Source organism: Rhizobium sp. SVR5-9E, from assembly GCF_056755095.1.
On sequence record NZ_JBNDHS010000002.1, the window covers coordinates 1 to 56,919 of the forward strand.

Genomic DNA, 56,919 nt, shown 5'->3' on the forward strand with positions numbered 1-56,919 from the left:
CCCCCCCCCCCCCCCCCCCCCCCCCCCCCCCCCCCTTTTCAAAGAAAAACCCCACACCCCAGATGCAGCGTAGTCTCGTGGGCTCGGAGATGTGTATAAGAGACATGGTTCGGGGCGAGGCGCCTCCGCCAGTTCCTTCACCTTTCCTTCTAGCTCCGACACCTTTCCTTTGAGCGAGTTCAGTTCAGCGCGCAGCGCCTGGATTTCCGCGTCCTGTTGAGCAAGCTGTTGATTTGCCCGATCGATCCTTCCTGCATTCGGATCAACCTCTGTGTTTCGAAGGAGGTCTCCAACCAACGCGAAAACGGCCGCCGCAAGAATGATGCTCATTCCGATGACGACAGCTGCAATCGGATTTAGTGGCCTCACGGCGCTGCAGCTCCGTCAATCCGAACCACCACCACCGAGACATTGTCCGGAGCGCCGTGATCGAGGGCGGCGGCTACCAGTCGCTGGCAGGCGGCGTCGGGGTTCGGCGCGTTCAAGTGAGCGACGATCTCTGCCTCGGCAACACAGTCGGTCAATCCGTCCGAGCAAAGGAGCAGGGAGTCCCCCGGCTCCAGCGCCACCTCGACGGAGTCCACATCCAGCCAATCGGCGGCGCCGATCGCCCGGGTAACAACATGCGCCTGCGGGTGCTGCCAGACAGCGGCGGGCGTCAGGCGCCCGTCATCGACAAGTTCCTGCACGACCGAGTGATCGCGCGTTAGTTGCAGCAGTTCTCCTCCACGCAAACGATAGGCCCGGCTATCTCCCACCCATGCGATCGTCGTTGCTCCACCGTCAATGAGTGCGGCCACCGCTGTCGCGCCCATCTGCGCGACATTGGCCGACGCTGCCCAACGGCGGATGGCGGAATTGGCCGACTGCAGCGCGGCGACGAGATGAGCGCCGGAAATGGGAGCGTGCGGAAGAAGGGCGAGCTGCTCGATCACCAGGTCTGCCGCGACATCGCCGTGGCCGTAGCCGCCCATCCCGTCAGCGACCGCCCAAAGTGCGCCTGAAGGATCGGTGAGAATTGCGTCTTCGTTGTTTGTTCGCACATGCCCGGTATGGCTTAGTCCCGCTCCTTGCGGCCTACCCGGCCCGTCAGGCACGCGCGTCGAAGGATTGTCCCGAGAGTCCGGGGTCATGATCAGACGAACCCCATTAAATCGATCCGCCGTGAGAGCCCCGCTACCGGATCGGTTGCACCCATAGTCATCCTATAGTATTTTTCATAGAAGGCGAAAACCTTTTTGCCAAAGGAGCCTAAGATGAAGCGCCCGCTGACTAGAAAGCTGACGGTGTTTCTCGCTCTATTCTTGGTGACACAAAGTGACTTGGGTGCACAGGAACTGAACGATTCCGCGCTTAAGGAACGCTTCCAGCGACAGATCGACTTGTTCAAGGCGGCACGGCTCGGAGCCACGCGCGGCCTGGTTCTGACCAACTCCAACGCCGCACCTAAGGCCGAGGCCGTCCCGGTGACGATTGCCACGCCCGAAAGCGGCGCAACCAAAACCGCTCCGGCTCCCCCTCCTCCTGCTGCCATTGCGTCCCAGGGGATCCAAGCTGCTCCAGCGACCACCCCAGCGGCTCCCAATGCAGCTCAGCCCTCAACTCCGGAACCGGCGGCGACATCGCCGGCAACGGCCGTATCCGCAGCAGCGGCGACGACCAATCCGCAAACATACTGGAAGCTACCGCCTGACGACCAGATCAACGTCCGGGTGAATTTTGCCTTCGATTCAGCGGCCATCGCGTCGGAACAAAAGCCGGCGTTGCGGCAGCTTTGCGACGTCGTAAAGGAAATGGACATCAAGCTTGTGCGTATCATCGGTCACACAGATTCTGTCGGCGGCGCAAGCTACAACCAGCACCTGTCGATTCTGCGTGCGAAGGAAGTTGCACGCTTCTTCACGGATGATTGCCACATCGCTCGTGAACGGCTCGAAGCGGTCGGCGTCGGCGAGCAGTTTCTTCTCAACCAGGAAAACCCCAAGGCCGACGAGAACAGGCGCGTGGAATTCCAGGCAGTGAGCTAACGGCACCCAGACGTCACCAACAAGTGACTCGCTGCTTATTCGAACGCGTAGGTGAAGCCTTCCGCCGAAGCCCCGACGGTCGCCTTGGTGAGGCGTTTGCCTTCAAGGGACCAGTTCAGAACGCCCTTGCTCAGCGTTGGCAGCAGCGTATTGGTCAGGATCGCGTCGATCATGCGACCACCCGATTCAACCTCGGTGCACCGAGCCTTGATCAATTCCAGAACCCCGTCCCCGATGACCAGCTCGGCGTCATGGCTGGCGCTCAGCCGGCGCGCGATCTTCGCGAAATGATGTTGTGTGATCGCCTCGATCATCGAATCCGAGAGCGGATAGTAGGGAACGACAATCACCCGTCCGAGGAAGGCTGGCGGGAACACCTTCAGCAATGGCGGCCGCAGCGCGCTTTCGAGTTCCTCAAGCGGCGGCCGCGTCCTGCCGCCGTCAGTCAGCTTCATGATGACATCCGAACCGACATTCGAGGTCAGCAGGATGAGGCTGTTCCTGAAGTCGATCCGCCGGCCCTCGCTGTCGTCCATCATTCCCTTGTCGAAGACCTGGAAGAAGATTTCGTGCACATCCGGATGCGCCTTCTCGACTTCATCGAGCAAGATGACGGAATAGGGCCGACGCCGCACCGCTTCGGTCAGTACCCCTCCCTTGCCGTAGCCGACATACCCGGGAGGCGCACCTTTGAGGGTCGACACCGTATGCGCTTCCTGGAATTCCGACATGTTGATGGAGATCAGGTTCTGCTCGCCGCCATAGAGGGTTTCGGCGAGAGCCAGCGCCGTTTCTGTCTTGCCGACGCCCGAAGGGCCGCACAGCAGGAAAACGCCCACCGGCTTTTCAGGAGAGGCAAGACCCGCACGGCTGGTTTGCACGCGCCGCGCAATGGATTCCATTGCAAGTTCCTGGCCGACGACACGCTCTCCCAGAACCTTGGCAAGTTGCAATGCCTTTTCGGTCTGGCTGGTCAGCATCCGGCCCACGGGAATGCCTGTCCAATCCTGTACGACAGACGCCACAGCATTCCTGTCGACGGAAAGCAGTATAAGCGGCGTCTCGCCCTGAAGCCCGGCAAGCTCCGCCGTCAGAGCCTTGAGCCGTTCAAGGTCGGCGCTTTGATCCGTTCCATCGCCGCCCTCCGGCTCGGGGCGGTCCACGTCGGCGGCCGCCGACAATTCCGCGCCTGCCCCCCCTTCGGCCAGCGCGGCATCAAGCGCAACTCCCCTTCCCCGCAGCCTCGCCCGCAGATCGAGGATTTCGGAGACCATGGACTGCTCCTTTTCCCAGCGAGCCTTTGCAGCGAGCAACGCGGACTCCGTCTCGGCGAGAGCGGCTTCGACCTTGGACTGGCGCTCCGCGACTTCGATGCCGATCGCAGCTTCGCGCCCGATGATGCCCTGCTCGATCTCAAGAGACTGCTTGCGCCGCAGAAGATCTTCGACCTCAGCCGGTGTCGCGTGCTGCGATACCGCCACGCGCGCGCAGGCCGTATCCAGCAGGCTGACGGCCTTGTCCGGCAGTTGCCGCGCGGGAATATAGCGATGGGACAGGCCGACGGCCGTCTCGATCGCTTCGTCCAGAATCTGCACCTGGTGGTGTTTCTCCAACACGCCTGCCACGCCACGCAGCATCAGGATGGCAGCTTCTTCATCAGGCTCTTCAATCTTGACGACCTGGAAACGGCGGGTCAGCGCCGGATCTTTCTCGATATGCTGCTTGTACTCCGCCCATGTCGTCGCAGCGATCGTGCGAAGCTCGCCACGCGCCAATGCCGGTTTAAGAAGGTTTGCAGCGTCTCCCGTTCCCGCTGCCCCGCCGGCCCCGATCAGAGTATGCGCTTCGTCGATGAAAAGGATGATCGGAGTTTCCGATGCCTGAACTTCGTCGATGACTGTCTTCAGCCGCTTCTCGAACTCGCCTTTGACGCTTGCCCCCGCCTGCATCAGGCCGATGTCAAGCAGGTGCAGCGCCACGCCTTTCAGCGGCGGCGGGACGTCTCCTTCTGCAAGGCGGAGTGCAAAACCCTCGACCACCGCGGTCTTGCCTACTCCGGCTTCGCCGGTCAGGATCGGGTTGTTCTGGCGCCGGCGCATGAGGATATCGACGATCTGCCGAATCTCGGGGTCCCGGCCGAGAACCGGGTCGATTTTGCCGTCGCGGGCACGCCGGGTAAGGTCAGTCGCGTATTTCGCCAATGCGGAGTCGCCCCCCCCCGGGCGTTTTTTCCGGGATGGTTCGGGGGCCTCGGCCTTACCGGCATTTTCAAGTGATCCTGCCAGCACGTCGTCCAGCCGGGGGATAACGGAATCCGCCTCGATCCGATCGAATTCGGCGCTGATCTTCAGCAGAAGACCGTCAAGTACCGCCACCTTTCTGCAGGCCAAGAGAACATAGGCTCCGCGAACCTCTTCGGATCCGAACTGGAGGCTTGCGAGGCTCCAGGCCTCCTGGATGGCATGAAAGATGTGATCGGAAAACTCCTCGATCGAAGTTGCGCCATAGGGCAGCTTGTCGATTGCCCTCGCCATATCGGCGGCAAGCCGGCCGAGATCCACGCCGGCATCGGCGAGGATAAGCTGAAAATCCGCGCGGTCGACGAGGGCGAGCTGTTCGATCCAGTGAACGAGTTCGACATAGGGGTTGCCGCGAAGCTTGGCCGCGTCCGCCGCCGCCTTGAAGGCACGCACGCAAACAGGATTGAGTTTGCCGATCAGTTCCTTGCGCTTGAAGCTCTGAGAAGACATGTTCTGCATGTCGATCGGGCTCCTGCCCATGTGATCTTGAATAGGACGTTGCTAGTCTTCGATCGCTAGTCACAGCGTGCCACATTAGAGTATTCTTGACAAATATTCGGGCCACGTGTTCTTGATGAATATTATGTCGCGTGGTTTCCACTGGGTGCGCTGGGAGGCTCCAGATGATCGATCCACTGCCTGGCGACATCTTCCGCAAGGGGCAGGTGCTTAACAACACCTACGAGATCGAGGGCGTCCTCGGCCGCGGTGGAACAGGTGAAGTCTATCGTGCAAGCAACCGCATTACCGGCCGGGTGGTGGCGCTCAAGGCGCTGAAGCGTGAGCTGTCGGCAAATGCCGGCTATCTGGAGCTCATGAAGCGCGAGGAGGAGATGCGCAACATCTCCCACGACGCGGTCGTGCGCTACACCGACTGCAGCCAGACCGGGGACGGCCACGTCTATCTGGTGATGGACTACGTCGCCGGCACGCCGCTCAGCGAATGGCTCGAGCAGGGCGGGGCTTCCCCGCGCGATCTGCTGGTGGTGGCGCACAGAGTGGCCGAAGGCCTTGTCGCCACACACGAGCGCAAGATCGTCCATCGCGACCTTTCCCCCGACAACATCATCCTGCGCGACGGCAGGCCGGAAGAAGCCGTCATCATCGATTTCGGCATCGCCAAGGACAGCAGCACAGGCGCGCGCACGATCGTCGGCAAGGAATTCGCGGGCAAGTACGAATATGCCGCGCCGGAGCAGCTGCACGGGCAGGCAGAGCCGCGCTCTGACCTTTATGCCCTGGGCGCCTCGCTGCTCGCGACCTTTCGAGGAAGGATTCCGGACGTCGGAACAAGTCCTGGCGAGGTTGTGCGCCACAAGGAGCGCCGGCTTGACACGTCGGGCGTTCCAGAGCCGCTGAAGACGCTGATCGACGACCTCACTCGGCCCGACCCTGCCCAACGCCCGCCGAGTGCCGCCGCCGTCGTCAAGGAAATCGGGCGATTGCTGCAGCCCGGTCTCGCCAAAGCGAGGCAGAATGGTCGCGACACGAAGCCCGGGTGGCGGCCATGGCTTGCAATCCTGCCCCTCGCGGTCCTGGCAGTGCTTGCCGGGCTTTGGTTTCTCGGGGCTTTTGAGGGCTTGTCTCCGGCAAGCCTGCCGATTGCTACGCCTTACAAACTCACTGCCGGCGTGGACGGGCAAGGCCGGCCGACACTTGCCGGTTTCGCTCCCGACGCCGACCAGCAGGAGACAATCCTGGCGAACTTCGCCCGGACCGTCGGGCTTGCCCCACCCAATGACGCCCTCACCCTCGCCGAGGGCGCTCCATCGGAAAAGTGGGCGCAGGACATCGATGCCTTCTTCGCGGCCGCCATCCCGCTCGACGAGTGGAAGCTTGAAGTCGCCGATCGAACGGTCCGCCTCACCGGTCTCGCGCCTGATACTGTAGGACGCGAAGCGGCCGTCACCCGATTTAATGCGGCGGCAAAGGCCGCCGGTTACCAGCCGATCATCCTTATCGCGGCGGGTCCGAGAGACCTGTCGCCGGACCAGCTGAAACCCCTTGTCATTCCGCTGCAGACCTGCGGTCCACTCCTCGTTCAACTTCCGGAAAGCGGCACCTTTCCTCTTGGATCGACGATTTCCGTCCGGGGAAACGTCGCCGCCAGCAGCGACATCGAAGCCCTCCAGCAGACGCTCGCGCCCCATGTCGGAGATCGCGAGCTGCGCTTCGATGCCACGGTGCTCAACAGCCAACTGTGCGTTGTTCAGGAGCTGCTGCCGGATGCGCCGCAAGGTCAGATGACGATCGTTCTCGGCTACGGCGACAGATCCGAACCGAATATGTCCGGCATCTATTCGGTCGGCGACAACCCGGTGATCGACGTGCTTGTGCCCGCAACGCTTGACAAAGGGTACTTGTGGGTGGCCATCGCCGACGTCACCGGCAATCTCTTCAATGTTCTTCCGAACATCAAGAGACCCGATCACGCACTGGCCCAGATCGGAACCGTGGCGAATGGCATGCGCACCATCCGGGTTGCCTATCCGACGGCAGAGGGCGCGGCGGACCCCGCAAAACTCTCCTTCGCGGTCGACGCCACCTTCGGTAGAAGTCTGATCATTGTCATGCAGACCGATCAGCCGCTTTTCCCACAGCTTCGACCGACAACCGAGTCCACCAAGTCTTTTGCGGAGGATTTACGTGCGGTCATAGCCGCGGGGCGTGTCTCGATCCTCTCGATAACCACCCGGCTGCTCGACACCCGCAATTAATTAGAAGCCGAAGATACGTGACATTAGTATAGAGCAAGAACTTGTGGTAAAAAGCAAAATGACAGGGGAATACTAGTCGGTTAACGGGGGGAACTGTTGTTCGACTCTGCTCTCTGGTTAAGCCCGCTGAACGGTGAGAACCCGTCAGGTGAAAGCTTGCGGAATGACGGACGATTCCACGAGCTGGAACGCCTCGTGCAACCGCAGGTCGAAATCAGCCGTGACGAGCGCAACAACCCCGTCTCACGGACCGAGGTCCCTGTCGATTGGTCAACCATCCTTCGAAAATCAGAAGAGTTGCGCCCGCACGGACGGGATCTGAGGCTCCTCGTGATCGTGACGCGCGCCCTTGCAAATGAACAGGGTTTTGCCGGCCTCGCCGAGGGGCTGAACCTGATCACCGGGACCTTCGACATGCATTGGGAAACGATGCATCCGGAACTTCGTGAGGGCTTGCCTCCCCGGGATGCCGCACTACGCCGGATCAACGCTCTCCTCCAGCTGCAAAACGACAAGGATGGGCTGCTCGGCGATCTTCGCAAGATGACTTTCTTTGCGCCGCGGGGTGTCGGTCCTGTCACAGGGCGCGATCTGGAGCGCGGGGCGATCGACACCCGAACCGTTCTCAACGAGGCTGCACCCGGACTGAGCGAGACTGAAAAGGCGTCGCTGGCAAGCGAGCACGAGCAGGTATTGACTCGCGTGGGGATCGGCTGCGCGGCATTTGCGGAACAAAGCTCGGACGAGGCGGCCGCGCTTATCGAGAGCGCAAACGCCGCGGCCACTGCGATGGCGGCGCTCGAGACATCACTCAATCGGCAAATCGGCGGGGATTTGCGAGTCACGCTGCCGGATTTGAGCCGGTTCCTGCAGCGAGCGATCTCTACGCTCGAGCGCGCGAAGCCCAGCCCCGGGCAGGAGGCTGCAAGCGAGGAAGCCCTCGATCACGAGAGCACGCCTGCAAAAGCGACCTCCGACGCAGCTCCGGCTTACATCGGCACACCGGCAGTCTTTCCGTCGCGGCTCACCTCACGCGAAGACGTCACAAAGTGCATCGACCTCATCATCGCCTTCTATGACCGCACGGAACCGTCGAGCCCCATCCCCCATCTGGCGCGCAGGATCAAACGCATGGTGCCGATGGATTTTCTGGAACTCATGGAGGACCTGGCGCCCTCCGGTTTGAAGGAATTCCGGCTTCTGGCCGGCGTGCCGGAAAGCAAGAAACCTGTCCCTGGGACGAAAGGTGACCACCAATGAGCGAAACTAAGGCCAAGGTAATTGAACGAAACCGGGCGCCTCGCGTCCAGATCGCTTACGAAGTCGAAACTTACGGCAGCCCGACCACCATCGAATTGCCGTTCGTGATGGGCGTGATGGCCGATCTCGCCGGCGCCTCCCAGACACCAGAGGCCAGCAAGTCCGTCCGGGACCGTGCTTTTGTCGAAACCGACGCAAACAGGTTCGGCCGTTTCATGGAAGCGCTCAGCCCCCGTGTCAAAGCTCGCGTGAAGAACACCCTCCCGCAACCTGAGGGTGAAGAACGCGACGAAGAGCTTGCAATAGACCTGACCTTTACCAGCATGGCTGATTTCGCGCCGGATCGTGTGGCCGAACAAGTCCCGCAGCTTGCAGAACTCTTGAGAATGCGCCGCCAGCTCGAAGAATTGCTCGGCTTCATGGATGGCCGCGTCGACGCCGAAAAACGCATCGCGCAACTTTTGAACAATGAGCCCCTGTTAGGAAAGATCGCCGACCAGGCGCTCGAAGATAGCAGCAAGTCGGAGGTCTGAGTCATGGCCGAACAGGAAAAAGCCGCTGCGGTTGGTGTCGCGGAAGCCGAGGGAGTCGACCTTCAGGAATTCAGCGACCTTCTGGAGAAGGACTTCAAGGTCAAGAAAGATGACAGCGACAAGCTTCAAACCTTGGTCAGGAATCTGGCGCTGGCCGCGCGCGGCCGCTCAGAATCGACCGTCATCTCTTCGAACGCGATCAAATCAATCAAGTCCTTGATTGGCGGCCTCGACAAGCTGCTGACCGAGCAGACCAACGAAATTCTCCATGCCCCTGAAGTGCTTCAGATGGAAGGCACATGGCGCGGACTGTGGTACCTCATCAACAATACCGAGACGGATCAAAAGCTGAAGATCCGCGTCATGAACATCTCGAAGGAACAGCTGGCTGACACCCTTGAGGATTACGAGGGCCAGATGTGGGATCAAAGTCCCATATTCAAGAAAGTCTACACCGACGAATACTCGATGCTCGGCGGTAACCCCTTCGGTTGCCTGGTCGGCGCCTACGAATTCTCAAATCACCCGAAGGATGTCGGTCTGCTCCGCAACATGTCCGGCATCTGCGCCTCGGCGCACACGCCGTTCATAGCAGCCGCGGCCCCTCGCCTGTTCCGCATGGAAAGCTGGCAGGAGCTGCCGAACCCGCAAGATCTGCAACAGATCGTGTCATCGCCAGCCTATGCCTCATGGCAGTCGCTGCGCGAGAGCGAGGACGCCCGGTACATAGGGCTGACGATGCCGCGCGTGCTGGCGAGGCTGCCTTATGGAGCAGAAACCGTCCCCGTGAAGGGCTTCTCCTTCGAGGAAGAGGTCCAGGGCGATCATCACAAGTATGTCTGGATGAACGCAGCCTTCCCGATGGGGGTCAACATCAACCGCAGCCACAAGCTGTTCGGCTGGGGCACGCAGATCCGGGGTGTCGAGAACGGCGGGGCAGTGATCAATCTCCCGGTCCACAACTTCCCGACGGATGACGGCACGGTGGCGATGAAATGCCCGACCGAGGTCGCCATTGACGACCGGCGCGAGGCCGAACTCGCCAAGCTCGGGCTGATGCCGATCCTCCACCGCAAGAACACCGATATCGCCGCCTTCATCGGCGCCCATTCGCTGCAGGACGACGAGGCGCGCGCCGGCCGTCTGGTCGACCCGGATGCTCAGGCGAACGAGAGATTGAGCGCAAACCTGCCCTATCTTTTCCCGGTTTCCCGTTTCGCCCATTACCTCAAGGCAATCGCCCGGGATAAGATCGGCTCATTCAAGGAACGTGCCGACATGCAAATCTGGCTGACGGAGTGGATCAACCGCTACGTTCTCGCCAACCCTGCCTTTGCCGACGACAAAGCCCGCGCAAAACGTCCCCTTGCGGCTGCCGAGGTCCAGGTCGACAGCGTGGAGGGCCGTCCCGGCTGGTATAATGCCCGGTTCTACCTGCGGCCCCACTACCAGCTGGAAGGCATCAATGCTTCGCTCCGGCTGGTTTCGGAGCTGCCGTCCATGAAGCAGTGAGCAACAGATACTTGATGGGAGGTTAGTCATGAAAATCGACGGTTTTCTCAAAGTACCTGACATCCCGGGGCCGAGCGTTCGCGATGGCCACGAAGAAGAAATCGAGGTGTACGGAGTGGAGTTTGACATGGTGGCTCCCTTCGACCCCAATTCATTATCGCGGAGAGGTCGCGTCAGTTTGGGCATGGTCAATTTCATCAAGCACTACGACATGTCCTCGCCCTATCTGAAAAAAGCTCTCTTCGACAACACGCCTCTGGACGAGGTCGTGTTCTCGGCGCGCAGAACCATCGAAGGCGAAACGAGCGACTACCTGGTCATCACGCTGAAGGAAGCTTCGGTGACCAACTACACCATGAAGCCAAGCGAGGAAGAGCCAGACGTGCTCGAAGAGCGTATCGGCTTCGCTTACAAGAACATCAATTTCAAGTACGACGACAAGCACGAGGCCGAAATGGATGTCTATGTCGGCAAGTGACAGCTGGCAGAAAGGGTTTGGAAGGGAGGCGAGACCGCCCGGAGGGCACCTGCGGGCGACTCGCGAAGCTATCCAGCCGTCCTTGTGGGATCGCCTCGTGAACGACTTGCCGGGGCTCAGTTCCGAAATCAGTCAACTTCGGCAGGCGATCCAGAACGATATAGACGTCGAACGTCTGAACGGGCTGGTGGCCGGCGGCCTTCGCCAGATAGAAGCCGCTACGGACATCAGCACCGAGCAGAAGAAGAACATTCACCGTCTGCTCTCTCTGGAGCGACGTCAGGCAGAACTCGAAAGCCGCGGCGTCGTCGTCTCGACCGATGTGCTGCGCGAGGCGGTGCGGCGCGACATCGAAGCGCTCTTTAACGCACAGCGCTTCGAATCCACGCCACTCTTGACGGATTTCGAGGCAGATCAGGCCGGAGACGATCCTCCATCGCTTGAGGATTTCCCAGAGGTTCGCCGCAGCGTGATCAATTACGGGGTGCCCCCCTTCTCCGGCCGTTCCTCCCGTGACTTCGACCGCGATGAACTGGCGAAGGAAATCCGAAGCGTGCTCGCCGCGTTCGAACCCCGGCTGAAGGAAAGCGCGACGAAAGTGACTGTCAGCCTCGGCGACAGGGCGACTGGTCTCAGGATCGACATCGACGCACTGCTGCTGACCTCGCCGGCACCGGAGCGGCTGCTCCTGCGCACGATACTCAACCTCGACAACGGTTCGGCGCGGACTGAGCTGAAGGAAACCTGACCATGGACCGGGTCTTCCTGGAGTACTACGAGGAGGAACTCACCCACATCCGCGCGCTCGCCGCCGAGTTTGCGGATATGCATCCCTCGATCGCGCGCAACCTCTCCCTGGATACGGTCCCGTGTCCCGACCCGTTTGTCGAGCGCCTGCTCGACGGTGTGGCGTATCTCGCCGCGCGCACCCGCCAGAAGGTGGATGCAGAGAGCTCGCGTTTCGCACGAAGCGTGCTTGAGAATTTCTACCCGGATCTCGTTTCGCCGGCGCCCGCGACCGCCATGGCTCTGCTGAAGCCGGGCCAGCAGGTTCAGACGATGCTTGCAGGGCACCTTGTGAAGCGCGGGACCCGGCTTGTTTCGAGCGTCCGACCTGGAATATCCACTCGCTGCATCTATACGACGGCACAGGACGTGATGCTCTGGCCGCTCGCGATCACCTCGGTCGCGTACATTCAGGATCGAAGCGCGCTTGCAGCAGCGGGAATAACTCCGGTTGAAGGGCTAAGCGGTTCCGCGGCATTGAGCATCACCTTCAATCGAACTGGCAAAGGCAAGCTCGGCGACTTGTCGCTCGACCACCTGGATCTGCATTTTGGTGACAAGAGCAAGGCGCCGCTGCTCTTCGATACGCTCTTTGGCGGTTGTGCCGCTGTCGGCGCCCGCCCGGAAGGGCGCGATAATTTCCTGAGCGTACTTCCGGAGCCGGAAATGGTCGGGATCTCCGACGACGAAGCGCTTATGCCGCGTACGCGCGAAACCTTCGAAGGCTACAGGCTGTTACGCGAATACTTCATCGCGCCGGAGAGATTTCACTATGTGCGCGTGAGGAGCCTGCAGCCGGTGGTTCGGCGCTGTGGAGCTGGGCTGGAACTTGTCTTTCTGTTGCGACGCCCCGTCCCCGAGCTTTCGAATATCGCAGTGAAAGATTTCCAACTTTTCGCAACGCCAATCATCAACCTGTTCGAGCGCGGCTGCAACGTCATCGAACTCGATGCCCGGCGGACCCGCCAGGTGCTCCACGCCGATCGCACACGTCCCCGGGATTTCGAGATCTATCGCCCAATCCGCGTCGAAGATGCCGATGCCGAGCGCCCGGACGCCGAGATACCGACGCTCTTCAGCTTGGGCCAGAACCGTGGAAACGGCTGGGCCTATTTCGCCGAACGCCGCCCACGGCGGCCGAGCGAGGACGAACTTCGTCAGGGACAAACTCGCACGTCCTATGCCGGTGACGATGTCTTCATCACGCTTTCTCGCCCCGTCCAGTCGAAAGCGGCCCGGCCACTAAAGCGGATTGAGGTGACGGCGCTCTGCACCAATCGCGACCTGCCGATATTGGACGACACGCCATCCCTCACGCTCGAAAGTGGCGATCCGGTCGAGGCCGTCCAACTCCTCGGGGCCGTGCGGCCACCGTGGCCCTCTATACCAGCGACGCTTCCGGCTGGAGCCGTGGAAGGCTCGAGAGCCGATGAACTTGCCTGGCGGCTCGTCGCTCAACTCTCGCTGAATTTCCTCAGCCTGGCAGAGGAAGGCCGCGGGGTGGATCCACTTCACGCCCTGCTCGAGCTTTACGCGCAGCGGGGAGATCCAAGCCTGAGCCGGCATGTGCGCTCGATCGCCCGCGTCGAGGCTCGACCTCTGATCGAGCGCCTGGCGATCGCCGGACCAATGTGCTTCGCGCGTGGCACCGAGGTTACGCTTCATATCGACCAAACTGTGCTTGCCGGGCACAGCACGCTGTTGCCGTCAGCGCTGCTGGCAAGGCTTTTTGCCCGCTATGCCGCTATCAACGCATTCGTGCGCACCCGCGCGCGGATCATACAAAAGCAGGAGGATGTGCTATGGCCGATAACGCCGGGCAATCGCTTCCTGATCTGAAGAAGGAGACCTCTCCGTCCCTTGAGGAGTTCGACTTCTTCGAGCTCCTGCGGCGCCTCGAAGACGACGGAAAACTGTTCGGGCAAGCGGGCCGCCCGGACCGGGAGCCCGCCCGGCTCGGACAGCATGTGCGACTGGGTTTTGCCGTGCAGGATGTCGCGAAGATCGAGCCGGCCACCGAAACGACGCCAATCCGCGTCACGGTGGCAAATATCGGATTGCTCGGGCCAGAAGGTCCAATGCCCCTCTATCTGACGCGCTGGGTGCTGGATCGCCTGTCGCAGCGCTGGTTCGCCAGGGCGGACATGCGGGAGGTCAGCGACACGACCTTCGTCGATTTCGTCAATATTCTTCAGCATCGCATGATCGCGCTCTTTTACCGGGCATGGGCCGACGCTCACCCGGCGGTGCAGGTCAGGCGCCACGACGGCGGCCGTATTCGCGCGATGTCGGCGGCCCTGGCTGGCCTCGGCTTGTGTGGAAGAGGGCATGGTGAGCGCGGAGCGATCGATACCACGAAACTCTCTCACGCGCCGGCGCTCGCCCATCAGGTAGACGGGCCTGAGAGGCTCACACTGTTTCTTGCAGACCTCCTGAAGGTCCCGGTTCGGCTTCGCGAATTTGTCGGCACCTGGATGCCGATCCCGAAAACGCTCCAGTCCCGGCTTGGCGGCGCGCATGTGCAACTCGGACGAAGCGCCACGATCGGTCCGAGGACGTTCCAGCGACAGCAAAGGATAGAGCTCTCCATCGGACCTTTAACGCTTGCCGACTACATGACTTTCCTGCCCGGCAGCGAACGGCGCGAAACCTTGCAAACCGCGATCCGCGATCTGGTGGGAGACGGGCTCGACGTGGACGTTAGGCTCGTACTCAAGCGGGACGAAGTTCCTGCGGCCAAAATGGGAGCAGCGCGGATCGGGCACATCGCATGGCTCGCTCGACCGAAAGATCGCGATGACGCAGATGATTTCTGCATGCGCACCGTCATTGGCTGGCGCCCCGAAATGCCGGAGGCTGCGGCATGAGCCTGATCCTTACCCTCGAGCAGTCGCCCCGACCGCAAGCCGTTCGCCAGATGCGGCTCGTCGAGGGAGAGCTCGTCATCGGTCGCAGCGCCGACGCCGACTGGCGGATCGACGATCCCGACATGTACATCTCACGCGCTCATTGCACGATCGGCTGCGTTCGCGGCCAGTATGTGGTGACCGACACCTCCAGCGGCGGGCTCTTCATCGACGGGTCGCGCACGCCGCTCGGGCTCGGGAATTCCTCCCCGCTGCATGACGGAGCGCGACTGCAGCTTGGCAATTATGTCGTCCGCGTCGACTTCCAGGCCACACCGACGGAGCGGGTGTCTGAACAGCCGGCTCCGCCGCCGGCTAGCCTCGAGCAGGACAATTTCTTCTTCGAACGCAGGGAGCCGACGGCGCCCACCCCGCGGCCGGCCGGATTGCCCGACCCTTTCGAACAACCAGCTGCAGGGGCATTCGCCGCAGCAGACAGGAGCGAGACAGCAAAAGGGACGCCGATGTTCGATGATCCCTTCAGCCTTGATCCTCTGCCAGCATCGGGCGGCCAGGACAAAGGAGCCTGGGATTTTTCTCTACCCAGCACGCCGCCCGAGCAACCCATTCCAGAACCTCAACCCGTTCCAGAACCCCCGGCTGCACCGCGTCCTGCACCGACACCACAGGCGAGACCGACGCAGGAACACACGGCACAAACTGAAGCCTCCCTGCACGAAGCCTTCCTCCGCGGACTGGGGCTCAGCGCCGGCGAGATTACGACATCCGATCCGGTGGCGCAGATGGAGAGTTTCGGCCGGGAATACCGCATGATGCTGGAAGGGCTGATGCACCTCCTGCGCAAACGCGCCGAAGAAAAGGGTGAAGCGAGGATCGCCCAAACCGTGATTGGAGCATCCGAGGTCAACCCTCTCAAATTCCTGCCCACGGTGGACGATGTGATCGCGACCTTCCTGGCTCAGCGCCACGCCGGTTTTCTTCCCCCGCAGGCCGCCATCGGCAATTCCATCCGCGATCTCGCACACCACCATGTGAGAACCTGGCGCGGCGTCCAGGCGGCGCTTGCGAGGATGATTGACCGCTTCGACCCCGCGACGCTGGAAAGCGAACTGAAGTCGCACTCGGCGTTGGATGCCCTGCTCGCCGGTGGGCGGCGGGCGAAACTCTGGGAACTCTATGAGAACCGCTATCGCGAAATCGCCAAGAGTGCGTCGACGCGCTTCCTCGGCGAGATCGGGAGCGACTTTCGGGATGGCTATGAAGAGAGGGAGAACAACTGATGCTTCACCGACGCGGCTTTCTCATGGTGATCGGCGCGACAGGCATGCTTTCCGCCTGCATGGGCGGCCCACCGAAATCTTCGACCGTGACGGTCACGGCAACGGGGCAAGCGGGGATGAATGCTGCCGCAGGCGGAGGGGAGCGTCCGGTGACCCTCCTTATTCTCCGGCTGAAGGATGCCGGAAAATTCAACTCTGCTGATATCTTCGCCCTTCAGTCCAATCCGGCCGGTGCGCTTGGAGCGGACCTCGTCGGCTCTGACCAACTGACGGTCGCTCCCGGCGCCAGCGCCTCAAAGACGCTGGCGTTCCCGCCGGAAGCCACTTTCCTAGGCGTTGTCGCGCTGTTCCGTGAACCTGGCAGCCGCACCTGGCGAAGGAGCGTTCCGATCAGGCCGGAATCGACGGTGACAGCGAATGTCGTACTCAGCCGCGGCGGTATGACGCTCGCGCTCGCCTGAATGGAGGGCGTTCAGCATGACGGATACCAACAAGGTGCTTTGGTCCGAGGGACTGTTCCTCCGGACGCAGCATTTCCAGCAACAGGACCGTTATACCGAGGCCCTGATGCGGGGCGCGCTGCAGGCTGGACGCTTACAGACTTTCGGTTTCAGGTCCCTCACGCTCGATGCCGCACAGCTGGAAGCCGGTCGGGTGGCCGTAACATCGGCGCGCGGCATTTTTCCGGATGGTACCCCGTTTGCCATACCCGAAACGATGGACGCTCCCACACCTTTGACAGTCACGCGCGACATGGGTGCAGGCGTGGTGCAGCTCGCCCTACCCTCGGAACCACCCGGCGGCGCCAGCTTCGACCCCGCTCACAGCGAACCGACCGGAGCGCGGTATAGAGGGCGGATCGAGTGGATACGCGATGCGGTTCATGGGGGCGCCGATCCGGAAGAGATCGAGATCGCCCGGCCGCAAGCCCTGCTCCTCTCGCCGGCACAGGCGACCGGTGGCTACACGGCAATGCCGGTGACGAGCGTTACCGGACTGCTGTCCGATGGCAGTGTGGCGATCGCCGAAAACTTCCTGCCGCCGGCGCTTGCAACCGGCGCGGTGCCCTTCTACGGCCAGCTCCTGCAGGAGGTCATCACCGGGCTCGACCGCATAGCCGAGGCGCATGGCAAGATGGTGCTCGGCGGCCCCGGCCGCAGCGTCGAAAACCTGCTGGTGCTCGACCTTGCCAACAGTGCCCGCCCGCGATTGGCCCACATGCTTCCCCAGGAGGTTTTTCATCCGGCCGAGCTCTTTCTAGAGCTCAGCGGATTGGCCGGCCGGATGGCGACTTACGGGTCAGGCTCCCGGCGGCTGAGCGAACTGCCCACCTATGAGCATATGGCGCCCGGGCCGGCCTTCGCCGCACTCGCCGACACATTGCGCTCGCTGATCCTCAGCCTGCGCTATGTCGAGCCGAAGTCGCGGGCGCTGCCGGTTCTGAAGCACGCGACGAACGTCTGGAAGGTCCGCGTCGACAATCCCGAACTGCTGACGGCCAGCCGCATCGTTGTTCGGGTCGGATGCGACATGTCCGACGAGGCCTTGCGCAAAATCTTCGTCAATCAGGTGACAGTCGGTGCTGCGGATGAATTCGAGGCGCTGTGGAAGTCCCGGTTGCCCGGCATCCGCCTCAAGCCCCTTCACTCGCAGCCGCGCGAGATTCCCTACGACGGAGACCGTCTCTGCCTCGAACTCGATCAACGCAGCGAGCACTGGGAGTCGCTTCTGCGTTCGCCGGGCTTCGTGATTGGAGTTTCCGGCGTTTTGCCCAGTGAACCACAGGTGGACTGCTATTCGGTAAACAGGTAGTGCCATGGCAAGTGAGGATCCATTCGGCCTTTCAGAAGATCAGGGCCGTACACGCATCCGTCCCGCCCCTCCGGGCGCGATGCCGGTTGTTCCCACCGGCACAGTGGCGAGACGTGCGCGATCCCATCCCAATACGCTGATCAACGCTTTCGCAACGTTGCTGGAATTTGCGCCGGAACTCGAGAATGCATTGCCGCCCGGCAATCCGGAAGCGCTGCGAACCAGGCTGATGGAGGAGCTGGTCTCAGCACGCGATGCCGCCGTGGCCTCCGGGGCAAGCCTGGCGCAGGCAGATGCGGCGGCCTGGGCCGTCGCCTCCCTGCTCGACGATCTGGCGCTCAACACACCCTGGGGCGGCTCCAGCGCCTGGCTGCGCCAGCCGCTGGTCGTCATGCTCCGCGGCGATGTGGATGCCGGGGCGCAGTTCTTCGCCAGGCTGGAAGAGCTGGAGCGCTATCCCGGCCGTGACCGCGAATTGCTGGAGCTGCAGTATTTCTGCCTGGCGCTGGGGTTCCGCGGCAAATATCGGGTGCCGGGGCGTGCAGGCGATCGCTCCATCAGCGCCGTCCGCGCTGCCGCCGCTCGCTTCTTGAGGGACGCGGATGCCGAAGGTGCGCCGCTCTCGCCCAGATGGGAGGGTGTCACGGCAGCGGACGAGCCTTCCCGCTTTGCCGTCCCGATCTGGGTGCTCGCAGTCGTGGCCGTGGCGCTCGCGACCGCGATTTACATGCTGTTGTCAATGCGGCTGGGCTCCAAGGCGGAAGAGCTTGCCACGCTCGTTCGGGCACTACCGCCGCCGGAGCGCGCCGAAATCTACCGGCCGGAAAAGCGCACTCCGGCGCCGGACGCGCCGCGTGTCGAACCTGTCGTCCTCCAGTTGCTGCCGGAATTCCGCGCCGCCGCACCTCCTGCGCTTCTGCCGGCCCTTAAAGGCAGTGAAACCGCCTCTGCGGTCACTCTCCTGCTTCAGTCGAGCACTCCGGAGCTTTTCCCGTCTGCCCGGGCCGAATTGACGAAAGGCTTCGAACCGCTCGTCGCCTCCATCGCCGCCGTCCTCAAGGAGAATGCTGACCTGATCAGAAGTGTCAGGATCATCGGGCACACCGACAACGTTCCGCTCCAGGCCGCCAATCCCCTGTCCAACAACCAGCGCCTCTCCGAGGCGCGCGCTGCAACGATTGCCGCCTTACTGCGTGCAAGCGGCCTTCCGCCTGAGCGCTTGAAGTCGGAAGGACGTGCGGCAACGCAGCCTATTGCCGGAAACGACACTCGTGAAGGCCGGGCTGCCAACCGCCGCATCGAGCTCCTGATCGAGAAGGGGCTTTGAGATGGCGATCTTCCGCTTCCTCTGGGCTATCTTGACGTCGCGCTGGCTCTGGACCTTCATCGGGCTCGTGCTGCTGTCGCTGATCATCTGGATCTTCGGCCCGATCGTCAGTGTCGGAGAGAGCGCGCCTTTAGAGTCAGAGACGGTGCGACTGGTCATTATCGGCCTTCTCTTCCTCCTGTTTCTCATCTGGTGGATCGCGGCGCAACGCCGGGCGATCAAGGCCAATCGCATTTTCGTTTCCGAAATCGCCGCTCCACCGGAAGCGCCACCAAGCCCGGCTGAAGAAGGCGTCGCCACCGTGGGCGCAAAGTTCCGGGAGGTGATGGCGGAGCTGAAGCGTCAGAAAATCGGCGGCCGAAAGTTTCTCCGGGAGATGCCTTGGTACGTGATCATCGGCCCTCCGGCGACCGGCAAGACAACGGCGCTGCGACAGTCTGGACTGAGCTTTCCCATCGATCTCTCCGATGACCTGCATGGAGTGGGCGGGACGCGCAACTGCGACTGGTTCTTTACCGAAGAGGCGGTGCTGATCGACACCGCCGGCCGCTACGTTCAACAGGAAAGCCAGCCCGACGTCGATGCAGCGGAATGGCTGGGTTTCCTCGATCTTCTGAAAAAGCACAGGGGCCGCCGCGCCCTGAATGGCGTCATCGTGGCACTCGCCATCGACACGCTTTCGGAAGGCGACGCGGCCATTCGGGCACATGGCCGCCAGATCCGCAAACGGCTGACCGAACTTCAGGAGCGGCTGGAGATCCGCCTGCCCGTCTATCTGATGCTGACCAAGGCCGATCTGATAAAGGGCTTCGAGACTTTCTTCGGCGGTCTCTCGACGGCCGATCGCGAGCAGGTTTGGGGAGCGACCTTCCCACCCGGCGCACGCATCGATGGCAGCGAGGTCACACGGGAACTCGCAGCTTTGGCTGGCGTGCTCGAACGGCGCCTCGTTCCTCGTCTCGAAGGCGAAGAAAACCTTACCGCCCGTGCGGAGATCTTCCGCTTCCCGGCACAGGTCGAGAGTCTTTCCGAGCCTATTCGCGTGCTGGTCGAAACCGTATTCGGCGAAAGCCGCTATGCCGAAAGTGCCTGGCTGCGCGGTATCTATCTGACCTCCGCCACTCAGGAAGGCACCGCAATCGACCGGCTGACGGCAGCACTCTCGTCTTCTTTCGGCCTCCCGGCACAGCCCGCCGCGCCGATGCTACGGGTTGAGAAGCGCAGTTTCTTCCTGAAGGACCTGCTCACGAAAGTGATCTTCAAGGAGGCGGGTCTCGGGACATTCGATCCTGCGGCAGAGGAACGGCGCATCTGGATATGGCGTGGCGCTGCAGTGGCTGCCGCAGCATTGGTTGTCGTCGCCGGTCTGTTGTTTACGGTTTCCTATCGGAAAAATAACGCCGCTCTAGCGGCGCAGGCCGAACAACTCGAGGCGCTGCAGCTTCCGCTCACTCCGGTTGCTGCACGTCAGGCGCCGCTGGAACCACTCGATCTGGATGTGGCGCTCGAAGCCGCGACCGAAGTAGCGAATGCCCGTACCGACCCGCCAGGCGGGATAGCTGCCTTGATCGGCCCCTCCGCCGCAACCGAGATCAGGCAGGCGCAGGAGGACGCCTATGATCGCTCATTGCGCAACATCTTGGAACCACGCATGGTCGCGCTGCTTGAGGCGACGATGTGGCGTCAGATCCGCGACCCGGAATTTCTGCTCGGCGCACTGAAGACCTATCGCATGATGACCGGCCTGTCGCCGATGGACCCCGATTTCGCCAAGCAATGGTGGACGGAGCGGCTGCCTGAATTCGCGCCCGTGCCGCCCTTCCGAACCGATATGGCTGCCGACCATCAACTCGCCGCAATCGACAACATGGCGGCGGATCGAGCTCTTATCCAGCCCGATGAGGCGCTCGTGAGCGAAGCATTGCGGAGCATCTGCTCGATTCCGCTTCCGGTCCGCGCCTATAATGCACTGCTCTCGGACCCGGAGGTCAGAGCGCTTAAGGATTGGATTCCGGCGGACCATGTCGGCCCGAACGGACTGAAGGTTCTCGCCCGGCGCTCGGACAAGACGCTTCGAGTGGGCATCAGCGGCGCCTTCACCTATGACGGCTTCCACAACGTGATCCTTGCGCGGCTGGAGGACGTCGCCACGCAGGCTGCGCTGGATCGTTCCGTCTTCGCCGGCGGCTGCTCGGAGAGCGCCAGCCCGTCGGTCGCCGCGCTTTCGCAGGATATCCTGAAGCTCTACTACGACGACTACATCGCCAAGTGGGACGGCTTCCTGCGCGACGTAAGGCTCGCTCCGCTGGTGGACCTGCAGACGGCAAGCGAAAATCTCAAGGATCTCTCCAGCGCAGACTCCTCGATGAAGCGGCTGCTGAACGCCATCGTGCAGGAAACGGAACTGACCCGTTCCGAGGATGACGCCGCCAAAGTGCCTCCGGCGGCAACTTCCAAGCTCTTGTCCAAGCTCGGCAAGATCGGCAAGCTTGCCAAGACGGGCGTGAAGCTGATGCCCGCCGGCTCCAAGGCCGACGTGGATCTCTCGGGCGCACCGGTTGCCGAGCATTTCAAGCCCATCAAGGGCGCAATCGCCGAGGTCGACGGCCAGCCTCCAGCACTCAATGACGCCGTCGCGGCGCTCACCGCACTCTCGAACATGCTGCAGACGGTATCGGCAAGCCCCGATGCCCAGGATGCCATAAAGCGGCAAGGCGGCCTGGCCGAGCTGACAGGGGCTGTCGCAAAACAGTCCATCACTCTCCCCGACCCGCTGGACGACTGGCTGGCCGGCATCGCCGGCGACACGAGCGGCATTACAACGAAAGCGGTCACCTCGGAACTCAACGCCATCTGGCGGGCCGACGTGTTACCTTTCTGCCAGGCGGCGCTGGCGAACCGCTATCCGTTCGTTCCCGACAGCGCAATCGATGTCAATGTCGTCGACTTTGCGCGCGTCTTCGGCCCGGGCGGGCTGATTGATAGCTTCATAAACAATCAGCTGGTCACCTACGTCGACATGACCCGTCACCCCTGGAAATGGCGCGCCGATATCCGGCTCGATTCATCGGCTCTGGCAGCGCTGGAGCAGGCCCGGCTGATCCGCGACAGCCTTTTTCCTGGTGGGGCCGGACCGATCCTGACCTTTACGCTGGAACCCAAGGATCTTTCGCCGACCGTTGGCCGCGTGACGCTGAACGTCGACGGCCAGAGCCTCACCTATTTCAACAACCCAACGCGCCCGCAGCCGATGACCTGGCCGGGCAAGGATGGGACCGGCGTGATTACCCTCGCCTTCCAGCCGCTCGACGGCTCGCCGGAAGTGATGGTCAGCGAGAGCGGGAGCTGGGCTTTCCTGCGGATGCTGCGCGCCGGCCGGCTGAGCGGGACCGAGCTTCCCGAACTTTACAAGCTGCGGCTTGCCGCCCAGGGCCACTACGCCGATTTCGAGCTTCGGGCCGCCAGCGTGGCCAATCCCTACGACTTGAAAATGTTTGCGAGGTTCTCGTGCCCGACGCGGCTTTGATCCTGCCAGGTTTCTTCGGAAAACTGCCCGCGATGGGGGATTTCGTCACGCGCGGTCTGCCTGCATCCTTCGTCGGCCCGTGGGACCGCTGGATCACCCGGCATCTGGTTCACCGATTTTCGCAAGGTGCGATCTCTTCCCATCCGGTCTTGCGGTTTATCCTCGGTCCCGAAGCCGTCGGACCGATGATGGGCGTGGTGATGGCAAGCGCCGACCGCGCCGGCCGCCGGTTTCCGCTGACCATCGCGGCCGCGCCCCCGACCGCCACCACCGAAATCACCACGCTCGCCGCAGACTGGTTCGATGCACTGGAAGCTGCAGGAAAATCTGCGCGCGACGGCGAGACGGACGGTGATGGCCTGGCTGCCTGCCTTGCGTTCCTGCCCTATACCGCGATCACGGCGTCCGGCGACCCGATCCGGGGCATGGCCTTATGGACGGGCCAGTGCAAGCCAATCGAGATTGACCCCGGCGCACCTGAATCAGCGCTCCGCCACCTCTTCCCCGAAGGTCTGGAGGCGAGCTGATGCAGATCTGGAACCAGACCGGCTTCCCGACCGAATTCACGATGGGGATGGACAAGGAAGGCCGCGAGTACATCGTCGTCGTCGTCAAGGGAACCTTCGACTTTCCTCAGACGCCAGGTGGCCCCGTGCAAAAATCATCCGTGCAGGTACCGCTGGTGATGGCCGACACGCATACGGGTGAGCCCGGTTTTTCGGCCACCCTCTGGGAAACCGACTTCGCGTTCCGAAAGCCGCGCTGCGACGTCATCGCCAACGGATGTGCCTATGCTCCCGGGGGGCGTCCGGCCGACCGTGTCAGTGTCGGAATCAAGGTCGGTACCTGGTCAAAGGTCTTCGACGTGTTCGGGCATCGCGAGTGGCGCGCCCGCGGGCCGATCTTCGTCGCCACCAGCCCGCAACCGTTCCTTCGCCAGCCCTTCTCCTACGATACGGCCTGGGGCGGTACCGACCGCCTCGACCCGGACGACAGGCTTCCGGCAAGCTACCGGCTCAACCCCATCGGCAGAGGGTGGGCGCGGCCGAAGAACCAGCATCTGATCCCCGGCCTCCCGCTTCCCAACACCCAGGCCATAGGCGAGGAGATCCGCTCACCGTTCGGCGACTATCGGCCGATGAGCTTCGGGCCTTACGGCCGAGGCTGGCCGGGCCGCATCGAATATGGCGGCACCTACGACCAGAACTGGATCGACAACATCTTCCCGTTCCTGCCGCCGGATTTCGACGACCGCTATTTCCAGATGGCGCCGCCCGACCAGCAGATAGAGCATCCGAAGGGCGGCGAGGAGGTGATGCTGGTGAATTTGACGCCAGTGGGGCGCGAAAGCTTCCGGCTGCCGGCCACCAGCCTTCCGATGACGCTGTTCAAGGGCCGTGAGAAAGCCTTTGAGCGCGCGATACCGCCCGACACTATTTTGTTAGACCTGGAAAACCGGCGCTTTTCGTTGGTCTGGCGTGTGTCGCAGCGCATCCACCGGACAATCCTCGACTTCAGCGAATGCTGGGTCGGCCCGCCGACCCAATCCATGCTGAGGGCGCGTGCCACGGGTCGCGCCTTCGTGCGCGCGAGCAGTGCGCCTCTGCCGGAGGAGGAAGAGGCATGACCACGCCGATCGACATCGTCTCGATCGGCATGGCGACGGCCGTCGGCCTCGACGCGCCCTCCGCCTGCGCGGCGATGCGGGCGCGCCTGGACGGCTTTCAGGAGACGCGCTTTCTGGGGCCTGGCGGAGATTGGCTGATTGGAGCTCCCGTGCCGCTGCCGCGCAACTGGGTTGGCGAAAGGCGCATGGCCCATCTCGCCGCAGGTGCCATTTGCGAGGCCTTCGAGGCCGTGCCTGAAGCCCGCGGCCAGACCGCGCTCATCCTCTGTCTTGCCGAGGAGGGCCGAATTGGCCGCCCTGCCCCCGATGGTGCACGCCTGCTCCAGCGCATAGCGGAGATCGTGGAAAGTCCGCCGCATGGCCGCTCGAGGATTGTGCCCCATGGTCGTCCCTCGGGGCACGTCGCCCTAGAACAGGCACGCCGCATACTGGCGGCGGGCGAAGCGCCCTACGTGATGATCGCTGGCGTCGACAGCTATCTGACGGCAGCGGCTGTCTCTTATTATCTTGCCGACAAACGCCTGCTGACTGCGGACAATCCGAATGGCTTCATCCCCGGGGAAGCCGCGGCAGCAGTGCTTTGCACCCGTTCGCAAAATAGCGGCCTTGGTCTGTCTGGGCTCGGCCTCACCCGCGAGCAGGCATTCATCTACAATGCGGAGGATCTGCCGTTGCGGGGCGACGGCATGACATTCGCCTACCGCGCCGCACTTCAGGACGCCGGCATAGAGATGAACCGTGTGGGCTACCGCATCGCCGATCTCGTCGGCGAGCAATATTGGTTCAAGCAATCCGCATTGGCGAGCCTGCGGCTGCTGCGCGGCCGGCACGACTTCCAGGACATCTGGTCGCCGGGAGAAAGCCTCGGCAATGTCGGCGCGGCCGCCGTGCCCATGATGATCGGCATGGCTTTCACCGCCGCCCGCAAGGGCTACGCCGCCGGCAACCCGGTCTTGATCGAAGCCTCCAACGATTCCGGTGCCTGTGGCGCGGCGATCCTGGCGGCGAGGGCCGCGTAATGTCGAACGTTTTCGCAAACGGGCTTGAAATCTCCGGCAGGGCAGTGAACGCCAGAACCATCGCGGTTTTCCCGGATACCTGCTTCACCCCGCCCGAGAACCCGGCGACGCCCCCTGGCGTGCCGATCCCCTACCCCAGCTTCGGCTTTGCCAGCGACACCGAGAAGGGCACGGGTACGGTCAAGATCGGCGGCCAGACCGTCAACATCAAGAACAAGTCCGACCTGTCGAGAACGTCCGGTACCGAGGCAGGCTGCGCCGCCAAGAAGGGCATCATCACATCGAACAATACCGGCAAGGAATATTTCAACAGCTGGTCGAACGATGTGAAATTTGACGGCGAACCGGTCATTCGCTTTACCGATCTCGCCACCAACAATCATTCCTCCCCAGGTCCCAACACGGTCACATGGCCCCATATGGCCGGACTGACCGCCGGGGGACAGGACTGCGAAACCCTGCTCAACAAATACCAGATCCGGCTCCATCAGCATTCGAAGGCCGACTGCCCTGCGGGACAAGAATCCGAACACTTCGTTCGCGTCGGGTGCTTCCAGAGCAGCCGTAAGCAGAACAAGTCCTTTACGCGGTGGAAGGAGTACGACAACCAGACCGCCCCGTGCATCTGCATGCGCTCTCGAAAGCACAAGAAAGGGGGTGGCTTCCAGCGCGGCGACGGCAGCAAGAAAGGAACGCCCCACAACTTGAAGACCAATCAAGAAGCCGCCTTCTACCGAAAGGAAAAGAAGAGACGCAGGAAGCCTTCGCTCAAGAATGCGATGGAAAAGTCCCTTGACGCAGTACGGAAGAACGAACCCGCGATCAAGAACGCGCCGAAGAAGGATGCCGATGACATGATTGAATGCTTGCGGCTCGTGATGATAAACTATCTCCAGGACGTGGTCCGACCGAAGAAGACGCAGACCGAACTGAATGCAATGACGGTAGGTAGGTGATGACGGACGACCAAGAGCCGCGTCTCGACGACTATCCGCTTGACGAGATCGATATCGAGGCAATTAACGCCTTCCACCTGGGGAGAAATCTCTTCTCAGCATCTGTTCAGCTCAGCGACAAGAACGACGAGGCGGGACGGTCGTTCCTGCTGCGGATGTCTCTCGACGACCAGATTCGCCAGGAGGTGCTGCTGGACATCGACGACCTCATTCTCTCGCATGTCAGCCTCTCCGAGCGCGAGCATATCGCGTTGCAAGTCGGTGGAACCACCCACCACATTCGCAACGGCACCATTGCGACCGGCGAAGGACCGGAGGCGTTCACCAACAAGCTCTGGCATCTCAACGAAAAGACTGCCTATCTCTACGGCGACGAAGGAACTGTTTGCGTCGCGCAGGGCACCGATTGGGTACCGATCGAGACAGGGACCTCGGCTTTCCTGCGCGCCATGCACGGTCCGGCCCCCGACCTGACCCACGTGGGCGGCGATCACGGGGCACTGCTGCGCCTGGATGGCTCTCGCTGGCGCTCAATCCCTCTCGGGTTCAACCACAGCATCTCGGCCTTGCAGGTTGCTCGTAATGGAGACGTGTATCTTGGCTGCGAGAACGGCTTCTGTGCCCGCTACGCGAATGAGGAACTCACCGAGATTGCCGGACCGGGTACACAGATATACTCGATATGCGAGTTCGACGGCAATCGGTACTGGGGAGATGACGAGTACGGCCTTTACATCCAGAAGGGGATGGAACTCGTGCCGTTCAGATCACTCGGCTTCGTTTATGCAATGGAAGCGACCGAGGCCTATCTCGTCGCCGTGGGCTGGAAAGAAGTCTTCACGTTCAACGGAAAGGAGTGGTCAGGGGTCGAGTTTGGCTATGACGGAAATCTCTTCGTTCGCCGGATCGACATGACCCGTGAGTTCATTTGATCTGCGGATCGGACGGCGTTCGGCGCCCGCCTATTCCCGGCGTCTCCAGAGTCACTCTCAAATAGTGTCTGACCTTGTCGAGATCGAGTTCACGAATCCGCATGTCCGGTGGGCCAGACAGCATCCGCACGACGAACAACTCCCCGGCCTCGGGAAACTCGGTGTACCGTTCCTTCGCAATTTCCAGCCCCGCCTCCCCCGCCACGCGCAGCCCGTCGAGATGCGCCTCAAGCCGCTCGACTAGCCGGGCGAGCCGCTCCTCGTCCATGTCGGGATTCTCGTCCTGATGGAGCAGGTGGTAGTCGTAGGCCGTCCACAGGAATGCCGCCATCTCGGCATGCTGGCGGACGATTTCGCGAAGAACAGGTACAGCAGGCATCAGTTGAGGTTCACCGATCCGCCACGAATGCGGTTCACGGCACTGGCGTGGCTGGTCACATAGGTGCCGCGGATGGTGATATGGCCGTCCTTTTCCATGATGATCGTGGCCTTGCCGCAACGAAGCTCGATGCGCTCCTCGCCGATGATCCGCACGCGCTCGCCATCACGAATGACGTTTGGCGCCGAAGACCTGCGCGCCGGCTCGACGATCCGGCCGACGATCAGCGGCCGCGTCGCGTCTCCGCCTTCGAAAAGCAGCGCGACCTCGGCACCGATCATTGCTGACGTAAGGTCGGCCAGGCTCCGCGCCGGCAATGCAGTCTCCCGGGGGTTGCCGGGAAAGACCACCAGCGGCACGCCGGCATCGAAACCCAGCAACACGCCGATCACCACTCCTTCGATACGTTCCCGTGTTTCGGACATCTGAAGCCCCTCAATTATGACTGATCTTGCTGCCCTTCCAAACGACCTCGCCCGAGGCCTTGCCGTTGAACTTGCCCTTGGCGTTCACCGAAATGTCCTTGCCGCTGATGGAGATCGTGCCGTCCTTTTTCATCGAAATGGCCGCCGAGCCGCACTTGATGACAACCGAGTCGCCGGCGTCGATCAGCAGATCCTTTCCGATCTTGATCAGCCCGTCCTCACCGACCTCGACGGCACTTCCCTTGGTGACCTTCACCACCCGGGCTCCACTGATCTCGGTCGCGTCGTCTTCGCCGATCTTCGCGCTCCGGCTCTTGCCGATCGTGCTTGTCTGTCCGCTGCCAATCTCGATGCTCTGGTCAGTGCCGATCTCCCAGCTGTCGGACGTTCCGATGTCATGACTCTGGCTGATGCCGACGCTGACCGACCGAGTCGCGCCGATGGTGTTCATCTGTGCCGCCCCAACCGTTCTGGTCTCCGCGGCCCCGACCGTATCGATCCGCGCCGCACCCACGGTGACCGTCTGGACGATGCCGACCGTCTGCGTGTGGTTGGAGCCGATTGTCTCGCTGGAATTCGCGCCGATGCCGATCGTCTCGTCAGCGCCGACGGTGAGAGAACGGTTGATGCCCACCGTCTCGGTGTCGTTGGACCCAATATTGACGGTGCGGTCGACGCCGACCTTTGTCGTCTTGTTGTTGCCGACGTCCTCGTCGAGGTTCACGCCGACGGAGTGCTTGGCGTTGTTGTCGATGCGGTCCGACTGGTCGTGCTGGACCAGCTTGCCGCGGTCGTTCTTGATCAGCAGGTTGTGGTCCTTCTGCGCCTGGAAATAGACCTCTTCCGATCCGGCCTTGTCCTCGAAACGCAGCTCGTTCCAACCACCGCCGCCAGGCGAGGAATTCGTCTTCAACCCGGATTGGGTGGCATTTCCCGGCAGCTCATAGGGAGGCATCTCCTTGCCGTTATAAACCCTGCCGGTAATGATCGGCCGGTCGGGATCCCCCTCGAGGAAGTCGACGATCACCTCCTGGCCGATGCGGGGGATCTGGATGAAGCCCCAGCTCCCTCCGCCCCAGGTTTGCGAGACCCGGACGAAGCAGGAACTGTTCTGGTCCTTCTTGCCGAGGCGGTCCCAGTGAAACTGCACCTTCACCCGCGCATACTTGTCCGTGAAGATTTCCTCACCCGAAGGGCCGACCACCGTCGCGGTTTGCGGACCCCGCATGATCGGCCGGGGTGTGGCCCGCGGCGGCCGGTAAGTGACGGAGGTCGGAGCGACCTGGAGCGCCGCGTGGAAGGTTTCCTCTCCGGCATAAGCGGCCGGGCGATAGCCCGGGTCGAAGAGGCGGTAGTCGGCGCGCAGGACGACATAGTCCGTGTTCTGATCCTTGCGCGGGAAATTCTCCAGTTTGAAGGTGCAGCCCGAAGCCGGTCCCCGTACGGTGCCGGCGGCGGCGATACGCTGATGCGCTGCCTGAATTTCCTCGCGCCGTAGCACGGCAATAGCGTCGCCGCGGCCCACGGTCAGATGCGCTCCGGGATGACGATAGTGCTCTCCCTGAGCTTCAGAGTGAGCGAAGGGCTGCGCCGATTGCGCCATCAGGTCGGCGCCGGGCTTCGTAAAGTCGTAGTCCGTATGAGCATAAGTGCCCGGGTGGACGGAGCTGGTTGCCACCCATTCCGTGATATACTCTTGGTCCCGGCGCACCGGTTCGCCCTCGGCGCGGAACTTGACCGTCGCATAACCCGGCGCAGGCTTCAGCTTGTTCATGGCGTCGGCGAGAATGAGGGTGTGCTCCCCGTCGCCATATTCGAAGAAATACATGATGCCTTCGTGCTCAAGCAGCCGCTGCACGAAGTCCAGGTCGGTTTCGTCGTACTGGACGCAGTATTCCCGTGCCTCATAGGAACCCTGCAGCCGCTTCTCGAACTTCGCCGGCTTATATTTCGAGAATATCTGCTCGACGATTTCCACGACGCTCATGTTCTGGAAGATGCGGCAGTCGGTGGTGTTACCCAGCAGCCAAAGCCAGGGCCGCAGCTCCGCTTCGTAATAGGCAAACCCTTCTTCGATACGGGTCAGGCGAAAGTCTGAAACGAGCCCACTAAACCACCGCTTTGGGTCTCCGGCCTCGCCTTCAACCGAAATTGGTTTTCCCAGGAGCTTCAGCGCGTCGACGTTTGCGTCGGAGCTGATGAATCCGACGGTGAAAGCAAAACACCTGCTGATCTCGTCATGGCCGGTGAGGTGCGTGAGGGTCAGCGTCGCGGGCTCAAGCGGCGTCTGGACGATTGTCTTGCGTTCTTCAGCCATTCGGAGAGTGCCCCTGTCTCGTGACGCCGGCAGTCCTGGATCATGAACTTACCATAAAGACCTGCCACCTCGAAAGACGCATCGGCATTGCACCACGTCTATACTCTCCGGGCGAAGTATTGACGCGGATTGATTTTTACACCGCCACGAAGGGATGCCGATGCCGGCCCGCCCTACGCCCTTCGCGCCTCGCTGCTAGCTTGATCTTTTCCCGCATGCGAAGCCGCAAAAATTGCATTACTATAGAGGCGCCAGTTCTTCCGCTCATCAAGACATCGAAGTCACCAACCAAGCTTACCTGTCATGACGCAAAGAAGTTCTTACTTCCGACTGAAATGGACTTTCTTGATCCCGCTGCTGGCGCTGTTCTTAATGGCGTTCTCGCAGATGGCCCATGCGGAGCAGAGAGCCGCTATCGTGGTGGGGAACGGCGAATACGAATTTGCGCCTCTGGCGAACCCGAAAAGCGATTCCAAGCTGATTGCCGCGACGCTCACTGAGCTTGGTTTCGACGTCCTGCTTTTCTACGACGTCAAGAAAGCCGCCGTCGGCGACCTCGAAAATGCCATCCGCACCCATCTTCTCGGTGCCGACCTGGCTATCCTCTATTACGCCGGACACGCGCTGCAGCACGAAGGGCGGAGCCTGCTGCTGCCTGTCGATGTACGCACCGGATCGGCTAAAGAAGTCATCGATGACGCCATCGTCCTCAATGATCTCATCGACATCGTCAAGGACGACCCCATCGGCGTCAAACTGGTGATTTTGGACGCCTGCCGCAACAATCCGCTCACCTCCGAAAAGGGACTGCAGCAGGGCCTGGCCAATATGGAGGCAGGCGCCGGTCAGGTTCTCATCGCCTTCGCCACAGGTGCCGGCGAAGTGGCCTATGATGGCACGGGCGTGAACAGCCCCTATTCCTTGGCGCTGGCCAATGCGCTTCAGCAGCCGGGCCTCGATATCTATGACACGTTCAGAACCGTGCGCGGAGACGTGCGCCTCGCCACCAACGGATCACAGATACCGTGGATCACGGGCTCGATCGAAACAAAATTCGTCCTGAAGCCGGGCAGCACCGACAAGCCGGCACCTGCGGTCTCGGCGAGCGACGGGGAGCTGACGATTGATCAGGTCCTCTGGTATTTCATTCAGGACAGCGCCGATCCAACGGATTTCGAACGCTTCGCCAAAGTGTTTCCGAAGAGCCAGCTTGCCGCGGAAGCACTCAAACGCAGCAGCCTCCAGGTTGCTGCATTGCAGCAGCGTGGGCTGTTTGTCAGCGGCGCACTTGCCGCCACCCCGATTTCCACCGAGCCGCCGCCTTCCAATGAGGCTACGGCAACGGCTGGAGCGGAATTTATTTTTGAGCAGGCCGGCGAGCGCGCCGTGAGCGAGACTTTTCGCATCTGGCCGCGCCAAATGCCCGACACACAAAGCGGCATGAAGACGCTCATGACGGATTGCGACCTGTACGCGGCCGATCCCAACGATCCTCAACGCGTCGTACCTGGTGTTACGAACGGCCTCGTGAACGTCCGCGACGGGCTGCGCTCCTGCGGCTACGCGCTGGCTGCAGACCCCGGCAATCCCCGCCTGCAGTTCCAGTTGGCCCGCGTCCTCGAAATCGCCAAGCGCTATGACTGGGCGGAGCATTTCTACGAACTTGCCGCCAAGCAGCAATACAGCGCCGCCCTCGTCAATCTCGGTTACATGGCCCGCGCCGGCATAGGCCGCGAGGTCGATTACAAGCGCGCCTTCGATTTTTACATGCAGGCGGCACCGCTCGGAAACCTCAGAGCAAGGACGAATGTGGGAACCGCTTATATACGCGGTCAAGGCGTGCCGAAGAACCCCGAAGAAGGGATCCTGTGGTACAGACTTGCAGCATCAAGCGGCTGGTCGAATGCGATCACTGCGCTCGGCGACAGCTTTCGCCGCGGTACCGGTGTGAAGAAGGATGATGTGGAGGCGACGAGGCTCTATGCTGCGGCGGCCGATGCCGGTCAGATCGACGCCATGACCAATCTCGGCCGCGCCTATGTCAGCGGCTTGGGTATCAAGAAAGACGTCAAGCGGGGTTTTGATCTGATGATCCGTGCGACGGAAATGGGCAACCAGTATGCACCCCTCTACGCAGCCCGCCTTCTCGTGAAAGGCGAAGGCAACGTTCCGCGCGATGCCAATCGCGCCCTTGCCCTACTGGAACTGTCAGCACGCCGAGGCTTCGAGGACGCTTATCTCGAACTTGCCAAGGGTTACGCGGAGGGCAGCTTCAGCCGCGGAAAGCCGGATTTGCGGAAGGCATATTTCAACGCAACGCTCGCCACTCGTTTCAAGGTCGAAGAGGCAGAGCAGACCAAGACTTCGGTAGGTGAAAAGCTGAACGCTGCGACGCGAGAGGAAATCGAAGGAGAGGTCGAACTGTTTGTTCAGCAAAACGGACTCTAACGCGGAACCCAGAGATGGCATTGCGCTGGTTTGTCGAACGAGTTGGCCGGCTTTCGCGCTTCGGCAGGCCAAAGAGAGCTGTCAGGATCGTCGATCCCGCCACTGACGAGGACAGTCTTCACTATGTCCTGCACGAGCCAGTGGACGAGGCCAAACCGAGAAGTCTTATTTCTGTCCTCGGTGCGATGCCCGCCAGTCTTGCCGAGATTCTCGATACGGCCGTGGAGGCTTGCCGGGCTAATGGCGAATTTCCCGTTGTCGTTCTGTCAGAACTGCGTCCGGATCTGATCGCTGCAAGTTCTGCTCCTTTGGAATTTGTCCCTACCCGGAGCCACCTGCCCTCACTCTCCTCGGAGAGCTATGGCAGGTATGTTCGCCGGCGCTGGTCATTGCTCATCGCGAAATGGGACATCTCCAGCGAAATCGCACTTTCATCGACCATCGACGAGTTTCTTGCCGATCAGCTGGGCGCCGATGCTTCCCTTGATTCAGATACGAGCAATCGAGGCATGCAACGGATGATCAGCCCGGATACTGAAGACAAGCTGCTCGACCGCCTTCGCGGCCATGGCGGCACCATTGACGTAACTCAGGCGCGCTAGTCGCCGGCGAACCTCAGTGTGGAAGGCCTCAGACAGCGCCAGATCGAGCGTCGTCTCCACACGATCCAATTCCGAGTACCGCAGGCAGAGACCCAAGCCTGCTGTTTGGGCATAAACAGCGCGAAGATGCTGGTCATCCATTTCCGGCGCTTCATTGGGCACAAAGATCGAAGGAATTCCCCCCAAGATGCTTTCATGGAAACCGTTATAGCCGGCGGTGGTGACAAGAAGATCGACCGCGCTGACATACTCAGCCAAGGGGTAAACGCTTGTGCGCAGAACGCTCGGCCATTCCTGTCTGGAAGGTTTCGCGAGCGGATTGAGAATCTGGACCGTTTGGATATTCCGCCTCGCCAGTTCCTTGAAAATTAAGCCCGGCAGATCTTCAAAATCGAAGTTGCGTTGCGAGCCTAGTTGTACCGCGACGGTGAAGCGGTCCGGGTCCACGCCTAGCTTGGCGGCAGCTTCACGCCTGGGCAGTCCCGTGCCGGGGTCCAAGAGAAGCAGAGGGGGAACGGCAACGGTCCCCGGCATATCGCGGGTCGGACCATGATCTTCGTCATGAGCAAGTTCGCCCGGCTCGATCACCATGTCGAATATATCCTGGGCGCCCGGATCGAAATTGTGGTCAAGGCGCCACAAGGCACGCCGGACCCAAATCCAGGCCAGGTCGCGTCGGCATTCGGCAACGGCAATCAACCCTGGAAACGGCCTGTTCCCATCGAACACCACCGCCGACACATCAAACGCCTCCACGGCCGTCAACAGCTCTTGCGCATAAGCCCTGTTCCAACTGTCGTCCGTCACCCCGATCGCCAAGCCGGAAGGCGTATAGTCAACAGCGTGCCTTCGCGCATAAGCCAACGCGGAGCCGGCCGATCGGGTAAAGAAAATGGGATCCGCGTCATCAGGCAAACGCTCTGCGATAGCCATCAGGCGGGTGATATGTCCGAGCCCGATACCGTTGGTCGCGACCATAAGTATCCGCCGCTTTTTGGCGATACGCCGCGGCATCGATGCCGGCATTTTGTCTTCGGCGGTTTTGCCAGATGAATGCCCCCTGCCCGTGGTTCGGCTGCTTTTCAGCGCAGAAGCCACGGACAGTTCAAGATCATCATAGAGGCGTGCCATGCGTTGCGGATATTGATCGATCGAAAATTTTCGTCGGACAAGCTCTCTCGCGGCATTTGATTGTTGGAGGTAGATCGAAGGTGAGGCAACAAACCGCCCGATGACGTTCCGCGTTTCAGCAATGTTGCAATAGACAGCGCCATCTTCGAAGAGGCTTTCAAATGAAGGATCGAGCACCGTCACCAAACCGCTCGCCATTGCTTCGGCGATACATACTCCGAAGGCTTCCACCCATTGCCGGCCGTGAAAATAGACATAAAAATCTAGCCGCTTGAGAAAGTCAGATACGCTGTTTTGCGCGAATGGGCTGATCTGCCAGTTCGAGCCTATCCAGGGTTGGATCGACTCCGGGACACCGCCCAACACCTTGATGGCGAAATCGGGTATGTCGGGATAGGCTGCCCGCAGGTCACCTGCGGAACTGGGCCACTTCGCCGGGTCCCCTCTCGTGTGGCGCCCCAAATTGACGGTGCCCGTTGGCGCTGTTCGCTGGTGAGATGTCCATTCAGCGACATCGACCATGTTCCACAAATCGTGCCGGAGAAGCGCGGGACTTTCGGTGCCGATACTGTCGAACTGGGCTCGAACTTTCGGGCCGACAGGAGCAAACGCGACCGGAATACCAAAGAGCCTATCCAACACACGCTCAACGACGGCGAGATCGTATTGAGGAACGCGATTGCCGTCGAACAGAGGATGGTGAACCACGCAGACGACGCGGCGAGGCTGCAAACGCACCGGCGAATGCGGCATTCGCTCGAACACCGCAGGATGGTGAGCCAGAAGAACGTCGCACGTCGCCTCTTCAGAACCGGTCAGCCAGACCGTATTTGATTGCTCGATCACCGCGGCTGTCCGGCTGTCGAAGATGCCCAGATCACGCGTGCGCTGCCCCAAGAAAGGCAGCAGCCCACAGCTCATCCCCCACCGACTCGCCGCCTTCAGCTCAGCCCTCAGTGCGCTCGAGGTACCTCCATGAAATCGAGGGTCGGCAGCATGAACAACGTCAAAATGCATCAGCTAACCCGAAGATTGTATGAGACGCTGAGCTTCTCAATTCATGCCTCATGTTGCTGAACTGAATGAACTGCAACTGCACGATATTCTGACACAACCGGAGCACCCGAGGCCCGCCTGCGGCCTATCCTTGATGAGATTGAAGGGCGTCCCTTGATTTCCAAATGCGGCTAATCAGTGCCCGTCAACAATCGCGCAGACGGCAGCCTAGTAGACTCGCCGCCCCCAGAAGTCTCGCCGAGGCTCGGTTGCCAACTTCCGCGTTGTGACAGGCTGCCTTTGCACCGTTGTCTTCATCCTCTCGACCGCCAAAGTCCCGTAGCAGCTGCGAGGATATCTGGCGAGGAAAGCCTGGTAGGATTGACGTGTATTCAGCCGTTGCGCCCGGCGCCAGGCAGCAGATTCAGCCGCGCTGGGAGGCATACTTTGACAGTTGCTAGCATTGGGTGGCGCATATGTCAGGTACGGCCAGGACGGCACACATGCCGTCAGAAAGACCGAGAAGAGGACGGAAACACGTTTCAACATTGAACGCTCCAATCCGGGGATTAGGTTAAAAACCTACAAGAAAGAGTAGAATAACTATCGTCAAATAACAAGCTCCGCTCTTATGTAACGGGTATATCTTGCCTATGATTTGGCTAAGCAGAGTGCATCAGCGAAGCAATTTGCAGAACGAAGAAGATTCCGAGAGTTCATCTGCAAACGATGAACAAAAAGATTTAATTCAAACGCGATCCATCAGCGGCGCCAACATCTAGAACGCGCGCCGATGCGGATGCCGCCATGACGCCCGGAGGCGGGGCTCGCGGTGCCCACGCAATTAGCGCGTACCACTCGAGCCGCAGTGGTGGACGCTGCGGCCCGAGCTTCATCCCTGCCCCAAATCTGTGTCAGACGACGCGGCCGCGCGCGGCAACGGGCCACACGGCAGGAGGCTTATCCGCTTCGATGGCGTAGATTGAATCGACCATGTTGGTCACCACGCAGGCGTGATTGGGCACGATACGGATCTTCTCTCCGACGGAAAGACCAATCGGCCCAGCGCTGACCAGCCGGCCGTGTTCCTCGGAAAGCTGATCGATGGTGATATCGGGGCGTCCGAGGACGTGGCCATACCCGGTCAGTCCAAGAAGGTCTGATGTCAGGACTTTGCTACCCGCATCGATAATGGCACGATCGGCGGCTGGCACAGAGACAACAGTGGCAAGAACGGTCAGCGCGCAATCTTCCCAGGCAGAGACGCCGCGCGCGACGAGCGATCTGTCGTTATAAACGTAAGTACCGGGGCGATATTCGGTCGTCACCGGCGCGCTCGCGGCCTCCATCATCGACGGAGTTCCACCGGACGTGATCACAGGGACAGCGATCCCGGCGGCTTCGATAAGAGCCTTGGCCTTTGTCATAAAGGCTTCCACGGCCGCCGTCGCGCCCGCGGGCGGATAGGTCATGAGCCCGCCGAAGACCAGTCCCTTGGATTTCGCAATCCGCTGAGCGAGGCTTGCGGCGGCTTCCGGCGTCAGTACACCGCAGCGGTTCGCCCCGGTGTCGCACTCGACAAGCACGCGCAGCGGCGCCGGCTCGGCTGCGAAAGCAGCAGACAGGCCATCGATGACGGTCTCGTTGTCTGCAACGACACTCAGCGCCACCCGGCGCGCCAACGCTGTCAGATGCTCCAATTTCTCGCGGCCCAGGATGTTGTAGGTGATCAGAACATCCCGGATCTCGGGGCTGCCGGCAATCATGGCCTCGGCTTCCGAGACTTTCTGGCAGGTAATGCCGATTGCGCCGGCTTTCAGCTGCATCTCCGCCACCGCCGGCAGCTTGTGCGTCTTGATATGTGGCCGCACGCGCAGGCCGTGGGCATCTGCGTATGCCTGGAAGCGCTCGATGTTGCGCCACGCGATGTCGAGGTCGACCAAAACAGCCGGAGTATTAATAGTATCGAATATTGACGCTGGCTTACTCATTTTGAGTTCCTAAAAAGATCTGATGGCCTTCAACAGGCATGTTGTACGTGCTTCTGCAATTCCTGTCCCCGACGCTTGACAATTTATGCATTGTGCCGCTGAATACGTCAATCCATTAAACCAGACACTTGTCCGGTATACTGGACATCAAGCAACCGCTCATCATCAGGGGAACATCATGATGACCTCGCTTAGAGCCAGCGCGCTTTCGCTGGCGGCCGTAGTCCTCCTTTCCGCAATTCCCGCCGCAGCGCAGGAAGCAAAAAGCAAGCTTGACGAAGTGCTGGCCCGCGGCCACCTCGTCATGGGCACCGGCAGCACCAATGCGCCGTGGCACTTCAAGAGCGCCGACGACCAGCTGCAGGGCTTTGACATCGACATGGGCCACATCGTCGCCAAGGCGCTGTTTGGCGATCCAGACAAGATCGAGTTCGTCAACCAGTCGTCCGATGCCCGCATCCCGAACATCACCACGGACAAGGTGGACCTCACCTGCCAGTTCATGACGGTGACCGGCGAGCGCGCGCAGCAGATCGCGTTCACGATCCCTTACTACCGCGAAGGCGTGGGCCTGATGCTGAAGGCCGACGGCAAGTATGCCGACTATGCCGCGCTGAAGGCTGCCGGTTCATCGGTCACGATCTCGGTGCTGCAGAACGTCTATGCCGAGGACATGGTGCATGCCGCCCTGCCGGAGGCGACCGTCGACCAATACGAATCTGTCGACCTGATCTATCAGGCGCTTGAATCCGGCCGTGCCGACGCGGTGGCGACCGACCAGTCGTCGCTCGCCTGGTACATGACGCAGAACGCTGGCCGCTACAAGGATGCCGGGTATGGCTGGAATCCGCAGACCTATGCCTGCGGCGTCAAGCGCGGCGATCAGGATTGGCTGAATTTCGTCAACACCGCCCTGCACGAGGCGATGACCGGCGTCGAGTTCGACTTCTATGCGAAGTCCTACAAGAAGTGGTTCGGCAAGGACCTGACGCCGCCGCAGATCGGTTTCCCGGTCGAGTACAAGTAAAGCCGGATAACAAATCGTTGGGACGAAGGGTCTTGCCCTTCGTCCTTCCTCCTCCCTCTCCGGCAGGACGCCGCCATGGGTTATACGCTCAACTTCGCCGCCGTTTGGCGCAGCTTTGACCAACTTCTCGAAGGTCTGCTGCTCAGCCTCGGGCTGGCTTTCATTTCCATTCTGATCGGCGCGGCCATCGGCCTGCTCGTCGCCTTCGCCCTGATTGCCAAGAGTGACTGGTTCAAGCGGCCGGCCGCGGCCTACGTGACGATCATTCGCAACCTGCCGATCCTCGTTCTCGTGCTTTTCGCCTATTTCGCGCTGCCGCAGATGGGCGTGCGCCTCGGCAAGATTCAAAGTTTCATTGTCGTGCTGTCGATCTATTCCGGTGCTTATCTGGCGGAAGTGTTCCGTGCCGGGCTCCTCTCCATTCCACGGGGATTGACGGAGGCCGGACTCGCGATCGGACTGACGCCGCTGCAGATCCGCGTGTCGATCATTGCGCCGTTGATGCTGCGCAATGTGCTGCCGTCGCTGTCCTCGACGGTGATTTCACTCTTCAAGGACACCTCGCTTGCGGCGGCCATAGCGGTTCCCGAACTCACCTTCGAAGCGCGCAAGATCAATGTCGAGACCTTCCGGGTCATCGAGACGTGGATCGTTGCGTCGGGTCTCTATGTCGCCACCTGTTCCGTGCTCGCCGCACTGATGCGGGTTGTCGAGCGCCGGCTTGCCATTCCGAGGTGACGATATGACAAACTTTCCCGCTTTCCTCGATCAGATGTGGATCGCCCGCTTCGTCATTCTGAAGGGGCTCGGCGTCACCGTCTCGATCTCGCTTCTCGCCATCATTGCCGGATCGCTGCTCGGTGTCCTCGTCGGACTGTCCCTGGTTTACGGCAACTGGCTCCTGCGGCTCGTGATGCGCGCCTATACCGACTTCATCCGCGGCACGCCGGTGCTGGTACTGGTTCTTGCCAGCTATTATGTGCTCTCGACTATCGGCATTGAGCTCGGACCATTTCAGGCCGGCGTACTGGCCCTGGCAATCTTCTGCTCCTCCCATGTCGGGGAAATCGTGCGCGGCGGGTTGCAGGCGATCCCGAAGGGCCAGACCGAAGCCGCAAAGGCGATCGGGCTCACGTTTAACCAGACCTTCGCCTATGTGCTCTGGCCGCAGGCACTGCGCCAGTTCCTGCCGGCGTGGGTCAACACGGCTGCCGAGATGGTCAAGGCCTCGACGCTGCTTTCCGTCATCGGCGTCGCCGAGCTCCTGCTGCGCACCCAGGAAATCATCTCGCGCAATTTCATGAGCCTGAAATTCTATTTTTTCGTCGGGCTTCTTTACTTCGTCATCAACTACGGCATGGAGCGTTTCGGCAAATATGTCGAGCGCAAGACGGCCCTTCCCTCCTGAGGCCTCCATCGTCATGAGCAAAGTACTTCTCGAAATCCAGGGTCTTCGAAAGCAGTACGGCACCACCGAGGTGCTGAAGGGCATCGACTGCACCATGAACGAGGGCGAGGTCATCTCGATCATCGGCTCCTCCGGGTCCGGCAAGACGACGATGCTTCGCTGCATCAACATGCTGGAGGAGTTCCAGGGCGGCCGCATTCTGATCGAAGGTGAGGAAATCGGCTATGACCAGACCGGAACCACCCGCAAGCGAAAGAGCGAAAAAGAGATCGCCCGCCAGCGCGCGCTGACCGGCATGGCTTTCCAGCAATTCAATCTCTTTCCCCACTTGACGGCCGCGAAGAATGTCATGCTCGGTCTCGTCAAGGTGAAGAAGATGCCCCGTGACGAGGCGCGAGCCGTCGCTGAGAAATGGCTCGACCGCGTTGGCCTTGCCGCCCGCGCCGATCATTACCCCGGCCAGCTGTCGGGCGGTCAGCAGCAGCGCGTGGCAATCGCCCGCGCCATCGCCATGAACCCCCGCCTGATGCTGTTCGATGAAGTGACTTCGGCGCTCGATCCGGAACTGGTCGGCGAGGTGCTGCAGGTCATCAAGGGACTCGCCGCCGACGGCATGAGCATGCTGCTCGTCACCCATGAAATGCGCTTTGCTTATGAAGTCTCCTCGCGCGTGATCTTTATGAACCACGGTGTGATTGGCGAGGAGGGAGACCCGAAGGAAATGTTCGTGAGACCCAAGACGGAGCGGCTCGCGGAGTTCCTGAAGACGTCCAGTTTCAACTGAGCGGAAGACGGCTGGTGCGGGTGGCAATCCGCCCCGATCCGGCAGTCGCAATAGAAGAAAGAAAAGAGAGGTTACATGACTATCAAGCGTTACGGCGCCGGCGAGACCGGTGCTGGCGGACAGCCGCTGCCATTCGCCCGTGCCGTGGAAGCCAATGGGTGGCTGCACGTGTCGGGCCAGGTGCCGATGGAAAAAGGCGAGATCGTCGGTGGCGGCATTGTTGCTCAGACCCGCAAGGCGATTGAGAACCTGATCGCTATTCTGCATGAGGCCGGCTACGGCATTGAAGACGTCGTCCGTGTCGGTGTCTGGCTCGACGATCCGCGCGACTTCTGGAGCTTCAACGGCGTCTATGCCGAGTACTTCGGCAAGAACCCGCCGGCTCGCGCTTGCGTTCAGTCCCGGATGATGGTCGATTGCAAGGTGGAAGTCGATTGCGTCGCCTATCGCGCCGACAGGGCTTGAGTCTATCAGGCGCAGCCCTTAAAGGCTGCGCCTTCTCCAGGAGGTAGTTGAGTATGGCTGACGGCGCAGAAGACATGGTAGCGCGGCGCACACGCGGCCTTGATCGCGCCTTTGAAATTCTCGAATTTCTGCGCACGAAACGCCAGCCGATGCGGCCGAACGAGATAGCCGTCGAGATCGGCGCTCCGCGTTCATCGGTTTATGAACTGATCAATCTTCTTCTGCGTCACGGCATGCTTGATTATCAGGGCGGTGACGGTCGCGTCTTCCTCGGCCGTAAACTCTACTTTTTCGGGACCGCCTACGCAGATCAGTTCGACCTGATGCGGGAATCCGAAGACATGCTCGCGCGCCTTGCGGAAGAAACCCGCGAGACGGCGCAAATGTGCGTGCTGGAAGGCAACAAGTACACCGTCGCCATGATGCGCGAAGGCCTAAGGCCCTTCCGCATATCCTCGAACATCGGCGAACTGGTGCCCATCCCGTGGACGGCCTCCGGCCGTTTTCTCGTCTCGCATCTAAGCGACAGCGAGATCTCGGATTTTATCCCGCAAGAGGATTTTGTGCTGCCGAATGGCAAGCGACTTGAGCCGGCACGCTTTATCGCCGAGGTCCGCCAGGCCTCGATCGACGGCTATTTCACGTTCAACAGCGAGGTGGAAAACTTCACACATTGTTTTGCCGTGCCAGTGCAGCAGGCTGACGGGCAAGCGGTTGCAACCCTTTGCCTTGTCGCTCCAAAGGAAGACGGGCTGCGCAACCGGCAATCCTATCTGGAAAGCCTGCTGCGCGCCGCAAACGAGCTTTCGGAGCGACTTGGCTATAGCTCCGGACCCGCGCAAGCCGCGCACCGTCATGGTGAACGTTAGTCACAGAATGGCGCTTACTTTGCGGGTACGACCAGCACCTCGCCTCTCTTGACAATGTAGGTTGCGAGTTCCGACGCCTTGCCGCTGCCGACGTTCTTGGCAGAGTGGACAACGCCAGAGGGAATGAATAGGGACTGGCCGGCGCTGAGCGTCACGGGCTGCCTGCCTTCGAGGCGGTATTCCAGCTTTCCTTCAAGAACATAGGCGACTTCTTCGCCGGGATGGGAGTGTTTGGCGGCAAGCACGCCTGGCGCGATATCGACCCGCACCTGCACGACCTCGTAGCCGGGCACGTCGATATCGTTCTTCAGAAGATCGGTGCGCTGCAGTGGCTGCTCCGCCTGTGCCGGCGAGAACGCCATGGCGCTACTGATCAATAGCATGGCGAGTGTCACTATCCGGGTCGTCTTCATCTTTGTCCTTTCCTCACGGTGTTCGATCGCTGCCTTCAAGGCCGCCGTCAGGATTTCAGCGTGAAATTGTACCGGGGATGTGTCTACGGGACCGGAATTTTGTAACGAATTGCGTCCACTGCGGCGGCAGCCGCCAACTGCCCACTTTCCAGGAACGTTTCCGACCGGTGCGCGTTGACTCTTTTCATCCCGAGCTACTCGGCGCGGGAACGTCAGGGAGGTTATCATGAAAGTCAGCAATTGCATGACCACGGACGTCCAGATCACCGATCCGGAACAGACATTACGCGATGTCGCCCTGATGATGGGACGTCTCGATGCCGGCGTTCTTCCGGTGGGTGAGAATGATCGCTTAGTCGGCATGATTACCGATCGCGACATCGCCATTCGTGGCGTGGCAGAAGGCATGGGCCCGGACGCAAAGGTTCGCGACGTGATGAGTACCGACGTTAAATACTGCTTCGAAGACGAAAATGTGGAAGACGTCCTTCATAACATGGGCGATCTTCAAGTACGGCGCCTGCCAGTCCTGAGCCGGAGCAAGCGGCTCATCGGCATTATCTCGCTTGGTGATCTCGCTATGAAGGGCGAGGCCATGGAAACGGGTAAGGCACTGAGCGGCATCTCGCAACACGGCGGCCAACATTCACAGACAGCGCACTGACGGTCGGCGTAGACCCATAGCGAAAGCGTCCGCTAGCCAGTGACGCTCAGATCGGGGCCTCGCGCCGTTGCTTTTGGCGCGAGGACATTTCGGCGCCGCCACGCCTCAAAACCGCGCTTCGGCCATTCAATCCCAGCGAAGGCGTCGAGCACGCCAGACTTCCTTGAGCTTGTCTTCTATCTCGCTCGCCGTTCGATGCGAGAACCTCGCAGCAAGATCAGTTGCCAATGATGATCCCGCTCGGGATTGAGCAGTTCCTTCCTCCACTTTATCAGCATAGGCACAGATTTCCGCCATCAGGTCGGCGTCATGGGAGACGTATCCTTTGACCCACTCCGTCGCTTGTCCTACCGAGAAGAACGGGCCAGTTAACGCCCCGGTGTCATCCTGCAAATGGTACGCGCCCTGAAGCAGGACGATCTTCCATTCGCGGCCATTGGATTTGATCACACGCACTACACAGTTACCTCGTCTCCCTTAAAGGTAGGAAGGCACTGCAACGATTTGAATGCCCGCTGCGTGCACAGCAGAACAAAGGCTCGTGAAAAGCCCTTGCGTTACGGGCGGAGACCTGCGCCCCCGTTCCGAAAAGTGCCAGTCCTTGCTCGCGCTAAAGCCTAACTCCGCAAAAATGGATTTGATCCACGCAAAGCTCAAAGACGGGCCGCTGTCTGCCGGTTCAGCGACCTTTCAGCCGAAAGCCGATTTCTCATCCCTGCCTCCGTGCCAGTCGATCAGCATTCTATTTAGCTCTCAGATTTACATAACAAAGAAATATGGATATTATGTATCCGTAATGGCCAATCGCCATCGGCCTTCGGAACGAATTGATGATCCTCAAAAGCCAAGTCGAATGGGCGCTTCATTGCTGCGCCATCCTCTCCGGACTGCCTGCCGGCAGGTATCTTTCCACCAAAGCGCTGGCCGAGTTGCATGGCTTGCCGAAGGAATATCTGTCGAAGGCGCTGCAGAGCCTGTCGCAGGCGGGTCTTGTGCATACGACCCTCGGTCCGTCCGGCGGATACCGATTGGCGAAACCGCCTGCCGAGCTGACCTTCCTCGATATCGTCGAAGCTGTCGAGGGCGAGGCCCGCACCTTTGTCTGCAACAATATCCGCGCCAACAATCCCTGCCGTCCCCAAGGCTACTGCGAAAGCAGCCCATGCGCGGTGGCGCGCATCATGTGGGAAGCAGACGAAGCCTGGCGCGCCAAGCTTCGCAGCGTCACCCTGGCAGATCTCGGTCAAAAATTGTCGCAAGAGGTTCCGCCGGAGCTTTGGAAGAGCACGTTCGAATGGGTGCTAGAGCGCGCCGGCTGAGCGGGTTTTGACGGTCGCGCCGGCGGCATCCTCGCCTGTGGCAGGCAGCGGTAAAAGATAGCTCTGTGGCGGCATTGCAAGGCGAACACCATTTGCCTCGCAGTGGCGGTGGACAAGATCGATCACCTCGTTGCGGGCCGGCGTCCGGTTGGCCGGGCTGGTGACGCGAAACTGCAATTCCGTTTCGATGGCGACAGCGTCGATTGCCTTCAGAACGACGATCGGCGGCGGTTCCTGCACGATTCTGACGCTCTCCTTCAGGGCAGCTAGCATGACCTCCTCGACGCGCTGGGGTGTGTGCGCCGCGGCAATACGGACGGTCAGCGCGATCTGATGCGTTTCGTCCGGACGGCTGAGATTGGTCAGAGCGACCTTCGCGAGAACACTGTTAGGCAGAACGACGACATTGTGGGCGCCGGTGAGCAGATGTGTCGAACGCCAGTCGTTTTCAATGACGCGTCCTTCAGTGCCGTCGGCCAGTTGAATCCAATCGCCGATGACGAATGGCTTGCCGAGGGTAATTGCAATGCCGGAGAAGACGTCGCCCAGAGTATTCTGAAGCGCAAGACCGAAGATGATGGCAACCACACCTGATGTTGCGACCAGCGTTCCGATCGGTGCGCCAAAGACAAAACCCATAATCGACAGTGTCACCCCGAGATAGACGGCGGCGACGATCAGATCCTGGATCAGCCGCGCTTCTCTCGGCCTGCGGTCGAGAACGATATAGATGCGCACGAAGCCTATGGTCGCCCATGCCAGATGGGTCCACCAGAGAACGCGCGCCAGCGTGGCCAGCGGCGCGACGACGCCTTTCGGATCGGTGTCGCTCACCCGATGCGGCAGGATCCCGCTGAAGCCAAGCACGGCCGTCATTCCGGCGAAGAAGAGGATCTGAACGACAAGTCGCTCGGTCGGGCGTTTGCGACCCTGGAGAAGCCAGACGACGATGCCGACGATCCCCAGAAAATCGATCAGCAGGAACGGCAGCAGAAGAGGATCACTCAACATGGCACGGCTCGCGGGCAAGGGTTGGGCGTTTGTCAGAGGGCCGGATACCAAACTGGCATCCGGCCCTCAGGTATTACTTCTTCAGCGGGAAGGTCAATTCCTTCTGGTTGGTATCGACGACGAAGACAGCCAGCAGCTTGGCGGGTTTGGTCTTGCTGCCATTTGCGCTGACGCCATGGCGGTCGCCCGGCATTTCGGAGAAGCTCTCGCCTGCTTTGTAAACCTTCACCGGGCCGTCATTGACCTGGCTGCGGATCGAGCCTTCGAGAACCGTCGCATAGATGAAGGCCGAAGTCGGATGCGTATGGCCCTCGGAGAAACCGCCGGGAGCGTATTCAACGAGAATGCCCTTGATGCTCTTGCCCGGCACGTTCGGCAATTCATGTTCATAGACCAAGGTAACCTTGGCGTCCTTACCGCCGCCCGTGTAATCGGCGGAGGCAGGGCCGAAAGAAAGCGCTGTGATTGCGAGCGCCGCGAAGAGCAACTTTTTCATCTTTCCATTCCTTTTGGAGGTTGAATGGATGCGCCTCAGGGGCAAGGCGCATCCGGCACGGTCCGAGCCCGTTATCGGCGCGGAGCAGTTGCAAACCATTGGTCGAAATTGATCCGGCCGAGGCGGGGATTGTTGTCGGAGACGAGCGAACCGTCTTCCAGCTTGGTGCCGAAATAGTGGGCTTCCGGATCGGGAACGACCGTGCGGGTATCACCGATCGCCTTGAGGTAACGAGCGGCGAAATCGCAGAGGCGTGCGCGCTCAGGGCCGGAAATCTCGATGATGCCGTTGACCGGCGGGGCAAGGGCCGCGTCCGTCATGAAGTCTGCGACGTCATCAGAGGCGATCGGCTGCAGATTGCCCGTCGACAGGCGGGCAGTGTCGCCGGTCGTGCCCCCTTGAGCGATGCCGCCGAGGAATTCCATGAATTGCGTGGAACGTACGATCGTGTAGGGAATGCCGGATTCCCGGATGATCTTTTCCTGGGCGACCTTGGCGCGCAGGTATCCGCTTTCCGGCAGGCGATCCGTGCCGACGATGGAAAGCGCGACATGATGCTTCACCCCGGCTGCCTTTTCCGCCGCCGTCAGATTGCGGCCCGAGGTCTGGAAGAATTCGAGCACGGCCTTGTCTTCCCACGACGGCGAGTTTGCAAGGTCGAGCACAACCTCGGCGCCAGCGAGCGCTTGGGCAAGGCCCTCGCCAGTGATCGTGTTGACGCCGGTATTGGGCGAGGCTGCGATAACCTCATGACCCTTGTTACGCAGGCGTTCAGCGGTCTTGGAACCGATGAGGCCGGTTCCGCCTATGATTACGATTTTCATGATAAAATCCTCCATTCGCGGCAGTTGCGTGCACAGCGTTGTTCAATTCATTTCCAAGGGTTGAATGCTGATGCTTAGTTCAGGCCAGCCTTTTCGAGGCCGTAGAGCTTGTCGGCCGAGCCGGGCACGGCCTTGAAGGCGATACTAGCACGGTTCCAGGAGTTGATGGTCATGATCGAGAACGTGAGATCGGCAATCTCCTTCTCTGAAAGCTGGCCGCGTACCCGCTCATAAAGCTCATCCGGAATGCCGCCTTCGGGAAGCTCGGTGACGGCTTCGGTCCAGGCAAGGGCTGCGCGTTCGCGCGGGACAAAGAGGTTCGATTCCCGCCAAATGGCGACATGGTAGAGGCGCAATTCGCTCTCGCCGTGAATCTTGGCTTCCTTCACATGCATGTCCAGGCAGAAGGCGCAACCATTGATCTGTGACGCGCGGATATTCACCAGATCGCGGATCTTCTGATCGATAACGCTGTCCTTCAGCGCCATGCTGAGGTCGGAAAGTTTTTTGAAGAATTCGGGGGACTGCTGGGCGTAGTTCAGGCGCTGAGTCATCGGCCTCTCTCCTTAATTAAGGACATTTGATATCCTTATGGATACAAGATATCCGCAATATCTGGACAGGCAAGCCATTCCTGCATAAGCTGCGGACATAAGGCTTATGTTCAGAAGTATGGGGACCAAATGGACATTGTTTGCGCGTTGCGGACGTTCCTGCGGGTCGCGGAGACCGGCTCCTTTTCGGCTGCGGCCGTTGATCTCAATCTGACGCAGCCCGCCGTGTCGCGGCAGGTTTCCGCCCTGGAGGCTTATCTGAACACGCGGCTTCTGCATCGCACGACAAGCGCGCTGGCGCTGACGGCTGAGGGCGAGCACATGATCCCGCTGGCGCTCAAGGTCATCGAAGCGGTCGATGCCCTTGGCGAAAACAGCAGCACCGAAGGCGCCATGGCATCGGGAAAGGTCAGGCTCAGCCTGCCCTCACCGCTCGGGCTTTACGTGAGCGACCGCCTGCAAAGCCTGCTCGAAAGCCACCCGGGACTGGCCGTCGAACTGCTCTTTCGGGAGGAGCCGTCGGATCTCGTCGGAGAGGGAATCGATCTGGAGGTCCGCCTTGGCACCGTCGCGGACAGCAGCCTGATCTGCCGCCGGATCGGCTGGACGACGGCCTTTCTCGTTGCAGCGCCCGGCTACCTGCAGACAAGGTCGACGCCGAAGACCCCGGAAGATGTCACTGGCCACGCCTGCATTTGCTACAGCCGTGGCGGTGATGGCCGCTCGTGGTCGTTTTCCAACGGAGCCGACGAGATTTCCGTGCGGATCGCACCGCGCTTGATCGCCAATAACTCCGTTGCGGTTCACCGCGCCGCTCTTTCAGGAGCTGGCCTTGCGATCCTGTCCCACCACCTTGCCGGCCCCGATATCGAGGCCGGCAGGCTGATAAACCTAATGCCGGATTTTCCACCGACGCGCCTGCCGATCAACCTGGTCTATCCATCCCGCCGCAGCATGCCGCTCCGCGTCAGGACAGCCATCGATTTCCTGGTAGAAGCAATCGGTGAGGATCCTCTGATGGCCTCGTCGAAGTGACGATCCCGCCCGTCCCAGCAGCACGTTCGCCGTACCTGCTTCCCCGGGTCGAGCGCCACACAAGGCTACCTTGGTCAAGCGATCGTGTTGAGAAGACACTTAGGCTAGAGGCGAAATGCTCTCATTTGTTCCCAAGCGTCGTACCCGTGTCTCCACGCCGGATAAACGCAATCAACACATTGAATTCTTTTGAAAAATGGTGGGTGATGTAGGGCTCGAACCTACGACCCGCTGATTAAGAGTCAGCTGCTCTACCAACTGAGCTAATCACCCGTTCGCGCTTGGCTGCGCGGTGTGACCGGGCGTATAAACAGGATCGCTCACCTTGTCCAGCGCCATGCGGAAAATTCTTCGATTAATTTCGAAGATTTTTCCGCATGGCTGAAATGCAATGAAATCAAAGGTCGAGCGTGCCCGTTGCGACGCGCACCGCCTGCCCGCCAATCCGGGCATTGGAGATCGTGCCGCCTTCGACATCCACATGCAGATGAATCAAGGATGGCCGGCCCATCTCGATACCCTGCTCGACGGCCATCGGATGATGACCATCCGGCAGCCGGTCGAAATGGTGGATCGCCCCCGAAAGTGCCGCAACAGCCGAGCCGGTCGCCGGGTCCTCGGCTATTCCCATGCCGCTCGCAAACATGCGGGCATGGAACCTCGCCGGATGGTTCACGCCGGCGCGGCAGTAGATGTAGGCAGAGGCGAGCGAGCCATCGACAAAGGGGACGGTGTTCTCCCAGAGCTGCGGATCGAACTCGAGCCGCATTGCCGCACCGACATCGTGAACAGGAACCAGCAGGAAAGGCACGCCGGCGGTCCAGAGCGACGGCACATGATTTTCGAAGCCGATCTCCGTCACCTTCAGCGACAGCGCGTTGGCGATGCCCAGCTTTTCAAGCGGCATATTGATCTGCTGGGATTTCCTCGGCAGGTCGAATTCGGCAAAGCTCGCCTCTCCTCTCCGCAGCCGGACCGCACAGCGCACAGGCCCGACATTTTCCTCAAGCACGGAAACGAGGTCCAGCGTCATGTCGCCGCCATGCGCCTGCTCCGCGAGCGCTATCGCCGTACCGACCGTCGGATGACCAGCGAAAGGAAGTTCGCGACCGGGCGTGAAAATCCTGAGCCTGGCGGTGTAGGCCGGATTGGCTGAAGCCTGCACGAACACAGTCTCCGAAAGGTTCATCTCGCGGGCGATCGATTGCATTGCTTCGTCGCTCAAATCCTCGCCGTCGAAGATGACGGCCAGCGGATTTCCGGCGAGTTTGCGGTCGGTGAACACGTCATAGACGCTGTAGCTGCGCGCCACATCGGCCTCCTTGTCTCTCGGTCCTCGGACCTGCAACCTGCCCGACCGCAGAAACGAGTGCAAGGCATTAAGCTTCGTTTCGGCGAGTGAAATACCAATCGATGACCGGCAGCATGCTGATGTTATAGGAATAGGTCGAATGATCGGCGGAGCGGATCGCGACGGCACCGGCGATCTCCTGATCCTCGGCCACCGTCATGTGCCTCTCGATTCGCCCGATAATCTCGTCTGCCGTCATGTCGAAGGTGAACATGCGGAAGATGGTGAGCGCCCGGCGAAAGTGGCTGGCATGGTAGCCTTCGCCCGGCCTGGCATCGGCAAGATCGAGCCCCGTTTCCTCCAACACCTCGCGGCGCATGTTGTGCTCCAGATCGCAGAAGCCGGAGACGATATCCTCCGGCTCGAGCGAACCGCAGGCGAAGTAGACCTGGCCCGGATTGGCCGTGTGTGCGCCCATGCGGATTGCCACCAGCGCGCCGTCCGAGCTCTCGATCACCGGATAGGCGAAGAGATGCATGGCGCCGCCGCGATCCTGCTGCCGGCGCCAATACATCAAGGTCGAAAAGGGAACGATGTATCCCTGCCCTGCAATACCGTCTTCTCCCAACGACAGCCGGTGCTGGAACACCATTCGGCCATCGAAGAGCGCCGGGTTTGCCCTTACTTCTGCCTCCCAGTTGCGGGCGATATCCTCGCGTTTTGCCTGACGGTAGGGATGTTCGCCGTCGAGCACACGAAGGTTGACGGCAGCCACGGGAAACACCGTCTTTTCCGGCGGCCAGCCGGCAAAATCCTCTGAAAAATGCATGTTCATCTCAAATCCAATGTCATCACGAGGGGGCAATGGTCGGAGGCTTTCGGCCGGTCCCAGCCGGTGCGCGGATAGCGCTCCGCTTCCTGGCCGGGCGGAAAGACGGTGCGGAACGGCTGGCCGCTGCGAATGATTTCCGGCTTTCTCTCGCCGTTCATTCTGGCGAGCGCCGGCGACAGCCAGATATAGTCGAGCTGGCAGAGCCATTGCTCCTCAGGACCGCGGGCGTGATAGAGCGTCCAGCGGTCGAGCGGATCGCGGCGGCGGGCGACGTTCTCGACAAAGCCGTCATGGCTGAAAACATCGAGCGCGCTTTCGGTCTCGTCCTGATGCTCGAAGCGATATCCGCTTCTGCGCGTCCCGATCACGTCGATACGCTCCTGATAGTCGTTCATGTCGCCGCAGATCGCGAAGTTCTTGTTGGCGGTATTTCCAGCGCCAAATCTGTTCTCGATGATCCGGCGCACCGCTGATGCCTCCGCCCGGCGGATTGGCATCGTCGCGTGCCTGCTGTCGACACCATTGGTGCGCGGCCCGTCCATCGATTTGAAGTGCACGACATAGAGCGACAAGGGGACGCCGCCGATCAAAAGGTCGAGCTCCAGGCAGTCGCGCTTGAAGATCTTGTCGTCGATACGGTTCGTGAGCGCCAGCTTGTCGTCGAAGAGATCAAGGTCGCGATAGGTCAGCGCGGCATGGCTCTTGATGTCGCGCAGCTCGATCTTCTGCCCGTCACGCGTCTCCTCGCGCATCAGCACCGCGACATCGATGCCGCGGCTGTCATTGCCTTCGACAAGATATCTCTGCCGGTAGCCATTTCCGACCATGCGGAACAGATAGCCGTATTCGAAAGCCTGCAGGGCGGCCATGTTGTCGATTTCCTGCAGGCAGAGAATGTCGGCATCGGCGTCGGCAATCGCCAGCGCCGTCATCTGGCGGGTGTCGTCGGTGGATGCGATGACGCGGGCCTGCTCGAGCTGCTGATAGACGCCCTCGCTCTGGACCTCGAACAGCTTGATGACCCGGTCCTGACGCAGCTGATTGCGAAAGCCGGTGAAATCGAAACGCGTCATCAGGTTTTCGACGTTGAATGTGGCTAGGCGAAGCGGCATCGGGCGTTTCCGGTTGGCGTTACGCCATTACTAGAGACGAAAGAAGCGTTCGGGAAGGCAGAAATCAAAGCCGCCATGCCGCGCGGATCGTAACCTTCAACGGCTCGCCGGGCAGCACTGCGATGCGGCTGAAGGCACGCAGCGACTGGCCGTTCTCAAGGGTGAGCTTCAGCGCGTAACGCTCGCCTTCGTAAAGAACGGATTCCGCCGTGGCCGCAATGCCCTCTGCCCCAAGCACGACGTCTTCGGGACGGACGAGCACATCGGCCTGCGACCCCTCGCCCGGCTGGCTTCCAATGATGGTCTGCAGCGCATTCCAATCAAGATCACGCTTGTCACCGATGGGAGACTGCACGGTCAGGATCGCGCCTCGCCCGACCAGTCCGCCGACGACCCGCCCCTCTGGGCGCGCGTAGATCTCGGCAGGCGGCGCGACCTGCAGCAGGTGGCCCTCGGACATCACCGCAACGTCCGTTGCAAGCGCCATCGCCTCGCTCTGGTCATGCGTCACATAGACCATGGTGGCGCCGGAGCGCTGGTGAAACTCACGGAAACTCTCTTCCATCTCCTGCTTCAGGTGCCGGTCGAGATTGGCGAGCGGTTCATCGAGGAGCACCACATCGGGCGATGTCACCAGGCAGCGCGCAAGCGCCACGCGCTGCCGCTGGCCACCGGAAAGATCGGCCGGACGCCGCTCGGCATAGTCGGCAAGCCGCACGGTCGAAAGGGCATCCCGCACCTTCCGGCGATAGGCTTCCCCCCCAATGCCGCGCACCTTCAGCGGATAGCCGACATTGTCGGCGACGCTCATGTGCGGCCAGAGCGCATAGGACTGGAAAACCATCGCCATGTTGCGCCGTTCGGGCGGCAGCGACTGCGACGCATCGGCAAGCAGCCGCTCGCCGAGATGGATCGAGCCGTCGGTCGGGGTCTCGAAGCCGGCGATCATCCTGAGCACCGTTGTCTTGCCGCAGCCGGAAGGTCCGAGCAGCGCCAGGAACCCGCCTTCGCGAACCTCGAGCGAAAGCGCGCTGACCGCGGGCTTTCCGGTGCCGAAATCCTTGCTGACGTGGTTGAGGATCAGCTTCGCCAAGGCACCACTCCCTTCGGCAGCCGCTTGGCCAGCAATTCCAGCAGCAACATCATGAAAATGACCATCAGCACGACGAGCACGGAAAGCGCCGAGGCTAGGTCGGAACTGCCGCTGTCGTCGAGATTGTAGATCGCGACACCGAGGGTCTGGGTGCCCGCGGACCAGAGCAGCGCCGAAATCGTCAGCTCGTTGCAGGCAATCAGGAAGACGAGGATGACCGAGGCACCCGCAGCCGGAGCGACCAGCGGCACGATGATGTCCCTGAGTCGCCGGAAGAAGCCTGCACCGGAAAGCCGCGCCGCCTCCTCCAGTGCCGGATCGAGCTGGTGGAAGGCGCTGACGACCGGTTTCAGGCTGACGGCAAAGAAGCTCGAGAAATAGGCAATCAGGATGATCCAGATCGTGCCGTAAAGCGTGACGTTGAGGACCGGCAGCGGCGCGGCAAAAACCAGGATGAAGCACACAGCCATGACGATGCCCGGAAGCGAATAGGGAATCTCGATCAGGCTCGATATGGCACGCGCGATTGCATCCTTGCGCCGCGTCAAGACATAGGCCGCCAGCACCGTCACCAGAAGGAGACCAACTGCTGTTCCAGCCGCAAGAGAAAGCGAATTGACGAATGCCGTGCGCGTCACGGTCTGTCGGAAGAGAATCTCCTCGAAGGCATGCAGCGTCATGGTCTTGAAGGTGAGCGGCACGCCATAGGCCGGCACCAGGGCGCCCGCAACCAGCGCGAAGAACGGCGCGGCCAGCATGAAGAACAGGACGATCCAGAGCAGCGGCGTGAACAGCAGCTTCCACGTCCCCAGCTCGAATGCGGCTGTCGCGCCGGAAAGGCCGAGGACGCGATAATCCCGGCCGCGCAGGGCCCGATCCTGGATTGCAAGTCCCACGACGGAAATGGTCGCGATGATCGCCGACAGCAACGCCACGTCGCCGAAGGTGCGGCTGGTGAAAGCGGTGAACTTGGAAAAGATCAGCGTCGGCAGCGTGAAGATCGAGGCGGGGATGCCGAGGATCGCCGGAATTCCGAAATTGCCGGTACAGGAGACGAAGGAGATCGCCGCACCGGCAATGACACCGGGCAGTGACAGCGGCAGGATGACGTCACGAAAGACCTGCAGGCTCGAGGCGCCGGAAAGCCGCGCGGCTTCGACGCCGTCGCGCGGTAGCGCCATCAACCCTGCCCTCAGCGCCAGATAGACGAGCGGCGCATGCTGCACGCCGTAAAGCAACGCGATGCCGCCCACCGAATAGAGCGGCTGTGGAGAGCCGAGTGGTGGGGCGATATGCAGCGCTTTCAGAAGCGGGCTCGACGGACCGGACATCTGCACCCAGGCAAGCGCGGTGACCTGCGGCGGAATCATCATCGGCAGCACGAAGAAGAAGCTGAGCGGCCCTTTGGCGGGGATGTCGGTGAGGGTCAGCAAATAGGCGAAACCGCAGCCGATGATGAGGGAAATAATGGTTCCGAGGATTGCCGTGACAATGGTGTAATAAACCGCCGACCAGACCATGGGATCGGACAGAACCACCATCACGCCGCCATTGGCAAAGGCCGAGATGCCGACGATTGCGAGCCGCGCCAAGGGCAGCACGCTCAGGAAAAGAACCACACTGACAATAAAAGGAAACAGCCAGGCGGGCTGGCTGTTTCCTGGACGTACGTATCCTTGCATGGACCGATCAGTTCGAACCGAACATGCCGGAGAAGGTCTTCAGGTCCTGGTCCGTGTTCTTCAGCGCTTCGGCGGCGTTGACCGGCAGAACCTTGATGGTGTCGCGTGCCGGGAAGCCTTCCGGCAGCTTCATGCCGTTGCGAGCCGGAATGTAGCCAAGCTTCAAGAAACCTTCCTGGCCCTTTTCGGAGAGAACGTAGTCGACGAACTTCTTGGCGGCGTCGACGTTCTTCGCGCTGGCGAGAATGCCGACCGGCTCGGTGACGGTCGAAACGCCTTCGCTCGGGAAGACGAACTCGACCGGAGCGCCCTTGGCCTTTTCGCGGATCGGCAGGTAGTCGACGACCATGCCGTAAGCCTTCTCGCCCGAAGCGACGGACTTCAGGACGACGCCGTTGCCGCCGGAAGCGCTCGCGCCGTTCTCGGCGAGCGCCTTGTAGTAGTCCCAGCCAAGGCCCGGAACGGCGGCCAGCGTCTGTGCGTGGATCAGGGCTGCACCCGAAGCGAGCGGGCTCGGCATGGTGACGAGGCCCTTGGCCTCCGGCTTCGTGAGATCCTTCCAGCTCGTCGGCTTCATCGAAGCGGACGTGTTGTACATGATGCCGGTGGTGATCAGCTTGGTGGAGTAGTAATAGCCGTCGGCGTCGTAGAGCCCGGCGTCGTAGTTGGCGGCCTCCGGCGACTTGTAAGCCATCAGCTTGCCGTCTTCCTTGAGGCGCTCCAGCGTCACGACGTCGGCGATCAGCAGGACGTCGGCAACCGGGTTGCCGGCCTGGATTTCGGCCTGAAGCTTGGCCATGATCTTCGGCGTGCCGTCGCGAACCCAATCGACCTTTATGTCGGGATTGGCGGCCATGAAACCATCAACCGTCGCCTGCGCATCTTCGTTCGGCTGGCTGGTATAAAGCACGAGATTTGCGGCCTGGGCCGAAACGGAGACGAGACCGGCCGCCAGCAGCGCGGCAAAGGCGGAGAGCTTCTTCATGGCTATTTCCCTCATGATGAACATGAGGCGTTCCATAGACAGGCCGAATAACATGATTGTGACACTCGGCTAACGGCCACCGTGAATACATGGGCGTGAGAGGCTGTACTTGACCGTGACGGTATCCCGCTATTTTCTAACCCACGTTTCGATTTTTCGATTTTTAAGGTGAGGAGAGCGACTATGGAATATCGCCAGCTGGGCCGCTCCGGTCTCAGGATTTCGACCATGACGATGGGCACGATGACCTTCGGCGGCAAGACCTGGGCGAAAGCCGTCGGCGAGCTCGGCGTTTCCGACGCCCGCCGCCTCGTCGATATATGCCTCGATGCCGGCGTCAATCTGATCGACACCGCCGATGTCTATTCGGCCGGTCTCTCCGAGGAAATCCTTGGCGAAATTCTCGGCGGGCAGCGCAAGAACGGCGTGCTGATCGCCACCAAGGCCCGCTTCCCGATGGGCGATGGGCCGAACGACGCCGGTTCGTCGCGGCAGCACCTCATCGCCGCCTGTGAAGCCAGCCTGAAGCGCATGAAGACTGATGTCATCGATCTCTACCAACTCCACGAGTGGGACGGCCAGACGCCGCTGGAAGAAACGATGGAGGCCCTGGACACGCTCGTGCGGCATGGCAAGGTCCGTTACATTGGCTGCTCGAATTTCTCGGGCTGGCACATCATGAAGGCGCTCGGCGTCTCCAGGGAATACAAATACCAGCGCTTCGTCAGCCAGCAGATCCACTATACGCTCGAAGCCCGCGATGCCGAATACGAGCTGCTTCCGATTGCCGTCGATCAGGGTCTTGGCGTCCTGGTCTGGAGCCCGCTTGCCGGTGGCCTGCTTTCCGGAAAGCATCGCCGCAATCAGGCGACGCCCGAGGGCACGCGCCAGTTCGCCGGCTGGACCGAACCACCGATCCGCGACGAAAACCGCCTCTGGAATATCGTGGAAACGCTGGTCTCGATTGCCGAAAGCCGCGGCGTGTCGGCGGCGCAGGTCGCGCTCGCGTGGCTGATCGGTCGCAAGGCCGTGACTTCGGTCATCATCGGCGGCCGAACCGAGGCGCAGTTCAAGGACAACCTCGCTGCCGCCGACCTGAAGCTGACAGACGACGAACGCAAGCGCCTCGACGACGTCAGTGTGCCGCCGGTAATCTATCCTTACTGGCACCAGCTCAATACGGCGAAAGACCGTTTGGGCGAGGCGGACATGGAATTGTTCGCCCCGCACCTGAAATAATAGGCTTCGAAGAGATCGGCGCCGTTCAGGCGCCGATTTCCTTTGCGATCAGCCGGCCGAGACGGCCGATGCCTTCCTCGATCATCTGATCGTTGGCGCACGAGAAGCTGACGCGGATCGTGTTCTCGCCCGAGCCGTCGGCAAAAAACGCCTTGCCCGGAACGAATGCAACCTTGGCGGTCTCGATCGATTTCGCGAGCAGCGCCGCGCCATCCATGCCCTTCGGCAGCGTGATCCAGATGAACATGCCGCCTTCCGGCTTCGTCCAGCGGATACCTTCAGGCATGTGCTTTTCGAGCGCGGCTAGCGTGCAATTGCGCCGATGGCTATAGGCGGCCTTGATCTTGGCGACTTGCGCATCGAAACCGCGCTCTGCAACCTGGGCAATCGCCATCTGGTTGATCGTCGAGGAATGCAGATCGGCGGCCTGCTTCATAAGTACGAGCTTACGGATGACCGGCGCGTTGGCGACAATGAAGCCGACGCGAAGGCCGGGCGCCAGCGTCTTGGAGAAGCTGCCGCAATAGATCGTGCGCGTATCGTTGATATGGCCCTTCTTGGCAATTTC

51 protein-coding genes and 1 tRNA gene (1 of these 52 only partly in view) are annotated in these 56,919 nt (G+C 61.1%); 31 read left to right on the plus strand and 21 right to left on the minus strand.

From position 1 onward, the window contains the following. Positions 1-365: 365 nt before the first annotated feature. Positions 366-1,133 (minus strand): PP2C family protein-serine/threonine phosphatase, encoded by a 768-nt coding sequence (locus tag ACPYOJ_RS01310; RefSeq protein WP_481414634.1) that lies wholly within the window; start codon positions 1,131-1,133, stop codon positions 366-368. A gap of 123 nt (positions 1,134-1,256) precedes the next feature. On the opposite strand from ACPYOJ_RS01310, the gene ACPYOJ_RS01315 reads away from it, so the two are divergent. Next, positions 1,257-2,027: an OmpA family protein gene (locus ACPYOJ_RS01315; RefSeq protein WP_481414635.1), complete on the plus strand. Its 771-nt coding sequence runs from the start codon at positions 1,257-1,259 to the stop codon at positions 2,025-2,027. Positions 2,028-2,062: 35 nt separating this feature from the next. On the opposite strand, the gene tssH is transcribed toward ACPYOJ_RS01315, so the two are convergent. After that, entirely contained in the window at positions 2,063-4,786 is a 2,724-nt protein-coding gene (tssH, locus tag ACPYOJ_RS01320; protein ID WP_481414636.1) for a type VI secretion system ATPase TssH, read from the minus strand. A gap of 164 nt (positions 4,787-4,950) precedes the next feature. Here tssH and ACPYOJ_RS01325 point away from each other — a divergent pair, with 164 nt between their 5' ends. The 18 genes from ACPYOJ_RS01325 (at position 4,951) to ACPYOJ_RS01410 (ending at position 26,959) form a co-directional block, all read left to right on the plus strand. Continuing rightward, positions 4,951-7,044 carry a serine/threonine protein kinase gene (locus ACPYOJ_RS01325; protein ID WP_481414637.1) on the plus strand — a complete coding sequence of 698 codons (2,094 nt, stop codon included), beginning with the start codon at positions 4,951-4,953 and terminating at the stop codon, positions 7,042-7,044. A 96-nt stretch (positions 7,045-7,140) separates the two neighbouring features. Further along, positions 7,141-8,304, plus strand: a complete 1,164-nt coding sequence (gene tssA / locus ACPYOJ_RS01330; protein WP_481414638.1) for a type VI secretion system protein TssA — start codon at positions 7,141-7,143, stop codon at positions 8,302-8,304. Then, entirely contained in the window at positions 8,301-8,837 is a 537-nt protein-coding gene (tssB, locus tag ACPYOJ_RS01335; RefSeq protein ID WP_168830898.1) for a type VI secretion system contractile sheath small subunit, read from the plus strand. Before tssA ends, tssB begins: the two co-directional genes overlap by 4 nt. A 3-nt stretch (positions 8,838-8,840) precedes the next feature. After that, complete coding sequence (gene tssC, locus ACPYOJ_RS01340) at positions 8,841-10,349, plus strand: type VI secretion system contractile sheath large subunit (protein ID WP_481414639.1); 1,509 nt, start codon at positions 8,841-8,843, stop codon at positions 10,347-10,349. Positions 10,350-10,377: 28 nt separating this feature from the next. Beyond that, entirely contained in the window at positions 10,378-10,827 is a 450-nt protein-coding gene (locus ACPYOJ_RS01345) for an Hcp family type VI secretion system effector (RefSeq protein WP_481414640.1), read from the plus strand. Continuing rightward, positions 10,814-11,575 (plus strand): type VI secretion system baseplate subunit TssE, encoded by a 762-nt coding sequence (gene tssE / locus ACPYOJ_RS01350; protein ID WP_481414833.1) that lies wholly within the window; start codon positions 10,814-10,816, stop codon positions 11,573-11,575. Before ACPYOJ_RS01345 ends, tssE begins: the two co-directional genes overlap by 14 nt. A 2-nt stretch (positions 11,576-11,577) precedes the next feature. Continuing rightward, complete coding sequence (gene tssF, locus ACPYOJ_RS01355) at positions 11,578-13,452, plus strand: type VI secretion system baseplate subunit TssF (protein WP_481414641.1); 1,875 nt, start codon at positions 11,578-11,580, stop codon at positions 13,450-13,452. Continuing rightward, entirely contained in the window at positions 13,416-14,480 is a 1,065-nt protein-coding gene (gene tssG, locus ACPYOJ_RS01360; protein WP_481414642.1) for a type VI secretion system baseplate subunit TssG, read from the plus strand. The genes tssF and tssG overlap by 37 nt, the downstream gene beginning before the upstream one ends. Continuing rightward, positions 14,477-15,760, plus strand: coding sequence for a type VI secretion system-associated FHA domain protein TagH (tagH, locus tag ACPYOJ_RS01365; RefSeq protein WP_481414643.1), 1,284 nt, complete (start codon positions 14,477-14,479; stop codon positions 15,758-15,760). The genes tssG and tagH overlap by 4 nt, the downstream gene beginning before the upstream one ends. Further along, positions 15,760-16,221: a type VI secretion system lipoprotein TssJ gene (gene tssJ / locus ACPYOJ_RS01370; protein ID WP_481414644.1), complete on the plus strand. Its 462-nt coding sequence runs from the start codon at positions 15,760-15,762 to the stop codon at positions 16,219-16,221. The genes tagH and tssJ overlap by 1 nt, the downstream gene beginning before the upstream one ends. Positions 16,222-16,237: 16 nt before the next feature. Continuing rightward, on the plus strand, positions 16,238-17,572 hold the full coding sequence (gene tssK / locus ACPYOJ_RS01375) for a type VI secretion system baseplate subunit TssK (protein ID WP_481414645.1): 1,335 nt from the start codon (positions 16,238-16,240) through the stop codon (positions 17,570-17,572). A 4-nt stretch (positions 17,573-17,576) separates the two neighbouring features. Then, a complete protein-coding gene (icmH, locus tag ACPYOJ_RS01380) occupies positions 17,577-18,899 on the plus strand; it encodes a type IVB secretion system protein IcmH/DotU (protein ID WP_481414646.1) in 1,323 nt (440 codons plus the stop codon). Between the two features lies 1 nt (position 18,900). Next, positions 18,901-22,425, plus strand: coding sequence for a type VI secretion system membrane subunit TssM (gene tssM, locus ACPYOJ_RS01385; RefSeq protein WP_481414647.1), 3,525 nt, complete (start codon positions 18,901-18,903; stop codon positions 22,423-22,425). Next, positions 22,407-22,952, plus strand: coding sequence for a type VI secretion system-associated protein TagF (tagF, locus tag ACPYOJ_RS01390; RefSeq protein WP_481414648.1), 546 nt, complete (start codon positions 22,407-22,409; stop codon positions 22,950-22,952). The genes tssM and tagF overlap by 19 nt, the downstream gene beginning before the upstream one ends. Next, entirely contained in the window at positions 22,952-24,052 is a 1,101-nt protein-coding gene (locus ACPYOJ_RS01395) for a DUF2169 family type VI secretion system accessory protein (RefSeq protein WP_481414649.1), read from the plus strand. Before tagF ends, ACPYOJ_RS01395 begins: the two co-directional genes overlap by 1 nt. Next, positions 24,049-25,071, plus strand: a complete 1,023-nt coding sequence (locus tag ACPYOJ_RS01400; RefSeq protein ID WP_481414650.1) for a 3-oxoacyl-ACP synthase — start codon at positions 24,049-24,051, stop codon at positions 25,069-25,071. The genes ACPYOJ_RS01395 and ACPYOJ_RS01400 overlap by 4 nt, the downstream gene beginning before the upstream one ends. Continuing rightward, positions 25,071-26,027, plus strand: coding sequence for a DUF4150 domain-containing protein (locus ACPYOJ_RS01405; protein WP_481414651.1), 957 nt, complete (start codon positions 25,071-25,073; stop codon positions 26,025-26,027). Before ACPYOJ_RS01400 ends, ACPYOJ_RS01405 begins: the two co-directional genes overlap by 1 nt. After that, entirely contained in the window at positions 26,027-26,959 is a 933-nt protein-coding gene (locus ACPYOJ_RS01410) for a hypothetical protein (protein ID WP_481414652.1), read from the plus strand. Before ACPYOJ_RS01405 ends, ACPYOJ_RS01410 begins: the two co-directional genes overlap by 1 nt. Here the strand turns inward: ACPYOJ_RS01410 and ACPYOJ_RS01415 are convergent. From ACPYOJ_RS01415 to ACPYOJ_RS01425, 3 genes are read right to left on the minus strand one after another with little or no spacing between them, the layout of a single operon-like run. Further along, a complete protein-coding gene (locus ACPYOJ_RS01415) occupies positions 26,952-27,338 on the minus strand; it encodes a hypothetical protein (protein WP_481414653.1) in 387 nt (128 codons plus the stop codon). The genes ACPYOJ_RS01410 and ACPYOJ_RS01415 overlap by 8 nt on opposite strands. Then, the gene (locus ACPYOJ_RS01420; protein ID WP_481414654.1) at positions 27,338-27,763 is read right to left on the minus strand and encodes a DUF6484 domain-containing protein; all 426 of its coding nucleotides are present in this window, start codon (positions 27,761-27,763) and stop codon (positions 27,338-27,340) included. The genes ACPYOJ_RS01415 and ACPYOJ_RS01420 overlap by 1 nt, the downstream gene beginning before the upstream one ends. A gap of 10 nt (positions 27,764-27,773) precedes the next feature. Next, positions 27,774-30,080, minus strand: coding sequence for a type VI secretion system Vgr family protein (locus tag ACPYOJ_RS01425; RefSeq protein ID WP_481414655.1), 2,307 nt, complete (start codon positions 30,078-30,080; stop codon positions 27,774-27,776). A gap of 372 nt (positions 30,081-30,452) precedes the next feature. On the opposite strand from ACPYOJ_RS01425, the gene ACPYOJ_RS01430 reads away from it, so the two are divergent. Next, positions 30,453-32,528 (plus strand): caspase family protein, encoded by a 2,076-nt coding sequence (locus tag ACPYOJ_RS01430; protein WP_481414656.1) that lies wholly within the window; start codon positions 30,453-30,455, stop codon positions 32,526-32,528. 14 nt (positions 32,529-32,542) lie between these two features. Then, on the plus strand, positions 32,543-33,130 hold the full coding sequence (locus ACPYOJ_RS01435) for a hypothetical protein (protein WP_481414657.1): 588 nt from the start codon (positions 32,543-32,545) through the stop codon (positions 33,128-33,130). On the opposite strand, the gene ACPYOJ_RS01440 is transcribed toward ACPYOJ_RS01435, so the two are convergent. Both ACPYOJ_RS01440 and ACPYOJ_RS01445 read right to left on the minus strand, forming a co-directional pair. After that, positions 33,017-35,278: a glycosyltransferase gene (locus ACPYOJ_RS01440; RefSeq protein WP_481414658.1), complete on the minus strand. Its 2,262-nt coding sequence runs from the start codon at positions 35,276-35,278 to the stop codon at positions 33,017-33,019. The genes ACPYOJ_RS01435 and ACPYOJ_RS01440 overlap by 114 nt on opposite strands. 893 nt (positions 35,279-36,171) lie before the next feature. Then, positions 36,172-37,248: a D-TA family PLP-dependent enzyme gene (locus tag ACPYOJ_RS01445; protein WP_481414659.1), complete on the minus strand. Its 1,077-nt coding sequence runs from the start codon at positions 37,246-37,248 to the stop codon at positions 36,172-36,174. Between the two features lie 178 nt (positions 37,249-37,426). Here ACPYOJ_RS01445 and ACPYOJ_RS01450 point away from each other — a divergent pair, with 178 nt between their 5' ends. The 6 genes from ACPYOJ_RS01450 to ACPYOJ_RS01475 all read left to right on the plus strand — a co-directional run bounded on the left by ACPYOJ_RS01450 (position 37,427) and on the right by ACPYOJ_RS01475 (position 41,801). Beyond that, a complete protein-coding gene (locus tag ACPYOJ_RS01450) occupies positions 37,427-38,275 on the plus strand; it encodes a transporter substrate-binding domain-containing protein (RefSeq protein ID WP_481414660.1) in 849 nt (282 codons plus the stop codon). A gap of 75 nt (positions 38,276-38,350) precedes the next feature. Continuing rightward, the gene (locus ACPYOJ_RS01455; RefSeq protein WP_168830877.1) at positions 38,351-39,013 is read left to right on the plus strand and encodes an amino acid ABC transporter permease; all 663 of its coding nucleotides are present in this window, start codon (positions 38,351-38,353) and stop codon (positions 39,011-39,013) included. A gap of 4 nt (positions 39,014-39,017) precedes the next feature. Continuing rightward, complete coding sequence (locus ACPYOJ_RS01460) at positions 39,018-39,683, plus strand: amino acid ABC transporter permease (protein ID WP_481414661.1); 666 nt, start codon at positions 39,018-39,020, stop codon at positions 39,681-39,683. 13 nt (positions 39,684-39,696) lie between these two features. Beyond that, the gene (locus tag ACPYOJ_RS01465) at positions 39,697-40,467 is read left to right on the plus strand and encodes an amino acid ABC transporter ATP-binding protein (RefSeq protein WP_481414662.1); all 771 of its coding nucleotides are present in this window, start codon (positions 39,697-39,699) and stop codon (positions 40,465-40,467) included. Between the two features lie 75 nt (positions 40,468-40,542). After that, on the plus strand, positions 40,543-40,932 hold the full coding sequence (locus ACPYOJ_RS01470) for a RidA family protein (RefSeq protein ID WP_168830874.1): 390 nt from the start codon (positions 40,543-40,545) through the stop codon (positions 40,930-40,932). 53 nt (positions 40,933-40,985) lie between these two features. Beyond that, a complete protein-coding gene (locus ACPYOJ_RS01475; RefSeq protein ID WP_481414663.1) occupies positions 40,986-41,801 on the plus strand; it encodes an IclR family transcriptional regulator in 816 nt (271 codons plus the stop codon). A 14-nt stretch (positions 41,802-41,815) separates the two neighbouring features. On the opposite strand, the gene ACPYOJ_RS01480 is transcribed toward ACPYOJ_RS01475, so the two are convergent. Beyond that, the gene (locus tag ACPYOJ_RS01480; RefSeq protein ID WP_481414664.1) at positions 41,816-42,214 is read right to left on the minus strand and encodes a cupin domain-containing protein; all 399 of its coding nucleotides are present in this window, start codon (positions 42,212-42,214) and stop codon (positions 41,816-41,818) included. 226 nt (positions 42,215-42,440) lie between these two features. On the opposite strand from ACPYOJ_RS01480, the gene ACPYOJ_RS01485 reads away from it, so the two are divergent. After that, entirely contained in the window at positions 42,441-42,878 is a 438-nt protein-coding gene (locus ACPYOJ_RS01485; RefSeq protein ID WP_481414665.1) for a CBS domain-containing protein, read from the plus strand. Positions 42,879-43,004: 126 nt separating this feature from the next. Here ACPYOJ_RS01485 and ACPYOJ_RS01490 read toward each other — a convergent pair whose 3' ends face one another. Then, positions 43,005-43,334, minus strand: coding sequence for a hypothetical protein (locus tag ACPYOJ_RS01490; protein WP_481414666.1), 330 nt, complete (start codon positions 43,332-43,334; stop codon positions 43,005-43,007). A gap of 374 nt (positions 43,335-43,708) precedes the next feature. Here ACPYOJ_RS01490 and ACPYOJ_RS01495 point away from each other — a divergent pair, with 374 nt between their 5' ends. Next, positions 43,709-44,197 (plus strand): RrF2 family transcriptional regulator, encoded by a 489-nt coding sequence (locus tag ACPYOJ_RS01495; protein WP_481414667.1) that lies wholly within the window; start codon positions 43,709-43,711, stop codon positions 44,195-44,197. Here ACPYOJ_RS01495 and ACPYOJ_RS01500 read toward each other — a convergent pair. From ACPYOJ_RS01500 to ACPYOJ_RS01515, 4 genes are all read right to left on the minus strand, one after another. Next, positions 44,180-45,208: a mechanosensitive ion channel family protein gene (locus ACPYOJ_RS01500; RefSeq protein WP_481414668.1), complete on the minus strand. Its 1,029-nt coding sequence runs from the start codon at positions 45,206-45,208 to the stop codon at positions 44,180-44,182. The genes ACPYOJ_RS01495 and ACPYOJ_RS01500 overlap by 18 nt on opposite strands. Positions 45,209-45,281: 73 nt before the next feature. Continuing rightward, positions 45,282-45,704, minus strand: a complete 423-nt coding sequence (locus ACPYOJ_RS01505; protein ID WP_481414669.1) for a cupin domain-containing protein — start codon at positions 45,702-45,704, stop codon at positions 45,282-45,284. 71 nt (positions 45,705-45,775) lie between these two features. Continuing rightward, positions 45,776-46,528 (minus strand): SDR family oxidoreductase, encoded by a 753-nt coding sequence (locus ACPYOJ_RS01510; protein ID WP_481414670.1) that lies wholly within the window; start codon positions 46,526-46,528, stop codon positions 45,776-45,778. 74 nt (positions 46,529-46,602) lie between these two features. After that, complete coding sequence (locus tag ACPYOJ_RS01515; protein WP_481414671.1) at positions 46,603-47,082, minus strand: carboxymuconolactone decarboxylase family protein; 480 nt, start codon at positions 47,080-47,082, stop codon at positions 46,603-46,605. A gap of 129 nt (positions 47,083-47,211) precedes the next feature. On the opposite strand from ACPYOJ_RS01515, the gene ACPYOJ_RS01520 reads away from it, so the two are divergent. Continuing rightward, a complete protein-coding gene (locus tag ACPYOJ_RS01520; RefSeq protein WP_481414672.1) occupies positions 47,212-48,117 on the plus strand; it encodes a LysR family transcriptional regulator in 906 nt (301 codons plus the stop codon). Between the two features lie 197 nt (positions 48,118-48,314). Here ACPYOJ_RS01520 and ACPYOJ_RS01525 read toward each other — a convergent pair. The 7 genes from ACPYOJ_RS01525 to ACPYOJ_RS01555 form a co-directional block, all read right to left on the minus strand. Then, positions 48,315-48,390: transfer RNA gene (locus ACPYOJ_RS01525), tRNA-Lys, on the minus strand. A gap of 124 nt (positions 48,391-48,514) precedes the next feature. Next, positions 48,515-49,429 carry a PhzF family phenazine biosynthesis protein gene (locus ACPYOJ_RS01530; protein WP_481414673.1) on the minus strand — a complete coding sequence of 305 codons (915 nt, stop codon included), beginning with the start codon at positions 49,427-49,429 and terminating at the stop codon, positions 48,515-48,517. 67 nt (positions 49,430-49,496) lie between these two features. Next, on the minus strand, positions 49,497-50,243 hold the full coding sequence (locus ACPYOJ_RS01535; protein WP_481414674.1) for an NUDIX hydrolase: 747 nt from the start codon (positions 50,241-50,243) through the stop codon (positions 49,497-49,499). Further along, on the minus strand, positions 50,240-51,352 hold the full coding sequence (locus tag ACPYOJ_RS01540) for an endonuclease/exonuclease/phosphatase family protein (protein ID WP_481414675.1): 1,113 nt from the start codon (positions 51,350-51,352) through the stop codon (positions 50,240-50,242). The genes ACPYOJ_RS01535 and ACPYOJ_RS01540 overlap by 4 nt, the downstream gene beginning before the upstream one ends. Positions 51,353-51,416: 64 nt before the next feature. Next, positions 51,417-52,445, minus strand: coding sequence for an ABC transporter ATP-binding protein (locus ACPYOJ_RS01545; protein ID WP_481414676.1), 1,029 nt, complete (start codon positions 52,443-52,445; stop codon positions 51,417-51,419). Next, positions 52,433-54,127 (minus strand): ABC transporter permease, encoded by a 1,695-nt coding sequence (locus ACPYOJ_RS01550; protein WP_481414677.1) that lies wholly within the window; start codon positions 54,125-54,127, stop codon positions 52,433-52,435. The genes ACPYOJ_RS01545 and ACPYOJ_RS01550 overlap by 13 nt, the downstream gene beginning before the upstream one ends. Positions 54,128-54,134: 7 nt before the next feature. Continuing rightward, positions 54,135-55,112, minus strand: a complete 978-nt coding sequence (locus ACPYOJ_RS01555) for an ABC transporter substrate-binding protein (RefSeq protein WP_481414678.1) — start codon at positions 55,110-55,112, stop codon at positions 54,135-54,137. 183 nt (positions 55,113-55,295) lie between these two features. On the opposite strand from ACPYOJ_RS01555, the gene ACPYOJ_RS01560 reads away from it, so the two are divergent. Next, positions 55,296-56,351 carry an aldo/keto reductase gene (locus ACPYOJ_RS01560; RefSeq protein ID WP_481414679.1) on the plus strand — a complete coding sequence of 352 codons (1,056 nt, stop codon included), beginning with the start codon at positions 55,296-55,298 and terminating at the stop codon, positions 56,349-56,351. Positions 56,352-56,376: 25 nt separating this feature from the next. Here ACPYOJ_RS01560 and ACPYOJ_RS01565 read toward each other — a convergent pair whose 3' ends face one another. Beyond that, a protein-coding gene (locus ACPYOJ_RS01565) for an aminotransferase-like domain-containing protein (RefSeq protein ID WP_481414680.1) crosses the window boundary here: on the minus strand, positions 56,377-56,919 show its 3' end. Its footprint extends 678 nt past the window's final position; 543 of the gene's 1,221 nt are visible here — the last part of the coding sequence; its start codon lies beyond the right edge, outside the window — the gene reads right to left on this strand; its stop codon occupies positions 56,377-56,379.

What these genes read in the sequence shown, in the direction of transcription:
- ACPYOJ_RS01555 (WP_481414678.1), bottom strand. Translation starts at nt 55,112, where the DNA reads ATGAAGAAGCTCTCCGCCTTTGCCGCGCTGCTGGCGGCCGGTCTCGTC.
- tssC (WP_481414639.1), top strand. Translation starts at nt 8,841, where the DNA reads ATGGCCGAACAGGAAAAAGCCGCTGCGGTTGGTGTCGCGGAAGCCGAG.
- ACPYOJ_RS01475 (WP_481414663.1), top strand. Translation starts at nt 40,986, where the DNA reads ATGGCTGACGGCGCAGAAGACATGGTAGCGCGGCGCACACGCGGCCTT.
- ACPYOJ_RS01495 (WP_481414667.1), top strand. Translation starts at nt 43,709, where the DNA reads ATGATCCTCAAAAGCCAAGTCGAATGGGCGCTTCATTGCTGCGCCATC.
- ACPYOJ_RS01405 (WP_481414651.1), top strand. Translation starts at nt 25,071, where the DNA reads ATGTCGAACGTTTTCGCAAACGGGCTTGAAATCTCCGGCAGGGCAGTG.
- ACPYOJ_RS01480 (WP_481414664.1), bottom strand. Translation starts at nt 42,214, where the DNA reads ATGAAGACGACCCGGATAGTGACACTCGCCATGCTATTGATCAGTAGC.
- tssB (WP_168830898.1), top strand. Translation starts at nt 8,301, where the DNA reads ATGAGCGAAACTAAGGCCAAGGTAATTGAACGAAACCGGGCGCCTCGC.
- ACPYOJ_RS01410 (WP_481414652.1), top strand. Translation starts at nt 26,027, where the DNA reads ATGACGGACGACCAAGAGCCGCGTCTCGACGACTATCCGCTTGACGAG.
- ACPYOJ_RS01450 (WP_481414660.1), top strand. Translation starts at nt 37,427, where the DNA reads ATGATGACCTCGCTTAGAGCCAGCGCGCTTTCGCTGGCGGCCGTAGTC.
- ACPYOJ_RS01470 (WP_168830874.1), top strand. Translation starts at nt 40,543, where the DNA reads ATGACTATCAAGCGTTACGGCGCCGGCGAGACCGGTGCTGGCGGACAG.
- tssE (WP_481414833.1), top strand. Translation starts at nt 10,814, where the DNA reads ATGTCGGCAAGTGACAGCTGGCAGAAAGGGTTTGGAAGGGAGGCGAGA.
- ACPYOJ_RS01425 (WP_481414655.1), bottom strand. Translation starts at nt 30,080, where the DNA reads ATGGCTGAAGAACGCAAGACAATCGTCCAGACGCCGCTTGAGCCCGCG.
- tssM (WP_481414647.1), top strand. Translation starts at nt 18,901, where the DNA reads ATGGCGATCTTCCGCTTCCTCTGGGCTATCTTGACGTCGCGCTGGCTC.
- ACPYOJ_RS01445 (WP_481414659.1), bottom strand. Translation starts at nt 37,248, where the DNA reads ATGAGTAAGCCAGCGTCAATATTCGATACTATTAATACTCCGGCTGTT.
- tssK (WP_481414645.1), top strand. Translation starts at nt 16,238, where the DNA reads ATGACGGATACCAACAAGGTGCTTTGGTCCGAGGGACTGTTCCTCCGG.
- ACPYOJ_RS01550 (WP_481414677.1), bottom strand. Translation starts at nt 54,127, where the DNA reads ATGCAAGGATACGTACGTCCAGGAAACAGCCAGCCCGCCTGGCTGTTT.
- ACPYOJ_RS01540 (WP_481414675.1), bottom strand. Translation starts at nt 51,352, where the DNA reads ATGCCGCTTCGCCTAGCCACATTCAACGTCGAAAACCTGATGACGCGT.
- tagH (WP_481414643.1), top strand. Translation starts at nt 14,477, where the DNA reads ATGAGCCTGATCCTTACCCTCGAGCAGTCGCCCCGACCGCAAGCCGTT.
- tssH (WP_481414636.1), bottom strand. Translation starts at nt 4,786, where the DNA reads ATGCAGAACATGTCTTCTCAGAGCTTCAAGCGCAAGGAACTGATCGGC.
- ACPYOJ_RS01485 (WP_481414665.1), top strand. Translation starts at nt 42,441, where the DNA reads ATGAAAGTCAGCAATTGCATGACCACGGACGTCCAGATCACCGATCCG.
- ACPYOJ_RS01510 (WP_481414670.1), bottom strand. Translation starts at nt 46,528, where the DNA reads ATGAAAATCGTAATCATAGGCGGAACCGGCCTCATCGGTTCCAAGACC.
- ACPYOJ_RS01395 (WP_481414649.1), top strand. Translation starts at nt 22,952, where the DNA reads ATGCAGATCTGGAACCAGACCGGCTTCCCGACCGAATTCACGATGGGG.
- ACPYOJ_RS01400 (WP_481414650.1), top strand. Translation starts at nt 24,049, where the DNA reads ATGACCACGCCGATCGACATCGTCTCGATCGGCATGGCGACGGCCGTC.
- tssG (WP_481414642.1), top strand. Translation starts at nt 13,416, where the DNA reads ATGGCCGATAACGCCGGGCAATCGCTTCCTGATCTGAAGAAGGAGACC.
- ACPYOJ_RS01465 (WP_481414662.1), top strand. Translation starts at nt 39,697, where the DNA reads ATGAGCAAAGTACTTCTCGAAATCCAGGGTCTTCGAAAGCAGTACGGC.
- tssJ (WP_481414644.1), top strand. Translation starts at nt 15,760, where the DNA reads ATGCTTCACCGACGCGGCTTTCTCATGGTGATCGGCGCGACAGGCATG.
- ACPYOJ_RS01440 (WP_481414658.1), bottom strand. Translation starts at nt 35,278, where the DNA reads ATGCATTTTGACGTTGTTCATGCTGCCGACCCTCGATTTCATGGAGGT.
- ACPYOJ_RS01435 (WP_481414657.1), top strand. Translation starts at nt 32,543, where the DNA reads ATGGCATTGCGCTGGTTTGTCGAACGAGTTGGCCGGCTTTCGCGCTTC.
- ACPYOJ_RS01325 (WP_481414637.1), top strand. Translation starts at nt 4,951, where the DNA reads ATGATCGATCCACTGCCTGGCGACATCTTCCGCAAGGGGCAGGTGCTT.
- ACPYOJ_RS01460 (WP_481414661.1), top strand. Translation starts at nt 39,018, where the DNA reads ATGACAAACTTTCCCGCTTTCCTCGATCAGATGTGGATCGCCCGCTTC.
- ACPYOJ_RS01520 (WP_481414672.1), top strand. Translation starts at nt 47,212, where the DNA reads ATGGACATTGTTTGCGCGTTGCGGACGTTCCTGCGGGTCGCGGAGACC.
- ACPYOJ_RS01345 (WP_481414640.1), top strand. Translation starts at nt 10,378, where the DNA reads ATGAAAATCGACGGTTTTCTCAAAGTACCTGACATCCCGGGGCCGAGC.
- ACPYOJ_RS01415 (WP_481414653.1), bottom strand. Translation starts at nt 27,338, where the DNA reads ATGCCTGCTGTACCTGTTCTTCGCGAAATCGTCCGCCAGCATGCCGAG.
- ACPYOJ_RS01455 (WP_168830877.1), top strand. Translation starts at nt 38,351, where the DNA reads ATGGGTTATACGCTCAACTTCGCCGCCGTTTGGCGCAGCTTTGACCAA.
- ACPYOJ_RS01515 (WP_481414671.1), bottom strand. Translation starts at nt 47,082, where the DNA reads ATGACTCAGCGCCTGAACTACGCCCAGCAGTCCCCCGAATTCTTCAAA.
- ACPYOJ_RS01310 (WP_481414634.1), bottom strand. Translation starts at nt 1,133, where the DNA reads ATGACCCCGGACTCTCGGGACAATCCTTCGACGCGCGTGCCTGACGGG.
- ACPYOJ_RS01560 (WP_481414679.1), top strand. Translation starts at nt 55,296, where the DNA reads ATGGAATATCGCCAGCTGGGCCGCTCCGGTCTCAGGATTTCGACCATG.
- ACPYOJ_RS01505 (WP_481414669.1), bottom strand. Translation starts at nt 45,704, where the DNA reads ATGAAAAAGTTGCTCTTCGCGGCGCTCGCAATCACAGCGCTTTCTTTC.
- icmH (WP_481414646.1), top strand. Translation starts at nt 17,577, where the DNA reads ATGGCAAGTGAGGATCCATTCGGCCTTTCAGAAGATCAGGGCCGTACA.
- ACPYOJ_RS01315 (WP_481414635.1), top strand. Translation starts at nt 1,257, where the DNA reads ATGAAGCGCCCGCTGACTAGAAAGCTGACGGTGTTTCTCGCTCTATTC.
- ACPYOJ_RS01535 (WP_481414674.1), bottom strand. Translation starts at nt 50,243, where the DNA reads ATGAACATGCATTTTTCAGAGGATTTTGCCGGCTGGCCGCCGGAAAAG.
- tssF (WP_481414641.1), top strand. Translation starts at nt 11,578, where the DNA reads ATGGACCGGGTCTTCCTGGAGTACTACGAGGAGGAACTCACCCACATC.
- ACPYOJ_RS01430 (WP_481414656.1), top strand. Translation starts at nt 30,453, where the DNA reads ATGGCGTTCTCGCAGATGGCCCATGCGGAGCAGAGAGCCGCTATCGTG.
- ACPYOJ_RS01420 (WP_481414654.1), bottom strand. Translation starts at nt 27,763, where the DNA reads ATGTCCGAAACACGGGAACGTATCGAAGGAGTGGTGATCGGCGTGTTG.
- ACPYOJ_RS01500 (WP_481414668.1), bottom strand. Translation starts at nt 45,208, where the DNA reads ATGTTGAGTGATCCTCTTCTGCTGCCGTTCCTGCTGATCGATTTTCTG.